Annotated in this window: 40 protein-coding genes, 1 tRNA gene, 1 other RNA gene, 2 pseudogenes and 1 other annotated feature; of the genes and pseudogenes, 18 read left to right on the forward strand and 26 right to left on the reverse strand. The window is 38.2% G+C overall.

Annotation, left to right across the window (positions count from 1 at the left end):
- Positions 1-142: 142 nt before the first annotated feature.
- Together ACSC97_RS06235 and hemE are read right to left on the reverse strand one after the other, a co-directional pair.
- Complete coding sequence (locus tag ACSC97_RS06235) at positions 143-937, reverse strand: DUF817 family protein (RefSeq protein ID WP_243482950.1); 795 nt, start codon at positions 935-937, stop codon at positions 143-145.
- Positions 938-979: 42 nt separating this feature from the next.
- Positions 980-2,053 carry a uroporphyrinogen decarboxylase gene (gene hemE, locus ACSC97_RS06240; protein WP_436659940.1) on the reverse strand — a complete coding sequence of 358 codons (1,074 nt, stop codon included), beginning with the start codon at positions 2,051-2,053 and terminating at the stop codon, positions 980-982.
- 202 nt (positions 2,054-2,255) lie between these two features.
- On the opposite strand from hemE, the gene ACSC97_RS06245 reads away from it, so the two are divergent.
- A complete protein-coding gene (locus ACSC97_RS06245) occupies positions 2,256-3,455 on the forward strand; it encodes a L,D-transpeptidase family protein (protein WP_436659942.1) in 1,200 nt (399 codons plus the stop codon).
- Between the two features lie 62 nt (positions 3,456-3,517).
- Here the strand turns inward: ACSC97_RS06245 and ACSC97_RS06250 are convergent, their stop codons facing one another.
- On the reverse strand, positions 3,518-4,780 hold the full coding sequence (locus ACSC97_RS06250; RefSeq protein ID WP_099948917.1) for a GGDEF domain-containing protein: 1,263 nt from the start codon (positions 4,778-4,780) through the stop codon (positions 3,518-3,520).
- A 162-nt stretch (positions 4,781-4,942) separates the two neighbouring features.
- Here ACSC97_RS06250 and pyrC point away from each other — a divergent pair, with 162 nt between their 5' ends.
- The 4 genes from pyrC (at position 4,943) to ACSC97_RS06270 (ending at position 7,569) form a co-directional block, all read left to right on the forward strand.
- Positions 4,943-5,977, forward strand: a complete 1,035-nt coding sequence (gene pyrC, locus ACSC97_RS06255; protein ID WP_005402315.1) for a dihydroorotase — start codon at positions 4,943-4,945, stop codon at positions 5,975-5,977.
- Positions 5,962-6,627, forward strand: a complete 666-nt coding sequence (rnt, locus tag ACSC97_RS06260; RefSeq protein ID WP_004912370.1) for a ribonuclease T — start codon at positions 5,962-5,964, stop codon at positions 6,625-6,627. Before pyrC ends, rnt begins: the two co-directional genes overlap by 16 nt.
- A 19-nt stretch (positions 6,628-6,646) precedes the next feature.
- Positions 6,647-6,722: transfer RNA gene (locus ACSC97_RS06265), tRNA-Glu, on the forward strand.
- 163 nt (positions 6,723-6,885) lie between these two features.
- The gene (locus ACSC97_RS06270) at positions 6,886-7,569 is read left to right on the forward strand and encodes a glutathione S-transferase (RefSeq protein ID WP_004963066.1); all 684 of its coding nucleotides are present in this window, start codon (positions 6,886-6,888) and stop codon (positions 7,567-7,569) included.
- Positions 7,570-7,574: 5 nt separating this feature from the next.
- Here ACSC97_RS06270 and ACSC97_RS06275 read toward each other — a convergent pair whose 3' ends face one another.
- From ACSC97_RS06275 to ACSC97_RS06300, 6 genes are all read right to left on the reverse strand, one after another.
- Positions 7,575-8,819, reverse strand: a complete 1,245-nt coding sequence (locus ACSC97_RS06275; protein WP_436659946.1) for an NADH:flavin oxidoreductase/NADH oxidase family protein — start codon at positions 8,817-8,819, stop codon at positions 7,575-7,577.
- A 112-nt stretch (positions 8,820-8,931) separates the two neighbouring features.
- Positions 8,932-10,518 (reverse strand): dipeptide ABC transporter ATP-binding protein, encoded by a 1,587-nt coding sequence (locus ACSC97_RS06280; protein WP_436659948.1) that lies wholly within the window; start codon positions 10,516-10,518, stop codon positions 8,932-8,934.
- Positions 10,493-11,503, reverse strand: coding sequence for an ABC transporter permease (locus ACSC97_RS06285; protein ID WP_125299488.1), 1,011 nt, complete (start codon positions 11,501-11,503; stop codon positions 10,493-10,495). Before ACSC97_RS06285 ends, ACSC97_RS06280 begins: the two co-directional genes overlap by 26 nt.
- On the reverse strand, positions 11,503-12,573 hold the full coding sequence (gene yejB / locus ACSC97_RS06290) for a microcin C ABC transporter permease YejB (protein WP_436659950.1): 1,071 nt from the start codon (positions 12,571-12,573) through the stop codon (positions 11,503-11,505). Before yejB ends, ACSC97_RS06285 begins: the two co-directional genes overlap by 1 nt.
- A 24-nt stretch (positions 12,574-12,597) precedes the next feature.
- Positions 12,598-14,436 (reverse strand): extracellular solute-binding protein, encoded by a 1,839-nt coding sequence (locus ACSC97_RS06295; RefSeq protein ID WP_436659952.1) that lies wholly within the window; start codon positions 14,434-14,436, stop codon positions 12,598-12,600.
- A 6-nt stretch (positions 14,437-14,442) separates the two neighbouring features.
- Positions 14,443-17,688, reverse strand: coding sequence for a LysM peptidoglycan-binding domain-containing protein (locus ACSC97_RS06300; protein ID WP_436659954.1), 3,246 nt, complete (start codon positions 17,686-17,688; stop codon positions 14,443-14,445).
- 281 nt (positions 17,689-17,969) lie between these two features.
- Between ACSC97_RS06300 and dnaQ the strand changes: the two genes are divergently transcribed.
- The 3 genes from dnaQ (at position 17,970) to nudC (ending at position 21,841) form a co-directional block, all read left to right on the forward strand.
- Positions 17,970-19,316 carry a DNA polymerase III subunit epsilon gene (gene dnaQ / locus ACSC97_RS06305; RefSeq protein WP_436659956.1) on the forward strand — a complete coding sequence of 449 codons (1,347 nt, stop codon included), beginning with the start codon at positions 17,970-17,972 and terminating at the stop codon, positions 19,314-19,316.
- A 126-nt stretch (positions 19,317-19,442) separates the two neighbouring features.
- A complete protein-coding gene (locus ACSC97_RS06310; RefSeq protein WP_004955261.1) occupies positions 19,443-21,089 on the forward strand; it encodes a hypothetical protein in 1,647 nt (548 codons plus the stop codon).
- The gene (nudC, locus tag ACSC97_RS06315; RefSeq protein WP_039048054.1) at positions 21,089-21,841 is read left to right on the forward strand and encodes an NAD(+) diphosphatase; all 753 of its coding nucleotides are present in this window, start codon (positions 21,089-21,091) and stop codon (positions 21,839-21,841) included. The genes ACSC97_RS06310 and nudC overlap by 1 nt, the downstream gene beginning before the upstream one ends.
- 17 nt (positions 21,842-21,858) lie before the next feature.
- Here nudC and ACSC97_RS06320 read toward each other — a convergent pair whose 3' ends face one another.
- The 4 genes from ACSC97_RS06320 to ACSC97_RS06335 form a co-directional block, all read right to left on the reverse strand.
- A complete protein-coding gene (locus ACSC97_RS06320) occupies positions 21,859-22,731 on the reverse strand; it encodes an alpha/beta hydrolase (RefSeq protein WP_125299481.1) in 873 nt (290 codons plus the stop codon).
- Between the two features lie 3 nt (positions 22,732-22,734).
- Entirely contained in the window at positions 22,735-23,445 is a 711-nt protein-coding gene (locus ACSC97_RS06325) for a BON domain-containing protein (protein WP_004955265.1), read from the reverse strand.
- A 69-nt stretch (positions 23,446-23,514) separates the two neighbouring features.
- Positions 23,515-23,919 (reverse strand): YraN family protein, encoded by a 405-nt coding sequence (locus ACSC97_RS06330; protein ID WP_004955268.1) that lies wholly within the window; start codon positions 23,917-23,919, stop codon positions 23,515-23,517.
- Between the two features lie 12 nt (positions 23,920-23,931).
- Positions 23,932-24,867 carry a penicillin-binding protein activator gene (locus ACSC97_RS06335; RefSeq protein ID WP_404489602.1) on the reverse strand — a complete coding sequence of 312 codons (936 nt, stop codon included), beginning with the start codon at positions 24,865-24,867 and terminating at the stop codon, positions 23,932-23,934.
- Positions 24,868-24,883: 16 nt separating this feature from the next.
- Between ACSC97_RS06335 and rsmI the strand changes: the two genes are divergently transcribed.
- Positions 24,884-25,723: a 16S rRNA (cytidine(1402)-2'-O)-methyltransferase gene (gene rsmI, locus ACSC97_RS06340; RefSeq protein ID WP_004955272.1), complete on the forward strand. Its 840-nt coding sequence runs from the start codon at positions 24,884-24,886 to the stop codon at positions 25,721-25,723.
- Positions 25,724-25,796: 73 nt separating this feature from the next.
- Here rsmI and ACSC97_RS06345 read toward each other — a convergent pair whose 3' ends face one another.
- On the reverse strand, positions 25,797-26,426 hold the full coding sequence (locus tag ACSC97_RS06345; RefSeq protein ID WP_042890838.1) for a cation transporter: 630 nt from the start codon (positions 26,424-26,426) through the stop codon (positions 25,797-25,799).
- A gap of 61 nt (positions 26,427-26,487) precedes the next feature.
- On the opposite strand from ACSC97_RS06345, the gene ACSC97_RS06350 reads away from it, so the two are divergent.
- Positions 26,488-26,937, forward strand: a complete 450-nt coding sequence (locus ACSC97_RS06350; protein ID WP_171053783.1) for a MerR family transcriptional regulator — start codon at positions 26,488-26,490, stop codon at positions 26,935-26,937.
- A 21-nt stretch (positions 26,938-26,958) separates the two neighbouring features.
- On the opposite strand, the gene ACSC97_RS06355 is transcribed toward ACSC97_RS06350, so the two are convergent.
- The 5 genes from ACSC97_RS06355 to ACSC97_RS06375 all read right to left on the reverse strand — a co-directional run bounded on the left by ACSC97_RS06355 (position 26,959) and on the right by ACSC97_RS06375 (position 32,266).
- Complete coding sequence (locus ACSC97_RS06355) at positions 26,959-27,207, reverse strand: hypothetical protein (RefSeq protein ID WP_004912421.1); 249 nt, start codon at positions 27,205-27,207, stop codon at positions 26,959-26,961.
- Between the two features lie 173 nt (positions 27,208-27,380).
- Positions 27,381-28,613, reverse strand: coding sequence for an FAD-dependent monooxygenase (locus tag ACSC97_RS06360; protein ID WP_436659961.1), 1,233 nt, complete (start codon positions 28,611-28,613; stop codon positions 27,381-27,383).
- Positions 28,610-29,821, reverse strand: a complete 1,212-nt coding sequence (ubiH, locus tag ACSC97_RS06365) for a 2-octaprenyl-6-methoxyphenyl hydroxylase (RefSeq protein ID WP_436659963.1) — start codon at positions 29,819-29,821, stop codon at positions 28,610-28,612. The genes ACSC97_RS06360 and ubiH overlap by 4 nt, the downstream gene beginning before the upstream one ends.
- Before the next feature lie 428 nt (positions 29,822-30,249).
- Entirely contained in the window at positions 30,250-31,566 is a 1,317-nt protein-coding gene (pepP, locus tag ACSC97_RS06370; RefSeq protein ID WP_436659965.1) for a Xaa-Pro aminopeptidase, read from the reverse strand.
- Between the two features lie 67 nt (positions 31,567-31,633).
- Positions 31,634-32,266 carry a UPF0149 family protein gene (locus ACSC97_RS06375; RefSeq protein WP_004912433.1) on the reverse strand — a complete coding sequence of 211 codons (633 nt, stop codon included), beginning with the start codon at positions 32,264-32,266 and terminating at the stop codon, positions 31,634-31,636.
- Positions 32,267-32,331: 65 nt separating this feature from the next.
- On the opposite strand from ACSC97_RS06375, the gene ACSC97_RS06380 reads away from it, so the two are divergent.
- The 3 genes from ACSC97_RS06380 (at position 32,332) to ssrS (ending at position 33,448) form a co-directional block, all read left to right on the forward strand.
- Entirely contained in the window at positions 32,332-32,886 is a 555-nt protein-coding gene (locus ACSC97_RS06380) for a hypothetical protein (RefSeq protein ID WP_042890824.1), read from the forward strand.
- Positions 32,887-32,888: 2 nt separating this feature from the next.
- Entirely contained in the window at positions 32,889-33,176 is a 288-nt protein-coding gene (locus tag ACSC97_RS06385; protein ID WP_004912439.1) for a cell division protein ZapA, read from the forward strand.
- 90 nt (positions 33,177-33,266) lie between these two features.
- Positions 33,267-33,448: non-coding RNA, 6S RNA (ssrS, locus tag ACSC97_RS06390), on the forward strand.
- Positions 33,449-33,621: 173 nt separating this feature from the next.
- Here ssrS and ACSC97_RS06395 read toward each other — a convergent pair.
- The 7 genes and pseudogenes from ACSC97_RS06395 to ACSC97_RS06425 form a co-directional block, all read right to left on the reverse strand.
- A complete protein-coding gene (locus tag ACSC97_RS06395; RefSeq protein ID WP_436659978.1) occupies positions 33,622-34,860 on the reverse strand; it encodes a putative solute-binding protein in 1,239 nt (412 codons plus the stop codon).
- Between the two features lie 321 nt (positions 34,861-35,181).
- The gene (locus tag ACSC97_RS06400) at positions 35,182-37,314 is read right to left on the reverse strand and encodes an SWIM zinc finger family protein (protein ID WP_436659968.1); all 2,133 of its coding nucleotides are present in this window, start codon (positions 37,312-37,314) and stop codon (positions 35,182-35,184) included.
- The gene (locus ACSC97_RS06405) at positions 37,311-38,447 is read right to left on the reverse strand and encodes a VWA domain-containing protein (RefSeq protein ID WP_075696682.1); all 1,137 of its coding nucleotides are present in this window, start codon (positions 38,445-38,447) and stop codon (positions 37,311-37,313) included. The genes ACSC97_RS06400 and ACSC97_RS06405 overlap by 4 nt, the downstream gene beginning before the upstream one ends.
- The gene (locus ACSC97_RS06410; protein WP_436659971.1) at positions 38,447-40,942 is read right to left on the reverse strand and encodes a DUF5682 family protein; all 2,496 of its coding nucleotides are present in this window, start codon (positions 40,940-40,942) and stop codon (positions 38,447-38,449) included. Before ACSC97_RS06410 ends, ACSC97_RS06405 begins: the two co-directional genes overlap by 1 nt.
- 256 nt (positions 40,943-41,198) lie before the next feature.
- Positions 41,199-42,290 (reverse strand): ATP-binding protein, encoded by a 1,092-nt coding sequence (locus ACSC97_RS06415; RefSeq protein WP_416701743.1) that lies wholly within the window; start codon positions 42,288-42,290, stop codon positions 41,199-41,201.
- 12 nt (positions 42,291-42,302) lie between these two features.
- Entirely contained in the window at positions 42,303-46,091 is a 3,789-nt protein-coding gene (locus ACSC97_RS06420) for a DUF4132 domain-containing protein (protein ID WP_436659973.1), read from the reverse strand.
- A 237-nt stretch (positions 46,092-46,328) separates the two neighbouring features.
- Positions 46,329-46,466: pseudogene (locus ACSC97_RS06425) on the reverse strand (IS3 family transposase); the annotation flags it as partial.
- 48 nt (positions 46,467-46,514) lie between these two features.
- Between ACSC97_RS06425 and ACSC97_RS06430 the strand changes: the two are divergent.
- From ACSC97_RS06430 to ACSC97_RS06450, 5 genes and pseudogenes are all read left to right on the forward strand, one after another.
- Positions 46,515-47,748 (forward strand): annotated as a pseudogene (locus tag ACSC97_RS06430) (IS3 family transposase).
- Positions 46,790-46,906: a sequence feature (AL1L pseudoknot), on the forward strand. (Overlaps the previous pseudogene by 117 nt.)
- A 303-nt stretch (positions 47,749-48,051) precedes the next feature.
- Positions 48,052-48,633, forward strand: coding sequence for a 5-formyltetrahydrofolate cyclo-ligase (locus ACSC97_RS06435; protein WP_004963152.1), 582 nt, complete (start codon positions 48,052-48,054; stop codon positions 48,631-48,633).
- A gap of 130 nt (positions 48,634-48,763) precedes the next feature.
- Positions 48,764-51,193 (forward strand): endopeptidase La, encoded by a 2,430-nt coding sequence (gene lon / locus ACSC97_RS06440; RefSeq protein WP_436659975.1) that lies wholly within the window; start codon positions 48,764-48,766, stop codon positions 51,191-51,193.
- Between the two features lie 324 nt (positions 51,194-51,517).
- Positions 51,518-51,997: a 23S rRNA (pseudouridine(1915)-N(3))-methyltransferase RlmH gene (gene rlmH, locus ACSC97_RS06445; protein ID WP_004912481.1), complete on the forward strand. Its 480-nt coding sequence runs from the start codon at positions 51,518-51,520 to the stop codon at positions 51,995-51,997.
- Between the two features lie 110 nt (positions 51,998-52,107).
- Positions 52,108-52,881, forward strand: coding sequence for a DODA-type extradiol aromatic ring-opening family dioxygenase (locus ACSC97_RS06450; RefSeq protein WP_039048258.1), 774 nt, complete (start codon positions 52,108-52,110; stop codon positions 52,879-52,881).
- Positions 52,882-53,138: the final 257 nt, after the last annotated feature.

Here is a 53,138-nt window from a genome sequence, read left to right on the forward strand (position 1 = left end):
TGGCAAAAGAACTTATTTAGACCAATCATCAAAGACTTCATTGATGACTTTATTCTCGATAAAAATCATCTGCTACCACAGAGAATCTATAAATGATAGTGCGTAAGTCCTAAATCACTTCATTTTAAACTTAACTCTTGAGCTAGTTTAACTGCCAAGTTCCTTTTTTATCTCGTTTTCCTAAGATTTTTAATACCAAAACCAAACTTAAGAGTAATAATAAATACCAAGACCCCAATTTCCCCCATCCGACCATATGCCAAGCATCAACTTGGCTTGGATATAGCCAAATTTTATAAAATGTACTAATGTTTTCAGCAATCCAAATCAAAAATGCAAGTAAAAGTAAGATTGGAAGCATCGGCACTTTGAACCGTGAATCGCTTAACTGAAAATATAATTTTGTTTTCCAGAAAATAATGATACTCCATGCAAATAGAACCAACCGACAATCTGGAATAAAAAACTTAGTCATAAAGTTTAAATAGGATAAAACTGCCAAACACAGCATATTTGAAAATCTTGGCAAGTTCTCAAAAGAAACTTTATACAATCTCAATGAACGAGCAAAAAAACTACCTACAGCTGAATACATAAAACCCGCAAATAGAGGCACAGTTAATAGTTTGAAAACTGCAGGTTGTGGATATTGCCAAGAAGCAATTGCTGGATGAGTTAGAAAAATTTCCATCCCCATCGCCATAATATGAAACAAAGCAATCACTTTTGCCTCTGCCCAAGATTCTAACTTTAAATAGATTAGGCAGACTTGAATGCTCAATGCATAAAACAACAGATAATCATAACGGAAGAAACCATAATATTCTTGGCTTCCCATCGGTGCTGTAACTGCAAACGCGATTAAAAGTAACAACCCAAATAAGGCAGCCGAAGCTGCCTTAGTTCCAAAATTTAAAGCTAATCCAATCAAATGCACGAAATGATCCTAATCAATTTAATCATTAAAAATTCGAAGGGATTAAGCTAAATATTTCTGGCTGTACGCATGGACAGTATCTACAAAGATCTTCGGCTGAGCTGGATCAACCCATTGCGTAATACCATGACCAAGATTTGCAATATATCCTGTTTTTTCACCATTTTTATAAGCGTCATCGAGCATCGCTTTTACAGATTTTTCAATTGATGCTGCTGATCCATAAAGCACGGCTGGATCTAGATTTCCTTGTAATGCTGCACGACCATTTACAACTTCGCGTGCAGTATAAAGAGGTGTGGTCCAATCTAAGCCAAATGCATCTGCACCTGTAGTTAGCATCGTCTCTAACCATTGCCCACCACCTTTGGTAAAGACAATAATCGGAATTCGCCGACCATCTTTTTCTCGTTGAAGCCCTGCAATGATCTTTGTCATATAATTCAATGAGAATTCCACATATTCTCGATGTGCAAGTGCTCCACCCCAACTATCAAAGATTTGAATTGCCTGTGCACCTGCATCGATCTGTGCATTCAAATAATCAATTACTGAATCTGCAAGATGATCAAGTAATGCATGTAACACTTCTGGTTGAGCGTACATCATATTTTTAGTGAACCGAAACTCTTTACTTGAGCCTCCTTCAACCATATAAGTTGCTAAAGTCCAAGGACTTCCAGAGAACCCAATTAAAGGGACCTGACCACCTAATGCAGATCGAATCGTGGACACAGCATTCATCACATAGGCTAAATCAGACTTTGAATTTAATTTCGGCAAGTTAGCAACATCTTGCTCTGTCCGTACTGTTTTATGAAACTTTGGGCCTTCACCTGTTTCAAAATACAGACCCAATCCAAGCGCATCTGGAATCGTCAAAATATCAGAAAATAAAATCGCAGCATCCAACTCATAGCGGCGCAACGGTTGCAAAGTAACTTCACAAGCAAATTCAGTGTTTTTACAAAGAGATAAGAAATCACCCGCTTGTGAACGAGTTGCTCTATATTCTGGTAAATAACGCCCTGCTTGACGCATCATCCATACTGGTGTGGTGTCTACAGGCTCACGTAGCAAAGCTCGTAAAAAACGATCATTTTTCAACGTTGTCATTACCAATCTCTAAATTTTTTCATGTGAAACGCATGATAACAAAGTTAACCCAATTTTTATAATTCCAAATCCATACAAAAATTCAGACTTCCTACATTATTTTTTTACTTAGACACAAAACTGCTACTGCAAGCTCACTGATTTTCTGTAATACTTGCAACATCTTATATCTCAATATGAATAATTCTTAAGGTTGAATTACATGTTCGTTCGCTCATTACTCGCTATGAGTTTAAGTTGTATTATTGCCAATGTTGCTTTTGCTGCCCCAACAACTGAGCAACCTTTAAATCCAAAAAAAATCTCGGCACCTGTTCAAGATCCGATTGATCCTTTAGCAGTAGAACGTTCAGCTGCTTCAAGCGTTGTTGCTCAACCAGCATCTAGTGTCGCTGATAATGCAGTTTCTGATCCTCAAGTAAACACAGGTGTTGCTTCAGCAGTTTCTTCAAAACTAGAAAATACTCCTGATACAACCAATACAACTCCAGCACCAAAAGTTACTTGGACTTTAGACAGTCTGAACAATTCAGAATGGTATGAAAATATTGGTAAGGGTCAATTTCCAGTATATGCTCGTGCTCATGTAATGCTAAACAATGCACATGCTTCACCTGGTGCAATTGATGGCTCAAATGGTAAAAACACTTTAAAAGCAATTGCATCTTTCCAACAGATGAATGGTTTAACACCGACAGGTGAACTTACCAAGGAAACTTGGGATGCATTAGTTGCGAAACAAACTAAACCAGCTTATGTAGAATACACAATCACAGAAGCAGATTTGAAAGGTCCATATGCCGAATCAATTCCTTCTGATTATGCTTTACAAGCAAAAATAAAAGGTTTGTATTACACACGCGTAACAGAAATGTTGGGCGAGAAGTTTCATATGGATGAAAACTTCTTGAAAAAGATCAACCCAACAGCAACTTTCAAAAAAGCTGGTGAAAAAATTATTGTTGCCAATGTACGCAATGATTTACCAGAAGATATTCACTTAATCGTTGCACATAAAGGTGCTCGTCAGCTTTATCTTTTCAACAGTCGCAACCAAATGATTGCTTCATTTCCTGCAACAATTGGTAGTACTGACACGCCTTCTCCGACTGGTACGTATAAAGTAGTCGGCGTTGCAAAAAATCCTTGGTATAGCTATTCACCGTCTAACTTTGTTCAAGGTAATAACCTTAAACCTCTTTCTTTACCACCAGGTCCTAACGCGCCAGTGGGTAATATTTGGATTGGTTTAAGTAAAAAATCATTTGGTATTCATGGTACTCCAAGCCCTTCATTAATCTCTAAAACAGCTTCACATGGCTGTATTCGTTTAACGAACTGGGATGCAAATGATTTGGGTAACAAAGTTCGCTCAGGTGTGACTGTAAAATTCCTTGAATAATTCCAATCATTTCATAATTTAAAAAGCCGAATTTTATGATTCGGCTTTTTTTTACTCTATAATTATTCAACAACAGGTAGTGGCTGATAATAGATTTGATTTCGACCTAATTGTTTGGCTCTATAAAGTGCTTTATCAGCAGTATGAATCAATAATTCTTGGCTAATTTTAGGATTACCATTAAATACCGTAATTCCTAAGCTGATCGTGACATGATTTGAAACTAATGATTTTTCATGAGGAATCATTTGCCGATCAATTGCTTTATAAATATTAGTTGCGACAGCATAAGCACCTTGAGCCGATGTTTCAGGAAGTAATACAACGAACTCCTCCCCCCCATAGCGCGCGATAAAGTCCATGTGCCTAATTGAACTTTTAATGGTCTTGGCTATAGATGAAATAACCTGATCTCCCATTTGGTGACCATAAAAGTCATTATAATTTTTAAAATAATCAATATCGATAAAAAGAACTGACATCGACTTATTTTCTTTACAAGCCATGTCATAGTAATAACTAAACATTTCCTCAAAAGTTCGTCGATTGGAAACCTTTGTTAATTCATCATGCTGGCTTAAATGTAAAAGTTCTGATGCTTGTAAACGGAGAATTCTCTCATCTATTTCCGAAATTTTAGTTTTTAAAAATAGTTTTCTTTCTTTTGAGGTCAACATGATGCTAATCGAGAAACCTAAGAGCAAGCTTCCTATAAACGTGCGCCCAAGCATTAAAAAATCACACGGTATATTAAAATAATAGAGGGATAATAAAATACATACTGCAGCCAGTGTTCCAATCCACAGCATATGATTGGGTTTTATTCCACTCAAAATGAAGCCTAACATATACAAAAATGCAATCAGTACCATTGCCTGATTCTGTAATACAACGTTAGACACACTCATCATCAATAAAGATGGAAAGAAAATTGTACAAAAAACAATAACACAAGCAACTGGATAAAAAAGTCGGCTCAATTTTCTAAATCTAGAAAAAGTCCAAAATAAAAATAATGCTGCACCAACGATGAGTAAACTTAAAATGCTATAAACAAAATCAACAATAAAATGAGGACTGGAACGAATGACCAAATAGTTAGAAGGTAAGATTAATAAGACAAAAATCGTGTAAGTAATGACACCTTGCCCAAAAAATTGAATTGCATTAATACGTGTGCGATCAATGTTAAATTTCCAGAAATCTTCTTCTAGTTTTGCTGGTAAAGTTTTTTGTGTTTTTTGACCTTTATAGTGTCGAGCAACAAGCTGCTCTAGATCCTCTTTAGACCTCCGTAATTCATCAAGATCATATTGATTTTCCATCCTTTTTACTCTTCTTATGGTGATGTATTTTTGTGCTGGATAAAAATAACACAATTTCTCATTTTGTCATGCACTTTGCTTAACCACTTATCCGTAATTGTAGTTACCATTTTCACACTTTATGCATTATTATTTGTATTATTTTTAAGTTTGAAGTTCACCTTGAATACTATTACGCTTTTACAACCCGATGATTGGCATGCTCATTTACGTGATGGCTTAGCATTAAAACGCACAGTACCCGATTTGGCTAAACAATTCGCACGTGCGATTTGTATGCCGAACCTTGTTCCACCCGTCAAAACTGTAGAAGAAGCTGTAGCGTATCGTGAACGTATTCTTGCTCATGTACCTGAAGGCTTAAATTTTGATCCTCGTATGGTGCTTTATTTTACTGACTTTACATCGCCTGATGAAGTTAGAAAAATCAAAGAATCTGAGTTTGTAAATGCAATCAAGCTTTACCCTGCTGGCGCAACGACAAACTCTGATAATGGCGTTAGTGATATCCGCAAAGTTTATGCTGTCATTGAACAACTTGAAGAACACCAAGTCCCTTTATTACTTCACGGTGAAGTAACTCATAACCATGTAGATATTTTCGATCGTGAAAAACGTTTCTTGGATGAAATTCTTTCTCCTTTATTGAAACAATTCCCTAAGCTCAAAGTCGTACTTGAACATATCACGACCAGTGATGCAGCAAACTTTGTTCTTGAACAAGATCGTAATGTAGCTGCAACAATTACACCTCAACATTTACTTTTTAATCGAAATGATATGTTGGTTGGTGGTGTGAAGCCTCATTTCTATTGCTTGCCGATTTTAAAACGTCAAACGCACCAAACAACTTTATTGGAAGTGGCAACAAGCGGTAGTCCAAAATTCTTCTTAGGTACTGATAGTGCGCCACACGCTCAAAATGCCAAAGAAAATGCTTGTGGTTGTGCAGGCTGTTATAGCGCACCAAATGCGATTGAGCTTTACGCACAAGCATTTGATCAAGTTGGCAAGTTAGAGCGTTTGGAAGGTTTTGCAAGTATGTTCGGTGCTGATTTCTATGGCTTGCCAAGAAATACATCAACCATTACGTTGGTGAAAGAAGAAAATACCGTTGCAGAATCATTTGATTATCTTGATGGTCAAAAAATTATCCCACTTCATGCAGGTAAGACACTGCAATGGAGAAAAGTGTGACACACGAAGAAAACCAAGCTCCTGTCATTGGTCAACGTTTCCGTGGATTCTTACCTGTTGTAGTCGATGTTGAGACAGCAGGTTTTAACTCACAAACGGATGCTTTGCTTGAAATAGCATGTATCCCAATTGTCTATGATCAACAGGGACAATTTATACCTGGTCCTGCTTTTCATGCACACATTAATCCATTTGAAGGTGCTAATCTCGATCGTCGTTCTTTAGACTTTATTGGAATTGATCCTTTCAATCCTATGCGTGTTGCAATGGCTGAAGATGAACGCGGTGCTTTACGCCGTATTTTTAAATCATTGAATGAAGTCCGAAAAGCACAGCATTGCACACATGCTGTACTGGTTGGACACAATGCACACTTTGATTTAGGTTTTTTACAAGCTGCTATCGCACGTTCAGGAACTAAAAACCAAAATCCTTTTCATAGTTTTTCAGTTTTTGACACGGTCACGCTTAGCGCGGTGATGTTTGGACAAACTGTATTGGCAAGAGCATGTATTCAAGCTGGAATTGAGTTTGATGGTAAAGAAGCTCACTCTGCTTTATACGATACGCAAAAGACAGCAGAACTGTTTTGCTATATTTTGAACAAACTATCACCCCACCTTCTTGACAGTTTGGTGACAGAGCCCTAATATACACCCACCTCAAGAAGTCCCTATCGTCTAGAGGCCTAGGACATCGCCCTTTCACGGCGGTAACCGGGGTTCGAATCCCCGTAGGGACGCCAAATTCAAAAAAGCCACTGCATCATTCAGACAGTGGCTTTTTTATTAGTTTTTTATACGTAGAGCTGCTAAAAAATAATTATTTTGAAAAATCTATTTTATTATCCTTAGCATATTTTCTACCCTATACTGAAAACTGATCAAAACTATAAATTTAAACCTAATATGCAAATCCGTTTATTCCACTTACAAAATTCACGTTCTCAACGCATCGTTTGGTTTTTAGAAGAATTAGGACTTCCCTACGAATTAGTCATCAACCATCATTCGGACTTAGATGAAAAGAAAAATTCACCGCATCAATTATCGAAATTTCCTGCCGTTGAAATAATAAATCAAGAACAAATTTTTATCTTAGCCGAAACTTCAGCGATTATTGATTACTTATCTTATCTATACCCTCAATTAGGGCAAAGTAAATTATTAGGATCGCAACTTCAAAGTTTTTATTATTGGAAAAATTATTGTGAAGCCACATTTATTCCAGACCTATTACTCAAACAAATTTTTCACCAGATTGTACAACGTACACCATTTCCTGTTCGCTTCGTTTCAAAGTTTTTAAAATATGGATTTGATCAAAGCTATTTAAATCCATCGTTACAGCAACAAATGACCATGATTGATAAGCATTTAAAAGATCATTTATGGTTTGCTGGGGATCAATTTACGGTTGCAGATATTTTGATGTGGTTTCCATTATTGGCTTGCTCGGCAAATGACCATCAATTTAAACATATACAGCGTTATTTAGCCCAAATAGAAAACAGACCCGCCTTTAAAAAATCTTTAATCAAAGGACAATGGTCTGCTTCTACGTTTCAGTCCTATTGGACGATTGCGTGGTAATTCAGTTATGCCGATTTACGCGAATTCACTCGACCTTTAACAACCGCTTTAATATTGCCTTTGGCATAATTCAAGAAAACAAGTAATGGTGATAATTTAGGATTTGGTTTTTTACCCTGACCAATTGCTTTGAATTGTGCCGCATACCAAATGATTTCCATAATTGCCATTTTATCAACAAAAGGAATGCCTGTTTTAATTTGGTTTACAGCATAACGCACATCATTACCTGCAATTAGGCTATCTGTTAAATCTGTTTCAACCGCTAATGGTCGTGCAATCCCGATAAAATCACATGCACCACTTTCCAGTGCAGCATTCATACCTGCGACTGTACGGAAACCACCTGTCACCATTAACTTACATGTGACATGCTGACGAATCTTTTCAGCAAACTCTAAGAAATATGCTTCACGTGCAATAGTACTTGCTTTACGTGATTCTGCTTTTGCACCGGCCATTGCAGGTGCTTCATAAGTACCACCAGAAATCTCGATGATATCAATTCCTGCAGCATCGATTGCTTTAAATACTGCAATCACATCATCTTCAGTAATACCACCACGTTGGAAATCAGCTGAATTGAGTTTTACCGAAATAATAAAGTTTTCCGAAGTCGCAGCACGAACGGCTTTATAAATTTCAATTAAGAAACGCATACGGTTCTCAATTGAACCACCCCATTCATCAGTACGCTTATTGGTTAGTGGTGATAAAAATTGGCTAATCAAATAACCATGAGCACCATGTAACTGTACACCTTCAAATCCAGCCTTCTCACAGACTGCTGCAGCTGTAGCGAAACGTTGGATGATATCTAGAATTTCTTCTTGTCGTAACTCACGTGGAGTACCAAACATCGTTGCTAACATCGGGCTAAAAGGTACAGCAGACGGTGCTACTGTTTCTTTGTTTAATCCTTTTGGACATTGACGACCTGGATGTGACAACTGAATTAATTGTACCATACCGTATTTTTTGCCTACCGCAGCCCATTGTTGCAATTTCGCCAAATCACGTTCAGTTTCGATCGCAACGACACCTGGCTCATTTTTAGCCGCAATGTTAACCATTACATTTCCTGTAATTGCACAACCCAAGCCACCTTTAGCCCAAGCTTCATACAATCCAATATGTAAATCATTCGGCTGACCTTCGTGATTAGCTAAAGCTTCACTCATAGCACCTTTGATAATACGATTTTTGAATGTTGTGTTGCGAATTTGGATACTGTCTGCAATCTGACTCATGGTCATCCTCTGCTACAAATTAGAGTAATTACTCTAATTTAATCTGATTATTGTTGATGTCAAGATATCTTCCGATAAGTTGACAATAACATATGTCAGTTTAATTACAATGCTATATACAACTCGCTTCAATCAATAATTTTGTGTATTCATTTTGAGGATCACGAAATAAATCTTGTGAAGCTTGATATTCCAAAGCTTTACCTTCATGCATCACCAAAACATTTTGGCAGAGGGATTTTATGACTTGTAAGTCATGACTGATCACTAAATAGCTGATTTGCTCTTGGTGTTGCAACCGTCGCAGCAGCAAAATAATTGCTTGTTGTGTAATACGGTCAAGAGCTGAGGTCGGTTCATCTAAGATCAACAACTTTGGTTTCAAAACCAAGGCTCTCGCTAGAGCGACTCGTTGCCTTTGCCCACCAGAAAGCTCATGTGGGTATTTAAATTTTTCAGAAGGAGCTAATTCAACTTTCATTAACACCTCATCGATCATATTTTCGATCAGGTTTGATTTTACTGCACTCAGTTCAAGCCCTTCTGCGATAATTTGAAAAACTGATAATCGAGGATTCAAACTGCTTAGAGGATCTTGAAAGACAATTTGAAATTGCTGGCGCAAAGGTCTTAACTGTTTTTGATTTAGTTGATTTAAATTCTGTGTCTCAAAATTTATTTCTCCCTCACTAGGAATAAGTCGAGCGATTGCTAGTGCTAGAGATGTTTTACCTGAGGCACTTTGCCCAACAATACCTAGAGCCTCACCTGACATTAATGAGAAACTAATATTACTAACAGCTGTTTTATATTGTTTTATTTGATTGAATAATCCTTTTCGAATCGGATAACGTACTGACATGTTTTGAATTTCAAGCAATGTTTTTCCACTATTTTGTTCTAGTGCAATCCCAAAATCATGGTACAACAGGCTTTTGGTATATCCGTTTTTAGGATGTTGAAAAATTTCATTTATATCACTCTGTTGTTCAATTCGTCCTTGATTAACAACTAACACTTCATCTGCATATTGTTTAACAACACTTAAATCATGACTAATTAAGAGAATTGCCATTTTATGATGGTGTTGTAATTGTTTGAGCAAATCAAGAATTTGTCTTTGTAAAACAACATCCAAAGCTGTAGTCGGTTCATCAGCGATTAAAATTTCAGGTTCCAATGCCAATGCCATAGCAATCATGACTCTCTGCCGTTGACCACCAGAAAGCTCGTGTGGAAATCGTTTCAAGAGATGAGTTGCATCTTCTAAACCGACTTCATTTAATAAGTCGAGGGTCTTTTCTTTGACTTTAGATTTAGAGAATCCTTGCAACAACAAATTCTCTCCAACGATTTTTTCGACATGATGCAATGGATTAAGTGCTGTCATCGGTTCCTGAAAAATCATCCCGATTTTTTTGCCACGAATTTGCTGCCATTGATGCTGATTCATTTTAAGCAAATCCACACCATCAAACAGGATCTCACCTTTTACTTTAAGGCTATCAGATAACAATCCTAATATTGCAAGGCAAGTTATTGATTTTCCTGAACCACTTTCACCAACGATCGCCAAAGTCTGTGAATGATGAAGTTCAAAGTTGAAATTATCAACAAGCTTAGTGCCTAATTGGTTTTCAATACTTAATTTCTGAACTTTCAACAAGGCAGTATTATTGTTTTGGGTCAAATGCTTCACGAGCAGCCTCCCCAATAAAGATCAAAAGTGAAAGCACAATTGCCAAAGTAAAAAAGCCAGACAATACTAGCCATGGTGCATCTAAATTATTTTTCCCTTGCAACAGCAGTTCGCCTAACGATGCTGCATCCGCAGGTAATCCGTAACCAAGAAAATCTAGTGCCGTTAAAGCAATAATATTTGCTGTAAGCATAAATGGTATTTGCGACAAACTTGAACTGATTGCATTTGGTAAAATATGTTTAAAAATAATATTATGGTCTTTGACACCTAAAGCCTGAGCAGCGCGTACATAATCAAAATTTCGTGCTCTCAAAAACTCAGCTCTTACTAATCCTACTAATTCAGTCCATCCAAATAACAACATAATTAAAAAGAGCCAATATACATTTGGGCTAAACATACTGACCAATATCATCACAATAAACAGCATGGGTAAGCCCCCCCATACCTCCAAGAGGCGCTGTCCAATTAGATCAATCCAACCACCATAATACCCTTGTACTGCACCTACAACTATTCCGATGCAAGCTGCCGCTATAGTTAGCCCGATTCCAAATAAAAGTGAAACCCTTAGACCATACAAGATGCGAGCAAATACGTCACGACCTTGATCATCTGTCCCTAACCAGTTTTGTAATGTCGGCTGAGATGGTACTGGAACAGTGAGAGATAAATTTGGAGTTTGATATGAAAAAGCTACAGTTGGTGAAATCATCCAGCCATGCTGTTGGATCAATTGTTTTACAGCAGGATCCTGATAATCAGTCGATGTTTCAAATACGCCACCAAATGTTGTTTCAGGATAATCTTTGAATAATGGAAAATAGAGTGACTGCTTATAACTAACAAGCAGAGGTTTATCATTTGCTATAAACTCAGCGCAGATAGAAAGACTAAAAATAATCAAAAATAAGATTAAACTGAAAAATCCCAATTTATTTTGCTTAAAACGATATAGTCGATTTCTCATTAAAGGTGACATCAACGCCCACCTCGTGATTCAAAATCAATGCGTGGGTCTATCCAGTGATAAAGTACGTCCCCTATAAGGCGAAGAATTAAACCGAAGAATGTAAATAAAAATAAAGTACCAAAAATCACAGGATAATCACGTTGCGTAATCGCTTCAAAACCCAATAATCCTACGCCATCCAAATTAAAAATGATTTCGATAAATAAATTACCAACAAAGAAAATACCAACCAAGGTTTCAGGTAAAGCAGCAACAACAATCAATATCGCATTGCGGAATACATGTCGAAAAAGTACCTGATTTTCATTCAATCCCTTTGATCTTGCTGTCAGCACATAAGGCTTATTAAGTTCTTCAACAAAAGAATATTTCGTCAAATACGTCAAAGCAGCAAAACTTCCCAATACCATACTGATAATCGGCAAGCACATATGCCAAAGATAATCTTTAACTTTTCCTATAAAGCTTAAATGCTCGAAATTTTCCGACACTAATCCTTGTAAAGGAAACCACTGCCAATAACTTCCACCTGCAAAAAAAACCACAAGTACAATAGCAAATACAAATGATGGGACGGCGTAACTAATTGCCAATAACAATGAGGTCGCACGGTCAAAAAGCAAACCATTCTTTTTGGCTTTGCTGATCCCTAACGAAATTGCAATTATATAGATCAGGAAAGTACTCCATATACCTAAGGACAAGGTAACAGGAAGTTTTTCATACAGTAATTGTACAACTGTTTTATCCTTGAAAAAGCTTGTTCCAAAATCAAGGGTTAAATATCCTTTGAGCATGATCCAAAACCGTTCATAAGAAGGCTGATCAAACCCATACTGGGCTTTAATTTTTTCGATCATCTCAGGGCTTAAGCCGCGAGCGCCTTCATACTGAGCCAATTCACCCAGCGTATTTGAATTATTTACGTTTACACCCAATCCTTGAGCATTTTGTATTTGTTGTATGGCTTGCTCAACTGGGCCGCCAGGTGCGATTTGTACGATGATAAAATTGATTAACAGAATTAAAAATAATGTCGGAATCATCAAAATCATTCTTTTCAGAATATAGTGAAGCATAAACTTAATCCTTCATTATTTGATTTAATGTTTAATCGAAGATTGATTGAGCATCTTGGCTTTCTTTGCATCAACCCACCAATATTCCCACCCGACAGAAAGTTTTGGTTTAGTTTTTGGTTGCTGATAAATATCCCAATAAGCAAACCAACGATCTGGTTTACCATATGTCAAAATATGGTAATAGCCCGCACGCAGTAAGCGATCTAGAATTCGAGTATAGAGTACAACTTCATCTCGACTTTTAGCTGCAATTATTTTTCCAATAATTTGATCAATTACAGGAGATTGTATTCCTGCATAGTTATAATTATTTGCTTCATTTGCAGCCTTACTTCCCCAAAATTGTGCCTGCTCTTTTCCAGGGGTCAAAGTCTGCGGCATTTTAAAAACCATCATATCGAAATCTTGACGACGTATCCGCTCCATATACTGCGGGACATCCACTTGACGCAAATTGACCTGTATTCCAAGTCGCTTTAAATTACGCACGAATGGCATCAGCTCACGTTGTGGATTCTCTTGTTGAAGTAATAATTCTATTTGAATCAATCGACCTTGCGGATCATGCAATTTACCATTAACGATCTTATATCCTGCTTGTTTAAGGATTGTTTGTGCTTGTAGTAAGTTATTACGATTAAATCCACTGGCATCGGACTTAGGATAACGCCAATCTGTGACTACACCTTGTTGGATGATCGGGTGAAGCTTTGCCAGATAAGGTTTTAAAATCTTCAGCTCAGCAGAACTCGGTTTAGAAACTGCGGCTAAGTCAGTATTATCAAAAAAACTCTGTAGTCGTCTATTTTGATTAAAAAAAAGTGCTTTATTTTGCCATTCAAAATCATAGGCATAAGTTAATGCCTGTCTGAAATAAATATCTTGAAATGGTGAACGTCGTGTATTAAAAACTAAACTTTGTATATCCAGTGGGGTGCTTAATTGAGCCTTATACTTTTTAACCCAACCTGATCGGTAAGATGGAAAATTATACCCCATCACCCAATTACGGATATTTTTTTCTTCATAGAAATAAAATTGTTGAGATTTAAATCCCTCGAAACTCACTTCTAAGTTTCGATAATACACATATTTTAGTCGATCAAAATTATAACGCCCTCGGTTAACAGCGAGGTCTTTCGCCCAGTAATTTGGACTACGTTTATAAGTAATACTACGACCCGCATCGATACGATCAACTATATAAGGCCCTGAGCCAATAATAGGTTGCAGCGTAATACGAGTAAAATCTCTGTTTTTCCAATCTGCTTTTGAATAAATTGGAAGACTCGCCACAATTAATGGCATTTCAACATTTTTGTTGGATTTAAATATAAATTTGATTTGGTGCTTTGATAGAGTTTCGGTTTTTGCCAAATCTGATAAATACATCTGCAAACCAAAATTTGCCTTTGTTTGATATGTATCAAAAGTAAATTTCACATCATCCGATGTTAATGCCTGCCCGTTATTAAATCGTGCTTTAGGATTCAGGTGAAAAATTACGGACTTCAGATTGTTAGGATCGTAAGTTACTTTTTCAGCTAGTAGTGGATACATCACTCGTGGCTCATCCAAAGAGCGATCCATTAAACTATCAAAAAGATAGTTCACGCCCTCTGTTGCACTCCCTTTTCCATTCATACTATTTAAATTATCGAAAGTGCCTAATGTGGATTGGCTAAATGAACCACCTTTAGGTGCTTTAACATCCGCATATGGCATGACTGAAAAATTGGCATATTTAGGCTGCACATGCATCCCTAAGTATGGTGTAGTTTGAAGGGCTGCAAATGTGGTTTGAGCAAAAAAGCTTAGTCCGAACAGACTAAGCTTTTGAGTTGTAGATAATGAAAGCATCAGTACTTACAGGTTTGGCACTTTAATTACATCGCCTATACGCAATTGTGTACTTGGCGTTAAATCATTCATCTCGGCCAAAGCGCTAGTTTCCATACCATATTTACTTGCTAAACCAATTAAGGTATCACCGCGCTTCACCTTATATTCAGTGACAACTTTAGGAACAGATATCGTTTGACCTCGCTGCAAGCCAGCATTTGCTTTCAAGTCATTAAGATCAGCTAATTCACGACTCGACATACCAAAACGATTTGCAATACTGTTGAGGGATTCACCAGCTTTTACAGTATATTTTTCCGTATTTTTACTAGAAACAGATTTCGAGCTCGTTTTATTTGACTCAACTTTTGCTGTTTCTGTTTTTGGTACATCACCAGAAAGTTTGAGCTTCTGACCAATGCGAACTGTACTGTTACGTGACAAGCCGTTTAATGCAGCTACATAATCGAGCTGTAGATAATAACGACTAGCAATATTACTTAAAGTATCTCCTGATTTTACAGTGTAAATATCAGGTGCCGTTTCATCTTTATCTTTGACTTTTGTCGCTGTGACATTTGATGACTTGGAAGGTGCATCTCCAGCAAGTTTTAAACGTTGTCCTACACGTAATCCAGCAGTACGCTCCAATCCATTCAAATCAGCAATATAATTTACACTTAAATCATATTTGCCAGCGATTGCATTTAAACTATCACCTGATTGAACGACGTACTGCTCTGGAACAGATGAACCTGCTGGTATCTTCAAGGTTTGACCTAAACGCACACCACTGTTGGACTTCAAGTTATTTAGATCAGCCAGTTCACTCAATGTTATTTTCGATTTACTGGCAATACTGGATAAGGTATCACCACGTTGAACCGTATAATTTTCAGTTTTATAACTTGTTGAAGCTGTCACATTGCTATAGTTAACCTTAGCATTTGATTCAGTAGGCTCATCTACTTTAGATACCTCATGTAGAGGTACATTGATTTTTTGACCAACCATCAAATCGCTCGTAGCCGTCAAACCTGAAGTTAGGTCAGCCAACTCTTGATTTGATAATGCATAACGATCAGCAATTAATTTGAGATATTCACCGCGTTTCACAGTATATGATTTTGTTGCCACTTTTTTATTAGTGGAAACTTTATCAATCTCACGACTATTTTGTTGAGAACTACGTATTGAATTTTTTGGCTCTTTTAAGCTCAGTTTTTGCCCTACAAATAATCCATCAGTAACTGATAAATTATTAAAATCGGCTAGTTGTTTGATAGTCAAATCAAAACGAGCAGCAAGATTGGTAAGACTATCACCTGATTGTACGACATAGCTATCAGGCTTATTTTCTGTTGCTTTCACAACTTCAGCTTGTGGTTTTGCATCATAGAGATACAAGCTAGTACCTACAAACAAGGTTCCATTTGGATCAATTTGGTTCCACTGCGCGATATCACGCCAGTTCACTCCATTTTTCTGTGCAATCACAGCCAATGTGTCACCAGGTAATACGACATAAGTACTACGTTTGCCTTTTGGTGCTACAACAACAACATCGGTGTCCGTTTTAATATAAGGTTTACCTTGGTTTCGTTTAGCATCCTCACTGTTCGCAGTGGTTTCATCTTCAACCAAGTTTTTTGGATAAGCGAATCCTTTAGTGACTTCTTGACCTTTTTCATCAGCCACTGATTGGCTAGTTTGAATCGCAGTGAGCTTAATCTTGCCATCAAAAGGATCAACAATTTCAGTTCCTTTCGGTGCGATTGCTTTAATTTCAGCAACAACTTGGTCTTTTTCAGCCTGCGTAGGTTGAGGCTCTAAAACTTGAGCAACAGTTTTCTTCTCACCTTCGTCTTTTACCGCTGCAACGATTTGCTCACGCTCTTTTAGTGAAATTGGTGGTTCAATATTCACAGGTTTGACATTAGGCGCAGGTGTAATCGCCACTGGAATACGAGGTGCACTTGGTACATCAGCAGCAGCAGCAAAAGATGCCAATGCATCAGCACCTTTAGGCGTACTCATCTTCGTCATTGTGGTAGATGTTGGACGCGTTGTAGTGCTTGCCGTTAATGGCGGAGGTGTTTTTGTCGAAGGACTAATTGCCTGTCCAGTACTTGTGCGCGTTGTCGTTGAAGTACTCAATGTATTATTCATAGCAGGTGGAGTCTGATTGCTCGCCCAGAAGCCACCAGAACTTGATTTACCCGAACGAAGTTTTGCATCGATCGATGGACTCAAGTCTGCAGGAATCAAAATACGCATCGGACTTGTTGGGTCAACCGTTTCACCACGATATGCAGGGTTGAGCGCATATAACTCTGCACGGCTTAGACCTGTAATAGATGAAATTTGATTCAGATCTAAAGGTGCTGACAAACTGACTTCACGGAAGTGAGGACGATTGGCAATTGGAGGTAAAGCCACGCCATAAGCACTTGGATTTTTGATAATTTGAGCAACTGCCAAGAAACGAGGTACATAGTTCATTGTTTCTTGTGGCAATTTTAATGACCAATAATCAGTTGGCAAGCCAGCTGCCTTATTACGGTTAATCGCTTGTTGAATACGTCCAGGACCTGCGTTGTAAGCAGCTAATGCTAACTCCCATGATCCAAACTGGTTGTACAAGCTACCTAAAAACTCATATGCAGCACGCGTAGATTCAACTACGTCACGACGACCATCATAAAGACTGGTTTGCTGTAAACCATAAATACGTCCAGTACTTGGAATAAATTGCCATAATCCCGCTGCTGCTGCACTACTCGTTGCTGCTGGATCGTAAGAACTTTCGATAACTGGTAGCAAAGCCAATTCCGTTGGCATACCACGGCGTTCAGCCTCTTTCACAGTGTGATAAAGATATCGGCTGGCACGCGCACTCAAACGATCTAAGTAAGGTTGACGAGAAATAAACCAACCACGCTGTGCTTCAATACGTGAATCCCAATGGTTTAAATCCATTTTGAATCCAACAGTCATACGTTTCCACACATCACCGTGTTTTAAAACCAGTAATCGATCACCCTCTACTGCACGCATGTCGGTTGCTGATAGTAAATCCTCTAACGAATCCAAACTACTAGCATCCAGGTAGCCAGAACCTAGTTGTTTTGATGATGAGACTTTAGAAGACTGAGGTGTAGATGAACACCCTGTCGTGATTCCTAGCGCAGCTAAAGCAGAAGTCAGTACAGTAATTTTAAATAATGATGTTGCAGATTGTTGCCACACCAATGTGGTCGATTTATACATAAAAACTTCCAGTCAACTCACGCTAGTTTATTTCTTCGATTTGCCATTGTAGTAAAGCATGTCACTTAGACAAGGCAATAATTTAACGTGATTCGCATCGAAATGTTACAAGAAATTAAAAAAGATGAGTTTTGTAACGTTCATCAATGCAATTTAGCTTTACAATACCGCCCGTAATCAAGGGGTGATACACTATTTTCGCTTGTACTTTTTAAAAAGTACTCTGCTTATTTTGAATATGATCCGCTCTACCATTCTCGTTTAAACTTTTAGGTTCAACTATGTCTCAAACAATCACACTTTATGTAGATGGCGCATGTAAAGGCAATCCAGGATTAGGTGGTTGGGGAGCTTATATCATTACAGAAACCGAAGAGCATAAAATTTATGGTGGTGAGCTAGAAACGACCAATAATCGAATGGAATTAACTGCAGCGATAGAAGGTGTTTCTTTTTGCCCAGTCGATGCTCACCTCATTATCTGGACAGATTCAAACTATGTAAAACAAGGTATCACTGAATGGATACATGGTTGGAAAAAGAAAAATTGGAAAGATGTTAAAAACCCTGATTTGTGGAAAAAATTAGACGCCGTGTGCGCAAATAGAAATATTGAGTGGAACTGGATCAAAGGTCATGCGGGTCATCCAGGAAATGAAATGGCTGATCAACTAGCAAACATGGGTGCTGAACAAACTGCTAAACAAAGCTCAAAAATGACGCAGGCTAACGCTGATACAAAAAAGCCTGAATCCGATTGGCTGCTTGATGATCCCTTCGGTTTAGACCTCGATGCAGAAGCAGATGAATTGATTGAAGAGATTGAAATTGATTTACAAGTCACAGAGCAAATCGAAGAAATTATAGAGGTTAAATCTGTAAATGAATCTTCAAACCCATACATTGTAATTACAGATGCAAAATTAAATCTACAAGGCCCTCGCCAATTGATTCTCGATACAGAAACGACAGGTTTCTATTATCAAGACAACGATCGAATCATTGAGGTGGGTGCAATCGAAATGATTAATCGTAAGCTTACTGGTAGTTCAATTCATATTTATATTAACCCAGAAAAACCAGTTGGCGACTCAGTCGATGTACACGGTATCACTGATGAGTTTTTAGCGGATAAACCTAAATATGCTGAAATCGCAGATGTACTTTTCGAATTTTTAAAAGGTGCTGAAATTATTGCACATAATGCGACCTTCGATATGAACTTCTTAGATATGGAGTTTAAACGCGCAGGACTTCCAGCATTATCTGAAGTTTGTGAAGTTACAGATACACTCGCCCTTGCTAAAAACAAGCATCCTGGTCAAAAAAATTCACTCGATGCCTTAGTCCGTCGTTATGAAATTCCTGCTCGCGATCGTACCTTCCACGGTGCATTACTCGATGCTGAAATTTTGGCTGATGTTTACTTGGCGATGACAGGTGGACAAGTCTCATTTGATATGGATGCCCTATCCCAAACCGAACAACTACAGAATAAAACCACTCGCCAACGCGTACAAATTGATTTGCCAATTATTTACCCGACTGATGATGAACTTCAGCAACATGAGACTTGGGTCAAACAATTCGAAGAAAAACATGGAAAACCATGCTTTTTTGTAAAATAAATTTGCTTATAAGTTCAGGTTTTTTTGTTTCAAGCTTTCAAAGTTAAGTTATATTAACTCTTAAAGATTTAAACCCTCTCCATAGAGGGTTCATGGATATAACAACTTAGGAAAGGTGTAGGTCATATGTCTTACCAAACCTCGATTCATTTCGACCCAACGGCATTATTAATAATAAAAAATGAGATCGATAATTCGATTAAATTGGTAGAGACTGCAGTCAATACTCTTGCCGAAGAACAAGCCTTGCCATTTGGGATTGATGATGCTCTCAATCAGTTTGAACAATGTACGAATGTTCTAGCCTTGATTGATATCCCACACCTATCGCAGATTACGCAATACTCTGCTGAGCTTATGCGTAAAATCATGGCTCAACCTGAACAAATTAAAACTAGTGATGTTGTGGCTTTGAGCGAAGGCACAACCATGCTGAAACGTTATATCGAATTTATTTGTTTACGTGAAGTTAAAGTTCCACAGTTCCTATTAGATACACTCAATCGTTTAGAAAAAGCATTAGGCAAGCCAATCACTAAAGAAGGTCAAACGATTCAACCTTTATTGGATTGCTTTACGCCAAATTTTGATTTGCCAAAGGCCCCTGATTTAGAAAAATCACAGTACGTCCATCAGTTATATAAATTGTGCTTAAACAAACTGATTAAACAAGCAGAAACACCTTTGGATTTACAAGGCTTAAAACTTGTTGCGGTTTATATGGCTGGTTTAGCATCGGGTTTGCCAAGTCAACAATATTGGCAACTTGTGAATGTAGGTTTAGGACATATTGAAAATCTACTGATTACTGAAGCACGCTTGCGTACATTTATTAAGATTGAAACCAATATTGGTCAATTTCTTGCTAATCCCAATGCATTTCAAACTGACTTAAATGATTTAGCGGATATCTTGAGTATTTGTATCAGTCAAGAAGATGATCTTTCTCATCATATTCGTGAACAACTTAATATTGGTGATGAATTACTCAGTGATACTCAGCTACAAGTTTTGAGTCGCCATTTGTACGGACCAGACTATGAAACCATTCATACCATTAGCCAACTAATGACGGATGAGATGGCTCAAATCCGTAACGAGATTGAATATAACCATCAAAATATGTCTGCTGAAAAAACTCAAGAACTTCAGCAAAAACTTCATCAGCTCTCAAATGTATTTAAAGTTCTCAATCTAAATGAAGCGGCAAAAGAACTGACACAGCAAGCAGAAAAACTCAGTCAACCAAATACATTGACTGATGCAGCATCAGTACAACATTTAATGAATAGTATCTTGGCTTCGATGAATTCTATTGGGATTCTTGAACGTAACTATACTTCAAGTCGTTTACAATTACGTGTGAATAACATGCAAATCTCTTTGGATCGTTTAGATGAAGCGCACAAAGCTTTATTAAGCGAAACCAAAACTCTGATTGAAACACTGACCCAAACTCTTAGTCTTTACGCTCAAGACTCTACAGCACACAATTTAGAGTCTCTGCCTATTTATCTCAAAGAACTATCAGGTGCTGCCCTGTTCTTGGGAAGTACTGCACAACAAACCGCTTTGCTAGGTGCAGTTCAATTTGCAGAACATCGACTTGCTCAAAATGAAACTTTTGAGGCTGAACACATTAACTGTATTTTAAATGTTGTCGCAGGACTTGATCTATTAGTTGATAACTTAAAGAACAAACAACCTGTGTTGCAATCTATGTTTGATGTGGCATTATCAAACAGTCAACAGTTACAAAGCGCAGCGGCATAATGACCCAACTATCACTTGCTTATATTTTTCAACATCAAAAGCTCTTAGTAGATGAAAATTTACAGTTACCTCAAGTTGAAAAGTTAGCAAGTGATTTGCCTATTCATCACGATGACCAAGTAATTGCACGTGATCTTCTTGATGACGAGCCAATTCCAGAGGGCTATCAATTAGTTCCGATCAGAGAACTCATACAATCATGGGATACTTCGGATTTCTTACAAGCAAGCCGTGCTGTCCAATTACTTGAGTGGCGTCGTAACCATAAATTCTGTAGTCATTGTGGTCATATGACCGAAGTGCATTCGAGAGAATATGCGATGGTTTGCCCTGCTTGTGGGTACCACCAATATCCTCGAGTTCAACCTTGTATTATCACAGTGATCACAAAAGGGTCTGACGAGATTCTTCTAGCAAAATCTGCTCATAACAAATCAAATATGTATGGTTTGATTGCAGGCTTTGTTGAAGTCGGTGAAACTCTCGAAGAAGCTGTACAACGTGAGACGCTTGAAGAAGTTGGTTTAAAGCTCAAAAATATTCGTTACATGTCTAGCCAACCTTGGCCATTCCCTAGTAACTTAATGATAGCATTTCATGCTGAATACGAATCGGGTGACATTGAATTGCAAGTAGAAGAAATTAGTGACGCTCAGTTCTTCAAGTTTAATGAATTACCTGAAATCCCATTCAAAGGCAGTATCGCTCATAGTATGATTACGCAAATCACAGGTCAAAAAAAAGCATCTTAATTAAGATGCTTTTTTATTTAGTCTTCTAAAGCCTCTTCTAAGAAATGCATAATGGTGCGTTTCGTTTTGAAGTAGTGACTGACAAAACTTGCAAGTGTTGCCACGATGGTAATATGTCCTGTTTTTGGAATCACCATCACATGGCTATGATTGCCTTTTTCTCTTAGTGCTTTATCCAGATCAAATGTATTATGACTACCTACTAACTGATCATTTTCCGCCATCAACAAATAGTGCTTAATCTTGTTCGGATTGACAAAATAATATGGCATCACTTGCTTATATGGTACGCGCTGATCAAAGGCATGTTCAGAAAGAGGATCATCTTTATAATCAAAATGATATGGACCAGCCATTCCCACGATTGCTTTGATCTTATCAGTATATTTGAAGTTCTGAGCGTACGGAGAATAAACTACTGACATTACATTAAAAGCACCCGCGGAATGCCCCATTAAGATAATGTTTTCAGTAGAAATATTCAGTTTTGCTTGGTTTTGATTTAGATAATGAATTGCCTGAGCAAGATCATCAACAAATGCAGGAAAAATTTGTTCTGGGGCTAGTTGATAATTAATAACAGCAACATCAAAACCTTCTCGAGCAAAACTTTCACCTACGAAAAGATAATCACGTTTATTACCATGTTGCCATGAACCACCATGCACGAACACAATCAATGGTCGCTGCTTTTTAGGATTTTTAGTTCGATAAAGGTCTAAACGATGTCTTGCCTTTAAACCATAGGCAAGATGCTCTTCCTTTTCAAAGGTATCCTTTGGTGTCAGATAATTGATTGAGTAACTTGCTAGATCATACAGACGAAACTCTTGATAAAAGCTTTTCGCCCGTGTCACATTTTCTTGAACTTGTTGAATAAGTTGCTTCATAAATTAGGGTACAGTCGGTGTAGAAGTCGCAGGTTCTGCCTGATCGGGATCAATTGCTACTGGAGTTTCAACGAGAGGTTGTGTCGTCACTGTACCCACCATAGGAGTTGCTGTGGTTGAACTCGCCATCGTTCCAGATGATTGGTCAATATTATCAATCAGAGTAACAATTTTACTCACATTACCAACTTTTTGTAAGACGTCATCCAAATCTCTTATTTCCGCAGTATTTAAACGTCCCATGACATAAAGAACACCATTTTCAGTGTGTACCAACACTTTACTATCTGAAACTACAGGTGCTTTCATCAGTAAACCACGAGTATTTGCGGTTACTGTTGCATCTTGCATAATCGTGTTGTAGCCAACTTTATCACCAACAGTAATGTAGTTATGTACAGCTTTGACATCACTCATTGCTCGAAGATTATCTTCAGCTAATTGCTTCAAGTATGGATCAGGTACCTGCCCCGTTAACAAGACATTACTATGAAAACTTTCAATATTGATGCGGGACTGTTTAAAACGGTGATCTAATTTATACAAATTAATATTGGCTGTACGCTTGATAGACGAATCAATAAATACTTGTCCGAGACTACGTTCCCCACTATCTGTGCCGACAGGTGAAGTTCCTGTTCCACCCGAAATAAAACTCGCACATCCTGATAAACTTGCAGCGCAAAGTAACGTAATCGTTAAACGTTTTAACACTTGGCAAGACTCCCTATCTACAAACTTGTTCAATCTTAGGTATTTATCTCAAAATGACCAAATTAATGCTCAATCTAAAGTAAATGCATGTTCAATCCACTGCTGATCATACTGCAATTTTGAAAAGTCTGGTTGTACTGTTTTTGCAATTTTCTGTGGAAAATCAAAACAAATCACATCAAAACGACAATCAAAATCCTCATAATCAGGATTTTTCTGTAAAAACTGCTGCGCGGTCTTTATTATTTTTCGTTGTTGCGAGCGTGTAATCACTTCACATGACTCCGCATAGCTCCCTGCCGATCGTGCCTTTATCTCAACAAAAATCAACTCATTCTGTCGTTTTACAATTAAATCGATTTCTCCATAACGTGAATGGTAATTTTGAGCGACACATTCATATTGAAATTGTTGAAGATAGATTAATGCTTGTTGCTCAGCCCAATGTCCGAGTTCATTTGCGTTTTCTGTCATGACATTTATTTCTTATTTTAAGATTTGGATTCCGTGCTCTTGTTGCTGGTAGCAAGTCGGTTGTCTGAAAATTTTATTGTCTTTAAAACTTATTGCACCAGTTCGCCCCACAAATGAAGTTTCTTGCTGATTCTGATTACTCAATAAATATTGAGTGATTGTCCATGCATCACCACCAAAAGCAAGTAAGCGTTGAAATGCCATATTTTCAGGCTGCTCTTTATACGCTTCAATAAGATCTACCCATTGTCCATTATACAATGCAGGCGTATCACAAAAGCTAAGTCCTAAAGGAATAGTCTGTCCCTGCTCGATACTTAATGGTGTTGCATAGACTTTCTTTTCAGGTAGCTCACCTAGTTGTTGAATCCATTGATGATGCCCCAGCAGTAACAACCCTTCCTTTCTCGAGAATTTTTTGGGCAGAGTGTCAATAATTTGTATTTCTGAACCGAATTCTACCGAAAGAGCCTGCATAAATAATTCTGTGGCTGCTTCAGTACCAGTTTCACGCAGAACCCATAATTTTTTTACCCGATCGTTTTTTAATAATTGGGTCAAGGCAGCTGCATCATGTTGTTTCGACAAACTAAATTGCCACACATTTTCAGCATGTTGATTTACATCATTTAGTGCCAGTACAGGAAGTTTAGGCTCCAGTTGCATGACAGCATCAATATCAGTTCTAGCCAAAGGACCAACGACCAATTTAATTTTGTTATTCACCTTCTTCTTAAAGATGTAATCCATACTATTTTTAGTTGAATCGGCAAAAATTATTTTTTCTTGGCTGCCAGATGCTGCATAAGCACTCAAGAAACCACGTTTAATGTTTTCACTCGCTCGCGCCATAGCACCAGATTCAGGTAGAATCACCAAGATGTCCGCATAAGCTGGGCTCACAAATGCTGCAAAAAAAAGCGGCAGCCAATATTTTTTTATATACATTAGGGAGTTACCTTTTATGAGTGCTCAATTATTTGTTGTAGCAACCCCGATTGGGCACTTAGATGACATGACCTATCGTGCAATTGATATTTTAAAGTCTGTATCGGTAGTTGCGGCAGAAGACACTCGTCAATCTGCACAGTTATTTAAACACTATAATATCTCAACTCAATTAACTGCGTGTCATGATCACAATGAAAGTAACAAAATTGATCAACTTCTCCAAAAAATGTTAAATGGTGAAGACGTCGCGCTAATCAGTGATGCTGGAACGCCATTAATTAGTGACCCTGGTTTCAAACTGGTTCGTGCTGCTCAAGAACATGGAATACGTGTTATTCCTGTGCCTGGTGCATGCGCAGCGATCGCAGCATTAAGTGCTGTTGGTTTGCCTAGCGATCGTTTTAGTTTCGAAGGATTTCTTCCATCCAAAGCTTCTCAACGCATTAGTCAACTTGAAAAGCTAAAAGATGAAACACAAACATTAATTTTCTACGAAGCACCTCATCGAATTTTGGCATGTATCCAAGACATGGTTCAGGTCTTTGGTGAAGATCGACCTGTAGGTTTTGCTCGCGAAATTACCAAAACTTTCGAAACGATCAAAAAAATGACGTTAAAAGAACTCGTAACGTTTATTCAAAATGATCACAACCAAGAAAAAGGTGAAATCGTTGTTGTCGTTGGTGGTGCTACGACTGAAAAAGATATGGAACAAGATAAGCTAGATGACTTATTGAAACGATTACTACAAGATCTCTCCGTCAAAGCGGCTTCACAATTGGCAGCTGATTTAACAGGAATCAAAAAGAAAGTTGCCTACCAACGTGCTTTAGAACTTACACAACAAGATTAAAATAAAATGGATGTAGATTACTGAAAATATCTACATCCATTTTTTAAAAAAGATAATCAATTTAGCGTTTTAGTTAAATTCGACTTTGATCCATTTTTCGCTCTGATCTCGCCTGTTGAATTACGCTCAATCCTGAACTCACACCGAGATAAGCAATAATAAAAGCGACCAATAAATCTGGATAGACGGTTCCTGTTCCCCAAACACTTGCTGCAGCGAAAATTACCGCAATATTTGCGATCGCATCATTACGGCTACACAACCATACGGAACGCATATTGGCATCACCATCTCGAAATGTATAAAGCATGATGGCAACAAATACGTTAACCAGTAATGCCAATATCCCAATAGCTCCCATTAGCATAGGTTCAGGTATCACACCTATCCACCATGACCAAATCACTTTAATGATCACAAAGATACCAAAAGCAGCCATTGTGATTCCTTTCAGTAAAGCTGCCGTTGCTCGCCAATACAAACTCATAGAAAGCACAATTAATGAAATAGCATAGTTTGCAGCATCTCCTGCAAAATCTAGTGCATCAGCCCATAAAGACACAGATTGTGCATGCGCTCCTCCGATGATTTCTACAAAAAACATAAGTGCATTTAAAATTAATGCGATCCATAATGCCTTTCTAAACTTAGGACTCATTGTTTTTGCTGGGGAACACGCTGTATTACAACCACATCCTGCCATGACTTTTCTCTAAGAATCTTTTATAGTGATTAAAAACCCTTGAGTAGCTCTAGAGTCAAGCATAATGAATTTTACAATTGGGCAATTATCTAAAAAGTCAGGTGTTTCAATAGATACCATTCGTTATTATGAAAAGATTGGATTACTTGAAAAAGCAAAACGTACAGCAGGAAATTATCGACATTATTCTGAAGAGATACTTTCAGAACTTTTATTTTTAAAACATTGCCGCGAATTGGGCATAACCCTGCAAGATATTCAAAAGTTGAAAGAGTTATCAACTCATCCCAACCAAACCTGTATCGAAGTTGATCACTTGATTGATCAATACCTTAATGAAGTTTCTCAAAAGATTCAAAATTTAGAGCACCTCAAGCAAGACTTTATTCAACTGAAACAACAATGCTCTCAACACCGCACGATAGAACAATGCGGAATTTTAAAAGGATTACATCAGCCACTAGAATGTGATCTCACATTACATCAACATAAAAAAGCATCACAATCGTGATGCCTTTGAAATGCTTTAAATTCAGTCGTGATGTTCACCAGGAGGAACTTCAGTAATTCTGCCACCACGAGCGAGGAACGCAGCCACTTCGTCTTCCAAAGCCTGACGCTGCTTCTGTTTAGCAGTCACGGTTAGCGTTTCAGCTTCAGCTAGATCAGCATCATCAATCGTTGCTTCTTCACTATCTGCACCGCTTTCTGCTGCTTTCGCCTCTTCATCGTCTACAGCAGAGTCTTCAGTATTTTCATCGTAATCATTAATTTCCGTCATATTACTCTCCCCACAATGACTAAATCTTCATCATCGTTATTTGGTCATCAGAACTTTGTGAAATGTAACAAGCTCTTCTCATTTATCAAAGTAGAATGTTTAACAAATTGTACTTTTAACGACCAAATTCACTCTGATTTATAAATGATTGTATAAAAAATATCTACTATTTTTTAGCAAGCGTAGCGTGTGTGTTGCAATGCACCCAATCCATTCGCTTGTTGCATAAAGCGATCCTTGAGTACTTCAAATTGTTCGACTTGCTTTAATCCAAAGTTCCTTGCCCAAACAAATGGAAATAGCTCTGAACTTTCTAACCACCCGATTGCTGACATACTGTGCATCATGGCATCGTTTTGACCTTTACGTTGATGTTCATAGCGAAGCAAAGTTTGCTCATTTGCCCATACACCACGTTTTAAATCATGCAATAAAACATCACATAAAACTGCTGCGTCTAAGCAACCGATATTTACGCCCTGACCTGCCAAAGGATGGATGACATGTGCAGCATCTCCAATCAAAGCTAAACCAGATTTGATATAACGCTGAGCTGCTCTTGCTTTAAGTGGGAATTGTGCTCTTGATCTTACATCGATCACTTCACCCAACATTTGCAAACTTTCACGTGTCAGTAATTGCATAAACTCCTGATCTGATAACTTCGAATATTCATCCGCATAATCATCAGGCAGAGTCCATACAATTGATTGCCAGTAGCCATTTTCTTGTTGATCTAAGCTTGCCATAGGTAGAAATGCAAGTGGACCAGTAGGTAGAAAAATTTGGCGTGCGACATATTGATTCGGTTGTGTCGTTTTAATCGCACAACTGATTGCGGCTTGTTTGTAGTCTAAAATATCTAAATCAATATAAGCTTGCTCACGTACAAATGAGTTTGCACCATCAGCACCGATCAATAACTTAGTTTTGAGGATCGTGCCATCGGCGAGTTGAATCGACCAACCTTTTGCAATTTGCTCAATGCGAATAACTTTTACTTGGGTACGGTAATCTTTGAGCTGCTGTAACATTTTTTGCTGTATCGCAATATTCAAAACACTTGGCTCAACCATTGAACCTAAAGCTTGATCTGCACGAGGTTGCTCTTCGGAAGCATGTCCAAAATTTATTTCACCATAACCAATTTTATTCCAGACTTGCATACCTGAATATGGCATTTGTCGTGCTAAATCATTCCAAACATCAACTGTCTTTAGTAGATGAATCGTTGCTTGACTTAAAGCCAACACACGTGGATTCATCACGGCTAAAGTTTTGTCTTGATCAAGCACTGGTGCAGCATCCAATACTGTTGCTTGCACACCACCTTGTGCTAGCAACAACGCTGTTAAACCACCGACTAATCCACCACCAACAATGACGACATCTAACATTTCACTCATGCTTTTAGCCCCATCGCATAATTAGCAACCAAAGGCTTAATACCAGGAATCACATCAAATGCAATCAATCCTGTGTTTCTTATTAATTTAAGAAGCGGATTTTGATTACTAAAACCACGCACCACTGAATCACAGAACTTAATCACACGCTGCTGATCTGTTAAACGTGCTTGCTCATAAGCCAATAAATTATCAGGATGACCAATATCATCAGACTTCGCTAACTGTTCTAGTAAATAACGAACCAATACATCAGCATCACGTAAACAAAGGTTAAAGCCTTGCCCTGCAACAGGATGTATTGTGTGCGCTGCATTACCCATGAGAACTACACGACCAACCGCCTGCTTGTGAGCCAGAACTTGTGACAATGGATAGCTAAAACGTTTACCCGTTTTTTCAAATTTACCCGCACGATCGCCATAAGTTTCTTGTAGAGCATCTAAGATGTGCTGATCATTTTCTTCACCCAACCATTCAGCTTCAGTACCTTTTTTAACTGGCCAAACGACAGAACGACGATATTCACCAGGTAAAGGTAATAACGCCAATGGTCCTAATGCGCTAAAACGCTCAAAACCAACCTGTTGATGAGGTTTAGAGGTTTGAACCGTTGTGACAATCGCAACTTGGTCATAATCATGTTCATCCACGCCCACACCAATTGCTTGACGACAGAAAGAATCACGACCATCTGCTGCGATCACTAACTTTGATTTGAGCGAGTGTATATATTCACCATTACGCATGGCTTCAATGTGAACCTCATCTGCATCTTGTATCAGTGACGTCACTTGTACCCCATCAATTAATTCAATCAGAGGCTGCTGACGAACTTGGGTGAGTAATACTCGACCTAACCACGCATTTTCAATTACTTGCCCAAAGCTTTCTACTTTCTCTTGTTCTGCGACTAGTCGTGCTTTACCAAAGCTACCCTGCTCTGTGATATGCACTTGTAAAATTGGGGTCGCATGCTGTTGTAATGCATCCCACAATCCTAACTTTTGATAAATTTGCACGCTACGGCGTGACAAAGCGGTGTTACGCGCATCAAAACTTGAGTGATATGGAGCTAGATTTTCGTCATCGTAATTTGGATATTTCACAGCTTCTAATAGCTTTACGGCAATATTAGATTTTGCCAACATTAAAGCAAGGCTGAGTCCAACCATACCCCCACCGACAATGATGACTTGTTGCTGCATAATATTATTCCTTATCAGTTTTTCATGACTTGATGTTAAGGGTCTGTTGATATTTTATCTATGGTTGCGTTATAGGCTAAAACAACTTAAACGAGGCATGAAACGTAGGCAATGGCAACTCCTTGTCAAGTTTCATAACAACGTTTAAGGAAGTTTTAGCCATAACCCTGTGGGACAGGGATTTTTTTTGTCGCTACTGCGTTATGGCTTATTTATTTAGAATGACTAAATTTCATAAGCCATGCCTTGTATCATCTAAAAAATATCCACTGTCGCAAGCATTTATGAAATATCTACTGACCCTAGCCTATCTTACTCTAACTCAAATTGGGATTGGAATTTGTACTTTGTTTGGTCTGTGTTTTATTTTAATTCGACAAATAAAAAAGGCTTATCCTAGAATAAGCCTTTAGATCAATATTTCAGACTTAACTAGCCATTAATTGCTCAATTTCTTCAACAGTTTTCACTACATTCTTAGTCAAAACCAACGGTCCATTTTCAGTGACTACAATATCATCTTCGATACGAATCCCAATACCACGCCATTTCGCATCAACGGTTTCATCATCGGGTGCGACGTATAAACCAGGCTCAACGGTGACTACCATACCTGCTTCATAAGCACGCCAGTCTTCGCCATGCTTATAAGCACCAACATCATGCACATCCATACCAAGCCAATGCCCAGTGCCATGCATAAAGAATTGACGGAATGCTTCACTTTCAACCAACTCATTTACATTACCGCTAAGTAAGCCAAGATCAACCAAACCTTGAGTTAAAATTTTTACAGCGACTTCATGTGGATATTTGTAGTGATTGCCGATACGTGTTGCATCAATCGCAGCTAGTTGTGCATCTAATACAATATTGTAAAGTGCTTTTTGCTCAGGACTGAACTTACCATTGACTGGGAAAGTACGAGTGATATCAGATGCATAGAATTCATATTCACAAGCAGCATCTATTAAAACCAAATCACCATCTTTTAATGGTTTATTGTTTTCTACGTAATGCAAAATGCATGCATTCTCTCCACCACCGACAATACTATTGTAGGCTGGTACACAACCATTTTTACCAAAAATATAATTGAGTTCTGCTTCAAGTGCATACTCCATCATTTCTGGTTTCACTGATTGCATAGCACGTGTATGTGCATCTGCACTGATATTTGATGCGATCTGCATTAGCTCGATTTCTTGCGCTGATTTTTTCAGACGCATCTCATCTATAAGTCGATCAAGCTGAATAACCTCTGCTGGAGAGGTTGATCCACGACGTTGTTGAGCATCAGCTTTTTGAATCCATTGACTTACTCTGGCATCAAACTCAGCTTGATGACCAATTCGAAAATACAGACGATCTTTATTTAAGAGCTTAGCAATGATTTCCGGATCCAATAAATCTATTGCAAATGCTTCATCTGCACCATAGATTTCAACAGCCCCTTCCACACCAGCACGGTAACCATTCCAAATCTCCATTTCGCGATTACGCTCTCGGCAAAATAAGGAATAACGATACGTTTCACCTTCAGCGAAGGTTTCCAAAACCGCAACTGCTTCAGGTTCAGCAAAACCAGTTAAATAATAAAAACTACTGTCAGCTCGATATTTATAGTCTGCATCGCGATTGCGGTACATTTCTGCACGTGTCGCAATAATAGCAACACTATTTGCACCCATTTTCTGAGCTAAATGATCACGGCGTTGTTTAAAATCAGCTTGAGTTAGTTTCATATTATCCTGCAGCTTGAAAGTCCCTCTAAAAAGTAAGAGGGATTTATTAGGGAGATTTAATACCGCATTAACTCGGACGATGCGGTGTAAACATTTCTACAATAGTTTGTGGATCAGCTGTGCTTTCTTGATTTCTGCTTTTGGCATGAAAGTTTTTTAAGAGTGAACTTTCACTAACAGAAATCTTTTTGCGACCAATCGATAAGCTCACTGGAATTAAACGAACAAACTCGTATAACTCTTCATAGCTTGCTTCACCTTCGTCATCATTATCTGAATCTTCAAACTCTACTGCTGCAACATCTTGTAAGTGTTCAATGAGTTCTTGTTCATCAGCACGAATATGTCCCGATGCTAAACCAAAGCCTAGAACCACACCAGCACACCAATCTGCCAAAGCTTGAACTCGATCAACAAGTAGATGACTATCATCTGGCAACATCGGCAAATAATCTAACTCATCGTCAGACAAGGCATGAGAAACATCTTCGCTTTCGTCAGTTAAGCTTTCTAATGCCTCTTCCGATAATGCAGGAACATTTAAAGTATTTAAAATTTGTGACCATTCGTCTTTGGTTGGTGCTTGTGTGACACAAACTATACCTGTGAGTAATCCATGTAACTCACTTGGACTTGAAATCTCTTCAATCCCATCAAAATGGGCATTCCAATCCGTCCAACCTGAAATATCGTCTTGCATTCGTTTATCCAATCTCTATACTGCTGTATATATTACCTTTGATTGCAACTCTGTGCGACCTCGTTATGTTAGAACAATTACAGCGTCTACAAGCGCATATTGGTGTTTTAAAAACACGTTTACATCATTTAGAGCGCGAAAACACTTCGCTCACTGAAGCTAAAGCTTTAGCTGAAACAGAACATCATGCACAAATCGTGCAAAAAAATAGCATCATCACGCAAAAGCAGGACGAAGTTGATAACTTAACTGAACAATTAACTCAGTTACAAGATCAATTTAAGCAGCTGAATCAAGATGCAACAACACTTGCTGAACGCTATAGCCGCTTGGAAAAAAGTACCACTGACTTAAAAAATCGCTTTCAAGAGATTTTGGCAGAGCGTAATGATTTACGTGTGACTAAAGAGAAGCTCCAAGCGCAACAACGTCATAGCCAGCAAGAAATCCAAGATCTTCAGCAAGATCGTGATCGTTTATTGCAAAAAAATGAGCTTGCAAAATCAAAAGTTGAAGCAATTATTCAGCGTCTTGCCATCCTAGGTACTGCGCAAGATCATCATGCACAAGAAATTCAGCAACTTGCTCACCCGAATGCTGAACTACAAGAGGAAAACTGATCATGAGTGAACAAGTGACAGTAGAACTTCGTTTAATTGAACAGACTTTTCGCTTAAATACCACTGAAGATAAACGTGAAGAATTAGAGCGTGCAGCTGAACTACTGAATCAAAAGTTTCAGGATATGCGACGTAACGCTCCTCGTGTAGAACACAATAAGTTAGTCATTATGGTTGCCTTACAGATGGCACAAGATGTGTTTAGTTTGAATAAATCTTTGCAGGAATATGCTCACTGTGAACGCCTACTTCAAACCATCTTGGAAGATGTCGAACAAACTGTTGAGTAAAATTGCACAAAGCCCCATCAATTAGTAAGTATCTTTACAGATATGTGATCTGCAAGGATTGTCATCGTGTAAAGATCAGTTATACTAAAACTGTCTCTAGGGTGTTCGCCAGTACGTCTAGTCCCCTGCCGATACTTAAATTTATGGATGTGTCCTGTACATTTTGAGTGTATGCCTGCCTCGAGTAGGAAACCCAGTAAGTGTACGTCACCTCCACCTTGAACTCATCGGGTTCAGGGTAACGACCATGCAGCGGCACCTCTGGAGCATTACTTTTCTAATGGTTCTCACCAAAAGAAAATTCAATTTATAATCCCCTCTCAATCAAAACGTTTTTTATTTTTATAACCTTCAAAACTCTTGTTATTTTTAGTACATTTCAAATTAAAAAAACCATAGCACATGCGATATGTACTATGGCGTTATCAGTTCAAAATTTTAAGATCTATTCATCGTTCAAGGCACATTCATAGTGACTTGGCGCTTGTGAACAACGAACCTGTTTCAGCAACTTCATCATATCTGGATCGTAATAGCCTTCTTTAGTCATTTGGATACGTGCTTCACGCATGAGACGAACATAACCAGGCTTATCACTTTCATTTAGTGTTAACCAATATTTACTTGGAATTTTAGCTTCCAATTTATCGACAAATTCAAATGCTGGATTGAGCTGTTTAGAAATGACCTCACGCGCAATTGATCCCATTCCTGCTGGGAATTTATTGCGATGCATGATCAATGTGCCTGTCACTTGAATGACAGGGAAGTTGATAATCCCACCAACAACTTTGCCAGACTTATCACTCATCCCTTTATGTAACTCAAGTGGTTCAAACAATATCGCAGGTCCAGCCATAATATCGACTTCTTTATTGTTGAATTTACCACCGACACTCACTAGATCTACCGAAATAGGTTGAGCACCTACATTTTGAACTAATTTCTTTTGGGTTTCATCGAATTGGAATACAGCAATCTTTTTACCTGCAGCTTTAGCTAGAGTATTAATATTTCGATCGTTGACCATAATATAAGCAGCACCTAATGGTACTACCCCGACAACCTCATAGTCTTTGTTCACCATCTTTTCATCAAACTTTGGATTTGCTAAAACTTGGATCACTGCGCTCAATTGTTTGTATGTTTGTAGTGCACCAATTGCATCAATACTTCCAACAAATTTATTAAATTGTTTCGCTCGTAGATTACTAATACCTGCACCATCACAGCGTTTACTACGGAAATCTTCGGTTAAAACAGCTTCATTGGTATAAACCTTTAGGTTCACCAATGTAGATGCTGTTTTTTTAAGTTTAGGATAATCAAAATCCAGTTTAAATTGTAAATGCGAAGGACGAGCAACCTTCATATTGACACCAAACTGCTTGGCGACGTTTACCATTCTTGGAATTTCAGTGATATAGCTGGTTGCTTGTTCAAATGCTTCACTATGCTCACCATTCGGCGAATACACACATAAAGTGACCTGTTTAGGAATCTGCTGCCAAGTTTTAGGGTCATTGAGTAGTTTTTTAACTTTATTCTGCGAATGAGTTGAAAGCGTTAGATCTAACTTCCCTTCAGGAGCAGCGTAGGTTGGACTCATCATGGTGAATGACGAGACCAACATTCCTGAGATAAGAATTGATTTAATTGACATCCTGCACTTATTTTTTTGGATTAAACGGTCCATTTTTAGCTATTTCCCAATAGTTTTTATTCAAGTTAAGGTCATTAAATCAAAATAGAATTGACTGCTTTTACTTAGATGATGTCAATTAAGTCAAGAAAAGTATAAAAACTCTCATTATTTGATAATAGTCTATATTTTATCGAAGTTTATAGAATACGAGAGACAATATTTATCCGACTAAAACAATCTAAAACCAGCTTCTATACCTTAGTAAAATCCCAAATCGACTTTTCCAAACAACATAAAGTATGAAAAATCTAGAATTAATCCAACGAGTTTTCTTTAACTAAAAATCAAATATCAAACATATTACAAGTTTGGATTCAGTTGAATTGGTAACTCCACTTGCATTCGTAGAATTAAATCACAGAGATAAATAAGCCGTAAAATTGACTCAACATTGATTTTAGACTCGGCTAAAAGTGATGTGATTTGCTTTGCAAGTATGTTCATTCCTGCATCTAATGCCAACTGACGTTGTTGTTGCAATGTTTCGATCTGTGATGAACTCAGCATCATACGCCCAGAGCAACTAAGACTAAGTAATACATCAAAAATTGGTTCACACACTTTTTGACTTAAACTCATTTGAATAGATGAAAATTTTGCTCTCTGTTGTTGTTTCATCATTAAGAGTTGTTCAATCCGTCCAACGATACTTTCTTTCAAAGTTTTTTTTGATTCAGTGAATTGATCAAAATCTAGGTTAAACAAGCGAGTTTTTTCATTTTGCATGATCAATAAACTGATTGGCGATAACACCAAGGTATGTCCTTTAATCTGGCAATATACAAAAACAGAGTTGATTTGAGTTTTTTGATTACACAAGTGTTCGAGCTGCCGAATTTTTTCTATTTCTGACGTTTTCCAATCTAAACGTAAATGTATCGCTGATTGATTCTGATCATAGACCGTCCACCACAAACATTGCTCAATTTCATCAACTTGAGGATTGTCATAGCTAGAAATATTAAGCATTACTGTTTGATCAACACCTTCAATACTTTGTAATTGTTGCTGCCAACGTTGCTGTAGTTTGTGCCAATTATCAAATCCGATGTGTTGATAAATACTAAAATCCTGAAGATCTTTTAAGCTATTAAGTGGTAAGGCTCGACTTTGTCCTGAAGCAGATAAACGATCATCCTCAGAAAATCGTGGCTGTTGTAATCGTACTTTTTTTTGCATGAGTTGTTGAGCTGTCATCATCCAAATGCTTTGCTGAGACCATGCATTGTAACGATTAAAGTTCGGATCATTATTTTCAGTACGCGCTAGTGTCACCTCAAAAATTTGAGGGTTTTCTTGCTCTGAGAAATATAAAGTTATTCCTCTAGCACCACCCAATGTTCGCCACCAACGTGCGCCTAAAGGTAAAAGTTCTAAATCTATTTGTTGCTGATCTACTTCATATTGACGACGTGATTTACCTCTTAAGCGAACTAAAGCCTCACCCTCAGCATGTTCTAACTGGTAAAGATACGCATTGATTTGAGCTAAATATAATAATGTTTCGTGTTCAGAACTATGTTCATCACGATTTAAAAGTCTACTGACCTGACCACTCAGTTGCCTTAACATTGCAGCCAAACGAGGTAACGACTCACTTCTAGCAGACATATTCAGTAGATGTAATTGTCGTGCAGTCATTTCATTTACATGCGATAAACCAAACTCAATCAACTGAGCAAGATCATCTTTTAATTCAATAATAAATTGACCTTCACTCTCACTCAGAACTGCGGGATTCTCTGTCTCATTGAGTTCCAACTCAGTCCAGAATTTTCCTTGAACTCTCTGTACTTCACTTAAAGCAGCTAGATAATATGCTGACTGATCCTTTTCTAAATTTGACAGCATTCCAGCAAAACCAGCCCCTGCCACATAAATAATGTCTTCAGCCAGACTCTTGATACGAATTTTTAAACTGTATTCTTCTTCAAATAATTCTGTTTGTTGTTCTTTTTGCCAAAGCCGAGCGAGTTTGATGGCTTTTTGAGTTTGAGCTTTGCCTATTTTCTTGGCGATTTGGTTGAGATCAACTCTCAATATTTCTTCGATCAGATTGGATTGGAAATTATTTTCAAGTTGTTCAACTAATTCAACAGTCGTACTTTGAATATCCTCAGCTGAGTCTGTTGTTAGATTTTCGATTGGTTGCTGAACTGAATTTTGTAAATGTTGTTGCAGATATAAAACGGCTGCGACAATGTGCTTACAAGCACCTGTTGCAGGGCAACTACATGATGCATTGACTAAACCTGCCGATGATAAACCAACCTGTTGACCATCACTCTCAATGGTGATCTGTTCAGATTGCTCGGTTTTTAAAATAACCTTTCTTGCCTCAATATCTTTTAAGGCACGGCGAACTAAACCTGCATTTGCATAAGTGGAAAGGCTGTCTTGATCATAAGCCAAATATTGGTGTTGCCAGCTCATTGCATCACCTCCGCCATCCATTCAGCAAAATGTTCAGGGGTGAGCGCTGCAACAGACATGCCCCTCTCATTCAGTTTTTGTGCCATTTGAATATCATAGACCGGGTTAGCTTGTTCATCTAAAGCAGCTAAGCCCAATAACTTTACGTGTTGACTTTGCAAGCGACTAATCGCATTGAGTAAATGTGCTACAGAACCACCTTCTTCAAAATCGCTTATTAAGGTAAAAATCGTGCGATTTGGTTGTGTGATAAAACGTTCGCAATAATTCACCGCTTTGGCAATGTCTGTGCCACCACCAAGCTGAACAGTCAATAGCACTTCAACGGGGTCATGTGCCATATGAGATAAATCAACAATATTGGTATCAAATAATACGAGATGTACTTTTACAGCAGGTAAACTTGCGAGAATGCTGGCACAAATCGCACTGTACATGACAGAATTCATCATTGAACCACTTTGGTCCACGCACAACACGACAGTCCAAGGTAAATGACGTTGTACCCGCGCATTGAAGAATGGTTGTTGAATAATGAGCTTATTTAAATCAGCGTTATAGTGTTTTAAATTTTCCCGAATCGTACGTCGCCAGTCAAAGTTCTGACTATTCGCAATCAAAGAACGGCGAAAACGATTGCGTCGACCATGAATCGCATTGATAAAGTTAGGTTTTAATCGTGCAACGATTTGCTCTACTACGGTTTGAATAATCTCTCGGACAGCATCTCGAGTTTGTGCATTCATTCGCCCACGCATCGTCAATAAGGCTTTAGCAAGTTGAGGTGTAGGTTCTAAACTTTTTAAGCTTTGCGGATCTTTGAGTAATGCATCTAATTGGTAGCGTTCAACTGCTTGAGTTTGAATACGTTCAAAAGTACTTTGCGGAAATAATTTTCGCGCTTGATTGAGCCAATTAATTGCAGTGAGCTGTGAGTCATCTAATGAGCCATGACGAGACTCCCCTGCAACATGACCACGTTGTTCATACTCACGGTTGTATAAATAATCGAGAGTACGTTCCAAACGTAATTGTTCTGCATCAAGCTGTACCTGATCCAAAGCTCGATCACTATAGCGACCCAAAATCAACCGCCAACGCGCTGCAAGGTTATTAGAGTTTGAATCATTCATTATACTAACCAACCTTGTAAATTTCGCTCGATCAAAAACTCTTGCAGTTGTTGATTTAATTGAACACCTTGTAGCATTTCAGCTTGTGAAACCTCACTGATATATTGAGAGATATCCAAACTTGAAACATCATTCAGCTGCGCGATCTTCTCAGCAAAAGCCGCTGTTTCTTTCGGTTTAAAATGAGTAAATGCTTGGCGTAAATCAGGCAGAATCGCCACAAAAGCAGCCTCATCCCATTTTAATAACAGTTGATTCAGTAGTTGTGCTATTGCAGGATAACGCAATAATAATTCAGGTGCGCTTTGCATCATTCCAGATAGATAGGCAACTGCATGTTCAGGGTTAGCACCTAAACCAAAATGTCGCTGAACTGATTGTTGTAAATCCTGTTCAGTCAAATCACCATCAATAAAACGTAAGGCATCAACCGCACCCGCTAACACATCTAGCTTTTGCCAGTCCGTATTTAATCGTGCTAAAGCATTATAAAATTGTGCTAGGAAATTTAGCTCACCACCCACTACACGATTTATCTGCTTAGACAAATTGCGTAATTGCAAAACTTGATTCAGAATTTGCTGTTGTTGGTCTGCTGGTGGCGTTGCCAACTGAGACAATAAAAATAATGCTGTGGGAATGACTTGCTGCATCAGTGCTTTAAGTTCAGGTTGTTGCTGAAAAGCTAAGAAATCTTTGCCTGTCCATAAATTTAATAATTTTTGTCCACATTGAATCACCGAATCCAAATCAGGATCAGTGGGTAAGAATTGTTGAACTTCAGCAAACAGAATTGGAATTTGTTTGTGCAATCCCATCAATGCTGCTCGAATTAAAAGCTGTACTGCAAGATGTGATGACCTTCCTTGTCCTGTTTGAGAAAAAGTCTGTTTGATATGCAAGAGTTTTTGTACTGCAACAGTATTTAACTCACTTCCTAACTCGGATAATTCAATCAACTGGGCTTCAACATGGGGTGTCCATGCATAATCCCATTCTTCAAATAATAAATGTAAGCGCCCACCACCTAAGAAATCTGGGCCACTCACTGACTTGGCAAATCCCACTTGCAAGAAATCAAGTAAATGTAGAAAACGACTGCGCAAACGATGTTTTTGATTACGAAAGACATCCAGTTTTGCGCGTTTGGTCGTCGTTTCATCCAATTTAAAACGATGAACTTTTGCTAGATCATAGACTTGAGCTAACAATGGTGGTGTCTGTGTGGATTGCACCACTTGTCCTAGACGTGCACCACCCAGAATTTGCTTCAATAGGCTTTGAAATGCTTGTTGTCCCTCATCTAAACTGCCTTTGACAAAACTACTTTGACAGGCATCAATCAAATCAAAACGACTAATTAAATGATGTCCTCTTAAAGTCGCTAATCTAATCGCCTGTTCAGTCGCATTTTTAACCGTAATAAAACTGCTTTTTAAAATCTGCTGTTCGCGTAATTGCGTAGAAAAATCAGACAGTGACTCAACGATTAAGGCTTGTCGCTGTTGAGCATCATCAAAGGGTTTCTCCATCATATGTTGCCAGCAACGTTGATAAAATGCAGGTGATGGCATACCAGAAGCATAACCATTTAAAGCATCAAGACGATCAAAACTATAACGAATCAACCATGCTTGGTCATCTTGATCTGCTGACTTCATTTTTTTAATTTTCTTAGGTTTCTCAACCAGTAAATGTGCTGCCAATTGCTCAATTAAGGCCAAGGTGTGAAAACCACCAGTGAGGATACAAATGGTACCTTTGTTATTTGCATAGCATTCTAAGATGCTTTGCAGCATGCATTGTTCTCGGATTAAAGAAGCATCGGCTTCTAAAACACTATCCTCGTAATCTAAACGAGACATAGCACACCAAACGAGCACCTCATGGAAAAAGCTTTGCCAATCATGCATCTCCAGCTTTGGCTTTAACTCAAATAAGTGATCCCAAAGTTCATCATGATTTCGACAGTGCAACTTCTGTGCTAGGGTTTGTAAATACTGACTATGAGCCAAATAGCGCTCTTGCTGTAAGCTTCGACTTTGCCAAGTTTGTTTGGTGATTGTCTTTAATTCATGATCAATCTGACTTGTCCACGCTAAATCAATAAACTCAACCTGAGCATCAATTTCTGGCGCATATCGCAGCGCAACCCATTCAGGTGAATAATCGCAAAATGGATAATAAGCAGTACGGGTTTGTTTCTGTTCCGTCTTTTCATCAGTAGCAGCATTACTCTTTGCTTCGATGATTTCGGTTTGACACAGCACAGCCAGTGGTGGCTGACTATCTGGATGCTGTAAATCTGCAATTAAGCGATTAAATGAACGTGGTGCTTCAATCAATACATGCTTAGGCTGCAATTGCTGCAACGATTGTAAAACCGCATAAGCACACGCTGGGCTATGATGGCGAATCGGTAAAAAATGAATACCTTTATCTGCCAAAGCCTTTTGCTGTTGTAATGCTAGTTGTAAGCGTTGTGGTATCGTCATATTCTTTATTTCAATAAATTTTCACTTTTTATATAAACTACATACAACATCTGATACTCGGAACGTCATTCACAGCCTGCGTGGTATCTGTCAAATGTTGTTTCTGCGACTCGATTAACTAAATGTAAGAAGTCAACAGGTTCTGTGAATGACAAATGGTTTTGCCTACTTTTGTCGAAACAAAAGTAGGTCGAGCCGAAGGTTTATCCTCAAATAAGATGAGAACTCGGCACGACTCAGTTAAGACTCAAAAAATCTACTGCCAAAACGTTTTTCCAGCATCAAAAAAAGCCTTCCAAGTTACATCCTGTTTGGCACGTTCACGGGCAACATTATCCATATAAAAACGCATCCGCTTGGCATCGTCAGCATTATCTTTTAACACTACACCAATCAACTGACGTGCAATCGCAGCACCACTCAAAGATTGATCACCTAAATAATAACCTTCTAAAGCAGCTGCATAAGCGATATTGACCGCTTCAGCAGTCGACATCACAGCATCAGGTGTTTTAATTGAGGTACCGTCTTTGGTTGTGCCTTGGCGTAACTCTTGAAAAACTGTGACCAGTAGATCAACCACAGATTCAGACATTTGAATCTGATCAGATAACTCTCCTAACTCGCGTTTCAACTGAGTCAGCACAAGCTCACGTTCAAAAACAGGATCAGCAATCGGTCGTACAGTTTCAAAATTAAAACGACGTTTCAATGCCGATGACATCTCATGCACACCGCGATCTCTTAAATTGGCGGTAGCAATAATATTAAATCCTGCTTTGGCATAAACACGACCTTGATCCCCAAGCTCAGGAATCATCATGGTCTTTTCAGACATTAATGAAACTAAGACATCCTGAATTTCAGGTGGACAACGCGTGATTTCCTCGAAACGAATGATCTTGCCATGCTGCATCGCTTGGTAAACAGGTGATGCAACTAAAGACTTCTCATTAGGACCTTCAGCAAGTAATAAAGCATAGTTCCATGAATATTTGAGATGATCTTCAGTTGTGCCTGCTGTTCCTTGAATGGTTAATCCTGAATCACCACTAATCGCTGCTGCTAATAATTCGGACAGCATAGATTTTGCTGTACCTGGTTCACCTACTAACATGAGACCTTGTTTACCCAGTAAAGTCACAATTGCTCTGTCGACTAAAGCATCATCACCATAAAATTTACGGCTAATCGCTAATTTCTCATCACCGAGAATAAATTGGCGTACCGCACGTGGTGAACGTAACCAACCTTGTGGTTTAGGCGCATGGTCATGCTCACTGATTGTTGCAAGTTCTTCTGCAAAACGTTGTTCAGCACTTAATTTAATAATGTCTTGTGGATTCATATCTTTACCATTTTACCAAGGTGTTTTCTTCTGCCATTCAGGATCAAAACCAGAACATGCCTCAGCAACTTTTAAATAATCAGCATAAGTTTCAGCTAATAACACTGGCGGTACATCTGCTAAATTCATTGCACTGTCACGCCAAGAACGTACATTCTTTTTCTCAAAACTGAGGTCGTACAATACAGCTGCAAGATTTTCCTCAGGCACATAACTGCCACTAAAACGAATCACCGCAGATAAACCAATTTGGCTAAATGGTTTAAAGTAACTATCAAAAGAACCACCATCTTCAATTGAAGCACGTTGATAACCAAGCTTGGTAATCACTCCACGTAAAGTAAATGTATCGGTTAACCAGCCTTTACGATCCTCAATGATTTCCGCATGTGCTTCAAAAACAGGAAGCTGGTGTGTCATCTGCTCAAATAGGAACTTCACTTTATAATCTTTAAAATGTGCTTGCCATGCTTCTGCATCTTCAGCACTGATCAAAACACCATGTGCAACTTTGATTTGGCTATCTTGTGCTAATTCAATTTCATCATCTTCAAGATTTAATAAACTGCCGTCATCACTAGGACGGAAACTTTGTAAAATAATACCTTCTGAAGAAAGCTCCAACCAAACTAAACGTTGAATCAAACGTTTCATAATTGGGTGTGCAAACAGGTATTCTTGCCAATCCGTACTGCTCCAAGCTCGCTCACTACACATCGCTTCATATAAGCGTTGTGTTTGTAGATCAATCACTTGTTTAAATTCTTTCTTACTACTGCTGAATAATGATTTAGCTTCTTTAATTAAGCCTTCGTCATCACCTTGTCGTGCAGCAGGCAAGGCTTTAATTATTTTTCCATCTTCATTTTTAAGTACGAACTTATCTTTATCGTCTACATAGGCAGTTAAGACTCGAGAACCGTACTCTAAACTCAGCACACCTACATCGTCTAAGCCTGCGGTCGGAATTGTGCGATCTGCCAATTCATCACTACTCCATTGATTGCGCTCTGCAATTTGCTCAACCAATTGTTTCGCTAGATTCTGAACAGATGCTGTGCGGTAACGACGTGACAAACTCAGAAGTAATTGAATAATCAATGGATCATCACTGATTGAAAAACTACTCAACATCGCTTCGATTTGTGCACGACGTTGGTAATGTAGCTTCATATAATCTTGCAATAATTTCACCGCAACACTACCTTGCGTTTTAAAAGTCAGTGCCAACATTCCTTTACTTTTAATTGCAGAACCTAAATAAATTGCTAAACGCTCACGTTTAATTTCTTCAACCACTTCTTCCAGTGTGATGTGTTCATAACGTCCATAATATTCCGGGTACTTTTGTCCCCAGCGTTTAAATGAATCTTGATAAGATGCTAAACGACTCGGTGCTTCTTTCGTTGCAACCTCTATCGCCTCTTCTAAAGTTGGATTACGAGTATCTTGATATATAAAGCTTTGCAGTAAATACAATGCAAGCGTTTGTTGGCTTTTATCATTTAACAGTCCCATATAACGCTGTAACAGTGCATTGGGCACAGGGTCTTTCAATTTGTCTGCTAAAACGACCCACCATTGAATAATTTGAGGATCAACTGTTGTACCATCTTGCCACTGCGCTTGAGGTAAATGCTGTAAATCAAACCAAGTAAAACTACTAGCAATCTTAGCTTTTAAACCCTTTTCAGCATCTTTGAGCAATGCTTTTGGCGAAAGATAAATATTAATATCCTCACCTAACTGCTCTAAAGCCGTCAGAATTGCAGCAATAACAACTTCTTTTTTCTCTTTTTTTAATAAATCATAAAGCGCTGTGACCGCAGAGGGATGTTGTAAACGCGCTAACCATTCGACTGCTGTAATACGAATTTCTTGTTTACCATTTTCTAAAGCTTCAATCGCTCTTAAATGAATATCAGGGAGTTTTTTTAATACTTCCTGAGCGTCAAAACGTAAACGTTTTCCATCCCCCAAAGCAAACTCAAGTAATCGAGGAATAAACTGTTTAGGTACTTGTGGAAAACGTTGTAATAGAGCTAATGCCTTGATTGGATCATAATAGCGCCATGAATTTTGATTTTTACTTGGTAGTAATCCCAAAGCTTCTGCAATTAAATCAATGTTCTCAATAAAAAAAGGAATGACTTTTTCATCATCAGCAATTCGAGTATTTAGTTCATCACCGCTATAGTTTTCTAGGTATTCATTTGCAATACAACGTTTACTACTCTCTTCTGAAATACCGACTTGTTGCAAAACTTGGTCTAACTGACGTAACTCAATTGTTTCCCAACTCTTAGTCTCTAAAAACTGGAAAAACTGATACCAGTTGATCCAATCATTGTTTCGATTCCCTAGCACCAAACGCGCTGCATGAATCAAACTAAACTCAGGTAACTGCTGTAACTTTTTTTGATAATTGGCAATTTCTTCAATATAGGAACGATAGTTTTTTTGACCATTTAGATGACCAAGAATTAATTGCCCAACATTTTCAACTTTGTCATATGATTTGCAGAAGTCTCGGTAGTTATTCTGTCTCCAATGGCTTTTGTATCCACCTTTCTCAACAGCTTTATTATCTTCAACTTCCTGTTCTGCAGCTTGACGATATTTTTCTTTTACTGCCAAGTAATTATCCTGTAGAACCTGAGCAAAACTTTCAGGAATGTCTTGAGCCTCAATCACTTCAATATCAGGTAAGGTATATTCAAGCTCGACCACTTGACCCAAAGATTCGAGTCGTTGCAAAGCAGAAAGGATATTTGCCTGAACTGATTTTAATTTTTCATTTTCTGCTGCTTGCTGCAAGATTTCCCGATTTTGCTCTCCTAAACGTGCTAGCAAATCCGCGGCAAAACTACGTTGTTTGCTTTCGCCATTGATCAAGAAATTTTGCAAATGTTGCTGGCTTTGAGCATCGTCAAGATGTGTGAGTAAAACAGTCGCTTGCTCGCGAACACCTTTGCTCGAACTTAATGCAAGCATGATGATAAGTTCGGTTTGTTGTTGTAATAAGTCGTGATGCTGAGCAATAAACTCTAGGAAAATCCCCTGCGCTGCAGCAGAAAGTTTAGGTAAAGTCTCACGAATTTCTTGTGCATAATCAGTGAAGAACTGGACACTATCCGAAAGCTTAAACAAGAAATTTAATTGATCATAGTGATAACTATTTACGCCATTACGCTCAAATAAAGTCGTAATAAACCCTTCAATATTATTTTCAGGTTCAAATAAATAAAGTTGCTTTAATGCTGTAAGTGACCAAAGATCGCGATGTGATTTTTTCTGACGATCATCAAAACTTTGATGATTAAAACTTGTTAATAATCCGTCTACCAGTACATAGCTAAACCAAACTGGAGTTTGTTTAGAAAGTTGAGAATAATTACGTTGCTGAGTTGCGGCTTCTAGGAATTTTCCATAGCGAATAATCTGATCCCTACTCAGTTTTGAAAAGATATTGATATATAGTTTATAACGCGCATTTTGTGAGGCTTTACATAGTTTTTCTTGTGCTCTAGTAAGCTCAGTTGATGGCCAATACCATCCATAAGTTCCAGGGCTACCTAGTAAGGCGCATACTTTATCTGTCGCTTGCTGCTGTAATGTCAATAAAACCTCTGGTTTTTGACCATTCACGATAAAGTTTAAAACTTGATTTGGTAACGTTGCCTCTACTTCAGATAAAGGTTCAACAATGGTAGTGAGTAACGCCAAACTTTCTGAATCTAGTGAGTTTTGACTCTGCGGATTGATTAATTCAGCGACTTTATTCTTAATACTTTCAAACATAAAATAACCTCTTATTTTCCCCAATTTTTTAATTACTTTTGATTTTTTGGTTTAAAAATCAATATAAGATTTCTTTTAATTCCAAGATTCTATAACAATTCATCTTCATCCAACGACTATTTTCTGATGTTTTGATTATAAAGAAATATTACTGAGAGTTAATCGCAGGATGAGACATGCACGACATTTATTGTCGCACCAGTTTTTTGATAAAAAAAATGTCCACTTTTGATTGGCCTTTTCATAATCTAATGGAGAACGCTGACCATTGGAACCATGTCTGCGTTTTGAATTATAGAACATCTCAATATATTCAAAGATATCGGATCTTGCTTCAGTTCTAGTTGCATAGATTCTCTTTTTAATTCGTTCCTGAACCGTACCGGGTTTGTCGGAGACTCAATATTCTGAGAGACTACCCCGATGACAAAATTAAAATATACCCCTGAAATCAGAGAAAGAGCGGTTCAATTATTGATTGAATCTGAAAAAGATTATCCTTCTACTTGGGCTGCAATCACAGCAATTGCGCCTAAGATTGTTTGTACTCCTGAAACACTTCGTGCCTGGCATCAAAAGCATTTAGATCAGCAAAATCCTATTAAAGTACAACAGATATCTGATCAAGAAAAAATGAAGCAAATGGAACGTGAAATTAAAGAATTAAAGCGTGCCAATGAAATTCTACGTAAAGCAGCCGCTTTTTTCGCCCATGCGGAGCTCGACCGCCCACACAAATAATGGTGGATTTTATCCATCACAATAAAGATCGATATGGTGTTGAAGCGATTTGTAGAATTTTACCGATTGCAGCTTCGACCTATTATCGGGCTTTAGATCTCGTTGATAACCCAGAACATCGAGCGAAACGTGCTCTGCATGATTTACATCATGCAGAGCAAATCAAACGTATTTGGAAAGAAAGTTTAGGTCGATATGGTGTACGTAAAGTTTGGCAAAAATTGAAACGTGAAGGCTATGTTATTGCACGTTGTACAGTTGCTCGATTGATGAAAAAGCTAGATATACAAGGTGTTTGGCATGGTAAGAACAAACAAACTACCCGCAGCCGAGATGATCAAAAACGAGCAGATGATTTAGTGAAACGGAATTTTAGTGCTGATCGAGCTGACCCTTGCGAAGCAATGCTTCTCAGGTCAGTGACTTTACGTATATTCAAACCAATTCTGGCTGGGTCTACACCGCATTTATTATTGATGTGTTCTCACGAGCCATTGTTGGATGGAAAGTATCTACACGAATGAATACAGATATGGTGCTCGATGCATTGGAGCAGGCATTGCATGATCGAGGCATGCCAAAGAACGTGATTCACCATTCCGACAGAGGTGTGCAATATCTTTCTATTCGCTATACCAATCGTTTAGAAGCAGCAAATTTAAGAGCATCAGTCGGTACGACTGGTGATTCATACGATAATGCTTTGGCTGAAACAGTGAATGGCTTATACAAAACAGAGGTGATTGAATATTTAAAAGCAGATTGGCAAGGTTTAGAAGATGTACAACTTGCGACACTAAACTGGGTAGATTGGTTCAATAAAAAGCGTGTACACAGTGCACTGGGTTATGTGTCGCCTTTTGAGTTTGAAGCAATGTACTATGATAAAATTAATCTGTTAGGTCAGGTGGCCTAACTTAAATAAAAAGTCTCCGACAAACCCGGTACGGTTCACATGTTCAAAAAAGCATTGTTCTTATTCGATATTTTCATAAAGAAATAATAATTTATGCATTAGCTTAATTTAGACTATTCAGTAAACACTAAATAAAATGTTTACCAAAAAAATTTATAGCGCGACTCAAGACCTCTTGAGGAGCGCTTTAAAAAAATGCGTGGAAGCTTTTCCGGTCATAAAAAATATTTAGATGAGCAATCTGATTAAATATAGGGATTAAATCAAGTAAGATTTACAGTAATTAAAATTGTTGTGGCATCTATGAAAGATCATCTGAAATCTCTGCGCAGTGACATTCGTCGAAAACGTAAAAATGTCAGTATTTCACAACATAAAAAAAACGAACATCAGATCTTAAACAGACTTAAAAACACCCCACAATTTAAAACGTCTCAAAAAATTGGTCTGTACCTAGATGCATTTGGGGAAATACGTACTCAAAAAATTATTCAACTTTGTTTCCAACATCACAAAGATGTTTATTTACCCATGATTTGCAACATGAATCAGAATTTAGTCTGGGTAAAAATCAATCTCCAACAATATAAAAACAAACGCTTTTCCCATCATCCTTTGGGTATGAAAGAACCAATGGCTAGTCGTGGACATCATGTTTCAAAGTTGGATCTTTTGATCATGCCCCTACTCGCTTGTGATCATCATGGTACTCGAATTGGTATGGGTGGCGGATTCTATGACCGTACTCTTGCATCAGCCCGCCATTTTCCCTTTCGTTTAGGGATAGCACATGATTTTCAATATATTGAAGAAACTTTACACCGCAACATCTGGGACCAACCACTTGATGCACTCATCACACCATCTCACAAACATTATTTTTAGAGTTATTTGAATATTAAAACCAACTAATTTTGTCTTTTTTTATATTTTCTACTCTAAAACCCTTGTAATTTTTGAAATGCACATCACTATAAAAACATGGCAACACCGTTGTCACTCATTAGGAGTGCCCATGTCTGAATATATTTTAAATAATGAAACAAGCTTAGAGCCACAGGTTCCAAGTGTATTACCACTATTAGCATTGCGTGATGTTGTGGTCTATCCACACATGCAAATTGCGCTATTCGTGGGTCGTGAAAAATCGATCAATGCAGTGGATGTGGCTCGTAACGGTGACAATTTAGTATTTGTAGTTGCGCAAAAAGATTCGCTTACAGAAGAAATTGATCACGATAATCTGTATCAGTACGGAACTGTGGCTAAAATCGTTCAAGTGGTCAATCATGAGAATGATGAAAACTGCATTAAAGTATTGATTGAAGGACTACATCGTTCGAAGCTAGAGCGTATCATTGATGGTGAAGAGTATCTGACTGCTGAACATCATTTAAGCCCAATGACAGTGGACTTGGATCAAGAAAGTAAAGAAACTCGCTTAAATGAATTACGTACACTCTTTGCTCAATATGCAGAAGCTAAACTTCGGAATGCACGAGAACTTGTTGCGGCTGCAAACAAGATTGAAGATCTTCTGCAATTGATGTTCTTCGTTGCAACTCGTGTGCCTTTAAATATCGAAGTCAAACAGAAATTTTTAGAGCACGATGAGTTCGAGGCACATTTACAAGAGTTGATGGGTTATTTGATGAATCAATCTGCTGAACAGCAAATTGAACAAACCCTACACGACAGCGTTAAACGTCAGATGGAAAAAAACCAACGTGAATACTTTCTAAATGAAAAAATGAAAGTCATTCAACGTGAACTGTCTGATATGAACGGCGGTGCTGAGGATGATGTTGCTGAGATTGAGAAGCGTCTTGCTGAAGCTGACTTACCTGAACATGTACGTAAAAAAGCTGAAGCTGAGTTTCGTAAACTCAAAGCAATGCAACCTGCTTCAAGTGAAGCGGCAGTTGTTCGCAACTATTTAGAAGTGATTCTAGATACACCTTGGAACAAGGCAAGCAAAGTCAGCATTAACTTGGCAAAAGCACAAGAAATTCTGGATGCAGATCATTACGGTCTAGATGACGTTAAAGATCGCATTGTTGAATACCTTGCTGTTCAATCACGTGTGAAAAAACTCCGTGGTCCTATTCTTTGTCTAGTTGGTCCTCCGGGTGTAGGTAAAACCTCACTAGGTGAATCGGTTGCTAAAGCAACAGGTCGTGAGTTTGTACGCATGGCGCTAGGTGGCGTGCGTGATGAAGCTGAGATTCGTGGTCATCGTCGTACTTACATCGGTGCGATGCCAGGTAAAATTGTGCAGTCTTTAACAAAAGTCGGTGTGAAGAATCCATTATTCTTGCTCGATGAAATTGACAAGATGGCACAAGACTATCGTGGCGATCCTGCTTCTGCATTGCTTGAAGTATTAGATCCATCACAAAATAGCAAGTTCAACGATCATTATTTAGATCTTGATCTTGATCTTTCAGAAGTAATGTTCATCTGTACAGCTAACAGCATGAATATTCCTGAAGCTTTGCTAGATCGTATGGAAGTCATTCGTCTACCGGGTTATACCGAAGATGAAAAAGTAAATATTGCTGAACGCTACCTTGTTCCGAAAGCAATCAAGAACAATGGTTTACGTGCAAAAGAATTAACAATTCATGAAGATGCGATTCGTGACATCGTGCAACGTTATACACGTGAAGCTGGTGTACGTAGTCTAGAACGTGAAGTGTCTAAAATTGCACGTAAAGTTGTTAAAGAAGCAGTCAGCAAAAAATCTAAAAACTTACAGCTTGATGTGACATCGGCAAATCTTCCTGAATACTTAGGTCCACATAAGTTTGACTTTGGTATCGCAGAAGATGAAGCTCAAGTAGGTCGTGTAAATGGCTTGGCTTGGACATCTGTTGGTGGTGAGTTATTGACTATTGAAGTCGCAGCTGTAAAAGGTAAAGGGAAATTCATTACTACGGGTTCGCTCGGTGATGTAATGAAAGAGTCAATTACCACTGCGATGACAGTTGTTCGTACTCGTGCTGATGAATTGGGTATTGAAGCATCACGTTTCGATGAAACTGATGTCCATGTCCACTTACCAGAAGGCGCGACACCAAAAGATGGTCCATCGGCAGGTTTAGCTTTGACTACAGCGCTAGTGTCAGCGTTTACTGGTATCGCAATTCGCCCAGATATTGCGATGACAGGTGAAACTAGCTTAGGCGGTCGCGCATTACGTATTGGCGGCTTAAAAGAAAAACTTTTAGCAGCTCACCGCGGTGGAATCAAACTTGTATTTATTCCACAAGACAATGTACGTGACTTGGCTGAAATACCTGATAACGTAAAAGAAGGTTTAGAAATCAAAGCTGTGAAAAGCATTGATGAAATCTTACCTTTGGCGTTGACAGATACACCAAAGCCATTGCCTAAGACACCAATTGTTAAACCAGTTGAAGATGCAAAAGCTGCACGTCATTGATGTAAAGATCATGATTAAAGAGAGAGCTTCGGCTCTCTTTTTTGTTACATAATTTGATTGAAAAACAACCAATTTATTGCATAATAAAATAGAGTCGATAAAAATAAAGGCTAACATTGACTCTGAAACTAATTTTTAGTGCCCTCTGAACTCCAGACGGAAGGCACTTTGATCGCAGCTCATACACATTTTGAGCTGCGTTTTTTATGGCGAGTATAAATTTTCTTTTTTTAGTTTTTATTACAGCTATTACTTAGATCTAAATTACCTAGCAACTTCGACTCAGTTTATAATCCGCATAAATTATTTTTACCTTTAAATTTTATGAAGATTCGTATTCTGACTATTGGGCAAAAAATGCCTGCATGGGTTCTCACTGGGTTTGAGGATTATTTCAAACGAATTCAGCCTTTCGTTCAAACCCAAGTCATTGAATTACCTATGGCTAAACGTGGTAAAAATGATTCAGAAGCAGATATTTTAAAATATTGTCAAATCGAAGGTGAGAGTATCTTAAATGCGCTCAAACCTAATGAAACCCTAATTGCACTGGAAGTCGGTGGCAGAGAACTCAGTACAGAAAAGCTTGCCGATACCATGAAACAATGGATGCTTGATGGTAACGATATTGCACTCGCAATTGGAGGACCTGACGGACATTCTGATGCAGTACGCAAAGCAGCAGCATGGCATTGGTCTTTATCTAAATTAACGATGCCTCACCCAATGGTTCGAATCTTATTAATTGAACAATTGTATAGAGCCATGAGCATTAACCATAATCATCCCTACCATCGTGCTTAACGTTGAATATGGTTGTTCTGATTATAGAACAATCTGTTGAGTTTAATCCGCTATCATTGTCTTGATGTTTTTGTCAGGATAAATAGGTAATTTCGATCAGGTGCCCCATTATGAATGTGCAAACTTTACCAGGCTTATTTATCTCCCACGGTTCGCCTATGCTTGCACTAGATCCAGAGCAGGTTGGTCCTGCACTACATCGCTTGAGTATCAACTTACCTGAGCCACAAGCGATTGTTGTCATGTCTGCACACTGGGAAAGTCAAGTTCTTGAAGTCAATATTGCCACTCGACCAGATACTTGGCATGACTTTAGAGGTTTTCCTAAAGAGCTTTATGAAATTCGCTATCCAGCACCAGGATCACCAACAATTGCTGAAAAAATATTATCCATGTTTGCAGAAGCTGGTATTCAGGCACATGCCAATAGCACACGTCCTCGTGATCACGGTGTATGGATGCCTTTATTACATATGTATCCAGATGCAGATATTCCAGTGATAGAAATTTCACTGCCAACAAAAATGAATGCAAAAGAAATTTACAAGATTGGACAAGCTTTATCTCCCCTGCGTGAACAACAGATTTTATTAATCGGATCAGGAAGCATAACGCACAATTTGGCTGAGTTGTCATGGCATACAAATGCTCAAGTTCCTACTTGGGCTAGTACTTTTAGAAATACTGTCGTCAATCGACTCCAACATCAAAATTTTGATGCTGTCCTTGATTGGCCTTCATTGCCATTTATAGAACGTAACCACCCTACGCTTGAGCATTTTGCCCCACTTTTTTTCGCTATGGGCACAGGTCATCGATTTAATATCGTGCACAGTAGTTTCTCGATGGGCTCACTTGGCATGGATATCTATCGTTTCGACTAAAGATGATTATTTACCAAATATTTAAATCGAGGTTTAACAATTTCGTTTAAACCTCAGTATCTATTATGCTTTTCTAAAAATTACAATCAGATACATTTAACAAACTTAACCGCTAACTGGATTACATTTTCTTTTTTAATAATATAGGACTTACGCATTGACGGATTCAAAAAAGTATTAAAATAGTTTATAAAGTATCTGTGATCAGACGAACTAAACATGCTTCTACAGCAACTTGTACATTACCCATTTATATG

This window comes from Acinetobacter sp. P1(2025) (assembly GCF_051390655.1).
Lineage (GTDB): Bacteria > Pseudomonadota > Gammaproteobacteria > Pseudomonadales > Moraxellaceae > Acinetobacter > Acinetobacter junii.

What these genes read in the sequence shown, in the direction of transcription:
- hemE (WP_436659940.1), bottom strand. Translation starts at nt 2,053, where the DNA reads ATGACAACGTTGAAAAATGATCGTTTTTTACGAGCTTTGCTACGTGAG.
- ACSC97_RS06245 (WP_436659942.1), top strand. Translation starts at nt 2,256, where the DNA reads ATGTTCGTTCGCTCATTACTCGCTATGAGTTTAAGTTGTATTATTGCC.
- ACSC97_RS06250 (WP_099948917.1), bottom strand. Translation starts at nt 4,780, where the DNA reads ATGGAAAATCAATATGATCTTGATGAATTACGGAGGTCTAAAGAGGAT.
- rnt (WP_004912370.1), top strand. Translation starts at nt 5,962, where the DNA reads ATGGAGAAAAGTGTGACACACGAAGAAAACCAAGCTCCTGTCATTGGT.
- ACSC97_RS06270 (WP_004963066.1), top strand. Translation starts at nt 6,886, where the DNA reads ATGCAAATCCGTTTATTCCACTTACAAAATTCACGTTCTCAACGCATC.
- ACSC97_RS06275 (WP_436659946.1), bottom strand. Translation starts at nt 8,819, where the DNA reads ATGAGTCAGATTGCAGACAGTATCCAAATTCGCAACACAACATTCAAA.
- ACSC97_RS06285 (WP_125299488.1), bottom strand. Translation starts at nt 11,503, where the DNA reads ATGTCACCTTTAATGAGAAATCGACTATATCGTTTTAAGCAAAATAAA.
- yejB (WP_436659950.1), bottom strand. Translation starts at nt 12,573, where the DNA reads ATGCTTCACTATATTCTGAAAAGAATGATTTTGATGATTCCGACATTA.
- ACSC97_RS06295 (WP_436659952.1), bottom strand. Translation starts at nt 14,436, where the DNA reads ATGCTTTCATTATCTACAACTCAAAAGCTTAGTCTGTTCGGACTAAGC.
- ACSC97_RS06300 (WP_436659954.1), bottom strand. Translation starts at nt 17,688, where the DNA reads ATGTATAAATCGACCACATTGGTGTGGCAACAATCTGCAACATCATTA.
- dnaQ (WP_436659956.1), top strand. Translation starts at nt 17,970, where the DNA reads ATGTCTCAAACAATCACACTTTATGTAGATGGCGCATGTAAAGGCAAT.
- ACSC97_RS06310 (WP_004955261.1), top strand. Translation starts at nt 19,443, where the DNA reads ATGTCTTACCAAACCTCGATTCATTTCGACCCAACGGCATTATTAATA.
- nudC (WP_039048054.1), top strand. Translation starts at nt 21,089, where the DNA reads ATGACCCAACTATCACTTGCTTATATTTTTCAACATCAAAAGCTCTTA.
- ACSC97_RS06320 (WP_125299481.1), bottom strand. Translation starts at nt 22,731, where the DNA reads ATGAAGCAACTTATTCAACAAGTTCAAGAAAATGTGACACGGGCGAAA.
- ACSC97_RS06330 (WP_004955268.1), bottom strand. Translation starts at nt 23,919, where the DNA reads ATGACAGAAAACGCAAATGAACTCGGACATTGGGCTGAGCAACAAGCA.
- ACSC97_RS06335 (WP_404489602.1), bottom strand. Translation starts at nt 24,867, where the DNA reads ATGTATATAAAAAAATATTGGCTGCCGCTTTTTTTTGCAGCATTTGTG.
- rsmI (WP_004955272.1), top strand. Translation starts at nt 24,884, where the DNA reads ATGAGTGCTCAATTATTTGTTGTAGCAACCCCGATTGGGCACTTAGAT.
- ACSC97_RS06345 (WP_042890838.1), bottom strand. Translation starts at nt 26,426, where the DNA reads ATGGCAGGATGTGGTTGTAATACAGCGTGTTCCCCAGCAAAAACAATG.
- ACSC97_RS06355 (WP_004912421.1), bottom strand. Translation starts at nt 27,207, where the DNA reads ATGACGGAAATTAATGATTACGATGAAAATACTGAAGACTCTGCTGTA.
- ACSC97_RS06360 (WP_436659961.1), bottom strand. Translation starts at nt 28,613, where the DNA reads ATGAGTGAAATGTTAGATGTCGTCATTGTTGGTGGTGGATTAGTCGGT.
- ubiH (WP_436659963.1), bottom strand. Translation starts at nt 29,821, where the DNA reads ATGCAGCAACAAGTCATCATTGTCGGTGGGGGTATGGTTGGACTCAGC.
- pepP (WP_436659965.1), bottom strand. Translation starts at nt 31,566, where the DNA reads ATGAAACTAACTCAAGCTGATTTTAAACAACGCCGTGATCATTTAGCT.
- ACSC97_RS06375 (WP_004912433.1), bottom strand. Translation starts at nt 32,266, where the DNA reads ATGCAAGACGATATTTCAGGTTGGACGGATTGGAATGCCCATTTTGAT.
- ACSC97_RS06380 (WP_042890824.1), top strand. Translation starts at nt 32,332, where the DNA reads ATGTTAGAACAATTACAGCGTCTACAAGCGCATATTGGTGTTTTAAAA.
- ACSC97_RS06385 (WP_004912439.1), top strand. Translation starts at nt 32,889, where the DNA reads ATGAGTGAACAAGTGACAGTAGAACTTCGTTTAATTGAACAGACTTTT.
- ACSC97_RS06400 (WP_436659968.1), bottom strand. Translation starts at nt 37,314, where the DNA reads ATGAGCTGGCAACACCAATATTTGGCTTATGATCAAGACAGCCTTTCC.
- ACSC97_RS06405 (WP_075696682.1), bottom strand. Translation starts at nt 38,447, where the DNA reads ATGAATGATTCAAACTCTAATAACCTTGCAGCGCGTTGGCGGTTGATT.
- ACSC97_RS06410 (WP_436659971.1), bottom strand. Translation starts at nt 40,942, where the DNA reads ATGACGATACCACAACGCTTACAACTAGCATTACAACAGCAAAAGGCT.
- ACSC97_RS06415 (WP_416701743.1), bottom strand. Translation starts at nt 42,290, where the DNA reads ATGAATCCACAAGACATTATTAAATTAAGTGCTGAACAACGTTTTGCA.
- ACSC97_RS06420 (WP_436659973.1), bottom strand. Translation starts at nt 46,091, where the DNA reads ATGTTTGAAAGTATTAAGAATAAAGTCGCTGAATTAATCAATCCGCAG.
- ACSC97_RS06435 (WP_004963152.1), top strand. Translation starts at nt 48,052, where the DNA reads ATGAAAGATCATCTGAAATCTCTGCGCAGTGACATTCGTCGAAAACGT.
- lon (WP_436659975.1), top strand. Translation starts at nt 48,764, where the DNA reads ATGTCTGAATATATTTTAAATAATGAAACAAGCTTAGAGCCACAGGTT.
- rlmH (WP_004912481.1), top strand. Translation starts at nt 51,518, where the DNA reads ATGAAGATTCGTATTCTGACTATTGGGCAAAAAATGCCTGCATGGGTT.
- ACSC97_RS06450 (WP_039048258.1), top strand. Translation starts at nt 52,108, where the DNA reads ATGAATGTGCAAACTTTACCAGGCTTATTTATCTCCCACGGTTCGCCT.